Raw genomic sequence first — 45,248 nt, 5'->3', positions numbered from 1 at the left:
TAACCTCAACTCGATATAAGAAATTTTTAAATAATAGCAATATTGCAATGAGCATCGGTACCAAGTACATTTTAGTTCGTTAAAAACTCCCCAGTTTATAAGGAAATAAGATGTTGGTACCGATAGTAGAAATATTCTGTGATATTGATGATTTTTGCAAGGCATGGTTTAAAGAAAGTTCATTTTATATACTTCCATCCCCCAATAGAAAGCGTGCTCGGTTTTGTAGAATGTCGGCCAGTGAAATCATGACGCTAGTTATTTTATTTCATTTGAGTCATTACCGTACCTTTAAAGATTATTATCGTGATTGTGTGCAGAAGGATATGAGGAACTATTTCCCAGAGCTGGTGAGTTACAATCGATTTACAGAAATTATGTCGAGCGTTCTCATTCCGTTAACAGCCTATCTTTACTCGCGATTGGGTAAGAAAACCGGTTTGTATTATGTTGACTCAACACCTCTTGCAGTCTGCCATAATAAACGCATTTATCGTCACAAGACCTTTGATGGGATAGCCGAGCGAGGCAAGACATCCATGGGGTGGTTTTTTGGGTTCAAACTTCATGTAGTGATTAACCATGAGGGCGAGTTAGTGGCTTTTTGCATTACCAAAGGCAATGTAGATGACCGGGTCCCATTAGAACAACTCTTTAAAAACCTTGAAGGACTCGCTGCTGGGGACAAGGGGTATTTGTCAAAACAAAAAACAGAGTCCTTATTGGCAAAGGGCTTACGCCTCATCACCAGGGTGAGGCGAAATATGAAAGAAAAAACAATGAATCTTTTTGACCAGTTCTTTTTGAATCACCGTGGACTGGTTGAAACGGTAATAGAGCAACTAAAGTCAATTTGTCATATCGACCATTCAAGACACAGAAAACCTGATAATTTTGTCATTAATTTGTTGGCGGGACTCATGGCTTATATGCTTAAACCAAGAAAACCCTCTTTACATCTTCATACAAAAATACAAAATAATAAATTCCTTATGTCGAGCTGAGGTTAAGTAAGGTGAAAAATGATTTATTTATGGCAAAAACCTAAAAATTGTACTAATAAATTAATAGCTGAATACGATAGAGAACACTCACCCGATCGGTTTTTATTTTTAGATGGTGTTCGATTAGCAAACAAGAAAGTAGACAAGAAAATCATTTTTGTACATGAAATGTTGCAAGAAAAAATTAGTAGCTATGATTGTATTCCCAACAACTCATCATCTCCACTAGTGAATCAAAAGATAGTAGATTTATTGCTAGAATTAGCGCCTGCTGATGTGCAATTTTTTGATACAGAGGTTCACTGCAAGGATGGTATCCTGATCAATTATAAGTTATTAAATGTCACTTCTACCATTGTAGGCATTGATCGTGAAAAATCTATTTATAATCTAATAGCGGGGACAGATGCTATCGATACTTTTAGATATTTAACCTATAAGCCTGGTTGCATGGGAGCGCATAAGATCGCAAGAGATGAAGAATATACAAATCACTTATTAGTATCTGAAGGAATAAAAATAGCTTTTGAAAAGGAAAAAATTAAAGGTATTTGGTTTATAAGGGCTGAGGATTTATACGCTAGTCTCTACCGTTAGGGTCGCCAAACAAACAAGTTGCCTAAAGCGAGCATTTAAATGATTTAACATTGACACTGGATGATGGTAAAGTTTTTGAAATTTTGATTACAGAGGCTGAATGAATAGATGGAAATTCTTACTATTAAAAAAGCTGAACCAGAAGATGCTCAAGAAATAATTGACTTTTTAAATAGTATTGGAGGGGAAACGGATTTTCTCACATTTGGTCAAAATGAGTTTCCCGTTTCCCTTAAAGAAGAAATAGACATTATTAATGAATGCTTAAAAAAAGAAAACTCACTCATGCTTGTGGGTAAAATAAATCAGATGATTGTTTCACAATTATTTCTAGATGTTTCAAATGCCTCTCGCTTAGACCATATTGGGCACTTAGGTTTAAGCGTAAAAAAATCTCATTGGGGGCAATCTATTGGGAAAAAAATGCTGGTCGAGGCGATTGGTTGGGCTAAGAAAAAAAATCTCGTTAAAATACAATTGCAAGTAAGAACAGATAATTTTTCTGCTATTAATTTATATAAAAAATTTAATTTTGTTATTGAAGGAACAATCACTCAAGCTCTGAAAATTAATAATAAATTTTATGATGATTTTTTAATGGGCTTAAATTTGATTTAATCATAATCTATGCAGGCGGTGAGGTAATCTCCCCATTTTTACTCGAGTTTGCCATATAGCGGCTATTGAGAGCTGAAAAGTCCAGCCTACGCTCGCTTTATACTCCAATTAAGCTTGCGAACAATTATAAGTACATGTACCATATTAAGTACAATTATTACCAGGGAATTATTATGGAAGTTTTAAGTTACTCCGCTTTAAGAAATAATTTGGCAAGCACTCTTGATAAAGTAAATGAAGATCATGTTTCTATTCTCATCACCAGACAAAATGGAAAACCGGCAGTCATTATGTCCCTGGAAGATTTTAAATCTTACGAAGAAACAGCTTACTTAATGACAAGCCCGAAAAATGCAGAGCGTTTAAGTCAAGCAATAGCTGAAGTCGAAGCTGGAAAAACCCAAAAACATGGAATCATTGAAGAATGATTTTATCATGGGCTGAAAATGCCTGGGATGATTATCTTTACTGGCAGGCAACTGATAAAAAAATCATTAAACGAATTAATGCACTTATAAAAGATATTCAACGAAATCCCTTTGATGGAATAGGTGACCCGGAACCTTTAAAACATCATTGGTCGGGTTATTGGTCGCGACGAATTGATAGAGAACATCGAATTATTTACAAACCGACTGATAAGGCTCTTTATATTGTCCAATGCCGATATCACTATTAATTTCAATTATCTATTGAATTAGTTAATAGGCTAGGCTGTGAAGCCCAGCCTACGCTCGCTATTCAAAACACGTAGGTTTAATCAAGGTAACTTTTTCAGACAAGTTGAGTATCATGAAACGATATCTCCCTCGCGACAAAGAAAACGTTAACGAGGCCAAGTTCAAATAAAAAAGAATATTTTGATTTTAAACATCAACAAATTATGATAATTTTTGAGAGTTTATTGATGTCAAATCGCACCAAATAACAATATGCAGGATTGCTGAGGCAAGGAATGAATTATCTATCAGCTATTAAAAAGGGACTGCTTGTAAGAGGCAATAACAGAGCTATTGCCCGGAGCTGCCAACCCATACCGGATTTTGTTCGATTTTGGTTTCTTTGTTTCCAGTTCTGTTTTCTTTTTTTGAGTTGTCTAAAACTTACGGTGCGTGTTGCATCCCTTTCCTCATTATTCAAGATTATGGCTGGCTGCTTTTTTTCCATAATTTCGTTTTTACTTTGTAGGAGCACTTATGAAGCATCGCATTTTTTCTCTCGTCACGAGCAATCCTCCATACCCCGACACCTCTGAGGTGTGGTTTACTCTTACTTACATTGCATAAGGACACCTGATGAACAGTAGACAGATTATGAGAATAATGACTGGCGCATGGCTGGCATTGGCCATGGCTTTCGCGCACGCAGGCATGCCCTTGTGGACATTTACCCCATTAACTCCGACAAATCTCACGGTGGAAGCAGACGCTACCGCTACGGTAAGCTATCAAGTGACCAATCAATCCAGAAGGCCACATACGCTGGTGATGAAAAACATACCCGGAGTGACCCAGGTAACAACGCCAGGTCACTGCGCCAGTCTTTTTGTTTTAGGCTACCAGCAATCCTGTATTTTAAGTTTATTCATTAACGGTAACACCTTGAAAGGGGATATTCTGGGCGGCCCTGCCGTGTGCGAGCATGGCAATCCCAACCAATGTTATCAGCCAGGCCGCCCTGACATCTTACATATTATCAAAGGAGCCAATTATACCGTAGGGGGCTCTGTCTTTGGTCTTTTAGGGACTTTAGTGCTTGCAAATAATGGGAGTGATGCACTGACCTTGAATGCAGACGGAACCTTTACCTTTTCAAGCGCGCTCCCTCCGGGAAGTACTTATTCAGTCACGGTGCAAAGTCAACCTGCCACTCAAACCTGTACCGTAACCAATGGCAGCGGTATCCTCATTAATGCCAATGTCACCAACGTGACCGTGAATTGCTCCACAAATACCCGCACCGTAGGGGGAAATGTTGCCGGGCTGGCGGTATCAGAATCAGTGGTGCTGCAAAATAATGGCGGCGATACCCTGACCGTCAACAGCAACGGGGCCTTTACCTTTCCCACACCCATTGCTCAAGGGGCAACCTACAATGTGACGATTCTGACACAGCCCGCAACACAAACCTGTACAGTAACCGGCGGCAGTGGTACCGCAGGTGGCTCTAATATCACCACTGTACAAGTGCAATGTTCCGTCAATGCTTACACGGTGGGAGGCACTTTATCCGGTTTATCCTCCGGAACCGTTGTGCTCCAAAACAATGGCGCGGATAATTTATCCCTGAGTAGTGACGGGGCGTTTACTTTTACTTCAACCGTGGCTCAGGGTGCGCCCTATAATGTGACGGTATTAACGCAGCCACCAGGTCAAACCTGTACGGTCACCAATGGCAGCGGTACGATGGGTGCGGGGAATGTTACCAATGTTAGTGTCAACTGTACCCCGGATCCGACCGCGCTGAGCACAAGCGTAAGTCAATTAGCGCTAAGCGTCACAGGGTTTACAGAATACGGAATCACTGGAACACCTTCTTCCGGGCTTGCCCGCGTGATTACGATTACCAACACAGGCACTAATCCAGCGGTGAACTTATCGGTCGCTCCACCGACTTGGCCCGCAGGAACCTCAAACACCACCACCTGTGGAAGTACACTGGCAGCAGGCAGCAGTTGCACAATTACCATTACCCCCGGCGCCACAGCCACCTCCGATGGTACCAATCCCTGCTCAAGTGGAACAGCGCCTGTGCCCGGCGCAGTTGAGGTCAGCGCTGACAACGCAACGACCGTATCGATTGATGTAGTCATCTTAAGCTATGGCTGTATTTATCAGGGCGGTTATGTCTTTGCTTTTGATGACACAGCTCCCAATACTGACAGCGTGGGTGGGAAAGTCTTCACAACAACAGACCAGATCGCTGTTTATCCTCCGGATGGGATTGTCTGGAGTTCAAATGGAGGTATTGGTGGCGGAAGCGGTGGGATGAACAATGTTGATGTAAGCTGGGATATGATTCCTGGGGTTGATCGAACCTCCACATCCTCCCTTGGCTCCCCCACTTACGCCGATTTTGCTTCCTTTTTTTCAACGACCTATACCAATCCCAATCCTTTTACCGCTGCTGATTTTGCCCAATGCGATGGAATATCAGACGGTTCTTGCAATACCAATAACATCGTGACCTTTTATAACCAATTTGTTACCAACAATACCACGGCAAATGGAGGTACTCCTCTCTTTACTGCAGATCCCGGACCAACCACCATCACTTACTACGCCGCAGGATTATGTACGCAATTAATCAGTGGGTATTCTGACTGGTATCTGCCCGCCATTTGTGAGATGGGATATGACATGAATACTCAAGGTAGTGGTTGTGGCACTTCAGCCACCCCCACGTTGCAAAATGTACAAACCAGCCTGTTTGACCTGGCGGGTCTTCAAGCAACCCCTAATGGCAACTACTGGAGTTCCACTGAGCATTCTGCAGGTCCCTCTACCGATGCGTGGGTTCAGTACTTCACCTCCGGTGTTAACAGCTCTCAGGGCCTCTTCAATAAGAGAAATCAACGGGGTGTTCGTTGTGTCAGAAGCCTAATCTATTAACCCATTGATCTCTTACCCAGACCGCATAGCGGTCTGGTGGTTCACACTTTTTTGAAAAAACTAAAGAGTCTTGAATCCTTTCTTTTCTTCTTTTCCAGTTTCTTGATTTCTAAGCTGATTTTCTTTGTTTGTTTCATCGAGCTTATTTCTGTTTTCTTGATAATTAATGATTGTTTCTGGTAATGAAGGCATAATTTTCCCTTTAAAAAGTATATTGGGTTACTGGATTTTCAGGTTAGATTTTGAAAAATATGCCGATATAATACACAAAACAGGATAAACACAGTTAGCAAACTTTTAACGCTTTTTTTCTTCACTGCTATCTTTATTCATTGGAGGACGAGGAGGGCAATGATACTCCCTGGTAATTTGTCCTTGAGGATCTACTGTTTGCAAAACGACTGGAAACTTCCATAATGTGTATAAATGCTTAAGTACTTCTTCGGTGTTCTCTCCTAAAGGCACATGATTTTGCTGAACATATTGCAGAGTAAGGGACCGATCGCCTTCTATATCCACGGAATATATTTGAATGTCCGGTTCTAAAAAACCCAGATTATATTGCTTTGACAACGCCTCACGAATTGTCTTGTACCCCTGTTCATCGTGAATAGCATTAATCACTAAATCAGGATGCCTGTCATCGTCAATAATACAAAATAATTTAAGATCCCGGATTAAACGAGGTGATAAATATTGGGCGATAAAACTTTCATCTTTAAAATTGCGCATGGCCAGATCCAGACTGGTGAGCCAGTCGTTATTTGCCAGATAAGGGAACCAGCGTTTATCCTCGTCAGTGGGATTTTCACAAATACGCTTAATATCCTGCATCATGTGATAACCAAGCGTGTAGGGATTAATTCCATTAAAGTAAGGACTGTTGAAAGCGGGTTGCATAATCACATTCGTGTGATTTTGTAACACTTCCAGCATAAATTCATCCGTAACAAACCCTTCATCATAAAGCGCATGCAAAAGGGTATAATGCCAAAAGCACGCCCATCCTTCATTCATGACTTTGGTTTGACCTTGCGGATAAAAATATTGTGCAATTTTTCGTACAATTCGAATGATTTCACGCTGCCAGGATTCCAGGAGAGGCGCATTTTTTTCAATAAAATAAAGAATATTTTCCTGTGGGTCTTCAGGAAAACGTTTTTTCAATCCATTTTCGTCCCTGTGTTTACCCTGGGGTATAGTTCGCCATAATTCATTCACCTGTGATTGCAAATAAATTTCCCGATTTTGCTGGCGAATTTTCTCTTCCTGAATAGACAGGGTTGGAGGGTGCTTATAGCGATCCACCCCATAATTCATTAATGCATGACAAGCGTCAAGCGTAGCCTCTACTTCATCAATACCATAGCGTTGTTCACACTCACTAATATAATGTCTGGCAAATACCAGATAATCAATAATGGCATCCGCTGAAGTCCACATTTTAAAAAGATAATTGTTTTTAAAAAAGGAATTATGACCATAGCAGGCATGAGCGATAACAAGGGCTTGCATGGCCATGGTATTTTCTTCCATCAAGTAGGAGATGCAGGGATTGGAATTAATAACCAGTTCATAAGCCAGTCCCATGTGGCCACGTTGATAGCTTTTCTCAACACCAACAAAATGTTTACCAAAAGACCAGTGATGATAACCTATCGGCATACCCACTGACGCGTAAGCGTCCATCATTTGTTCAGCGGAAATGATTTCAATCTGATTAGGGTAAGTATCTAATTTAAAATCCTTCGCCAGGCGGGAAATTTCTCTATCGTAGTCTTGAATCAGTTCAAAGGTCCACTCAGCACCTGTGGATAAAGGCTTTTTCTTTTTCATGCTGTTTTCCTTTTGAATAACTCACGAAAGACAGGATAAATATCGGCCACATTATCAATGTTTTCCATGGCGAAATTAGGATAGCCAGCCTTTATCTGCTGATAAACTTCCCAAAGACTTTGATGGTGGCGGGGCATGATTTCAATATAGGCGAAATATTGCAGTAGAGGCATAATTTTTTCTTGTAACAGCTCCTGACAATAGGGAGAATCTGCGTTCCAGTTGTCACCATCCGAAGCTTGGGCTACGTAAATATTCCAGGACGATACCGGATAACGAGCCTGGATAATATTATTTAATAATTCCAGCGCACTCGAAACAACAGTACCTCCCGTTTCGCGGGAATAAAAAAATTCTTCTTCATTGACTTCTTTTGCCGAAGTATGATGACGAATAAAAACAAGCTCTATTTTTTCGTAATTTTTGGTAAGGAACAAATAAAGCAAGATAAAAAAACGTTTGGCAATGTCTTTTTTAGCTTCATCCATCGAGCCAGAAACATCCATAATGCAGAACATTACCGCCTGCGTTGAGGGGGCAGCGATGCGAATTCGATTATTATAACGCAAATCAATCGTATCAATAAAAGGTACGGCATTTATTTTCTTTTTTAAAAAAACAATATCACGTTGCAAGCGTAATAACTCTACTTGATCTGGCGCAGTTGTTTTCTCCAGTCTGGCTAATTCCTCTTCCGCTTCATGCAATTGGCGCTTGTAAGGCGATGCTAAAGCCATACGTCTGCCAGTTGCCTGGCGCATGGAACGAATGACATTGATATTGGCAGGGATACCGCTGCTGCTAACGCCCATGCGCACCGTCTTGAATGTTGTTAAGCGAGCCAACTCTTTTTTAACGAGATCGGGCAGTTCCAAATCCTCAAAATATAATTCCAGAAACTCCTCACGTGATAGTTGAAACACAAAATCATCTTCACCCTCGCCGCTATTACTGGCTTGCCCATCACCGCTACCGCCCTCAGCCTGACCCGGACGTTTAATGCGATCGCCCCTAACAAATTCTTCATTGCCCGGGAGAACTTGTTCTATGTGCCCTCCCCGGCCTCTATGAAATCGAGGCTCAGAAATATCTTTAGCTGGAATGGTTATCTGTTCACCTTGGTCAATCTCGGTGATACTGCGCTTTCCAACAGCCTCAGAGACAGCACGTTTAATTTGATTTTTATAGCGACGCAAAAAGCGTTGACGATTAACTGTACTTTTTTTACCCGCATTTAGGCGTCTATCTATCAATTGCGACATAAACAATCCTTTTTAGTGCGGCATTAAATGCGGCTTAAGAACCCCCAAATTAGTATTGATGCAGGTCTGCCTCCAAGCCGCCAATTCAACCAGGTTACTTTTATTGCGATTTTCTTACTCGTAAGTACCATTCACACAACAAACGAACCTGTTTTCTTGTATAACCTTTTTCTATCATACGAGAGATAAATTCTTCATGTTTTTTCTTGTCATCTTCAGATGCTTTCGCATTGAAAGAAATAACAGGCAACAGATCTTCCGTATTAGTAAACATTTTTTTCTCAATCACTGATTTTAATTTTTCATAGCTATTCCAGACTGGATTTTTCCCCTGGTTATTAGCTCTGGCTCTCAGTACAAAGTTAACAACCTCATTACGGAAATCCTTGGGATTGGAAATTCCTGCTGGTTTTTCTATTTTTTCAAGTTCCAGATTGAGTGAACCGCGGTCGAAGATTTCACCAGTATCGGGATCGCGATAATCTTGATCCTGAATCCAAAAATCAGCATAGGTAATATAACGATCAAATATATTTTGTCCGTATTCTGAATACGACTCCAGATACGCAGTCTGAATTTCCTTCCCGATTAGCTCGACGTATTTCGAAGTCAAATGTTCTTTGAGAAAAGTGAGATATTTTTCATGAAGTTCCTGAGGAAATTGTTCCTGCTCAATCTGCCGCTCAAGAACATACAGCAGATGGACGGGATTAGCGGCGACTTCAGAGTGATCAAAATTAAATACTTTTGATAAAATCTTAAAGGCAAAACGGGTAGAAATACCACTCATCCCTTCATCAACGCCGGCAAAATCACGATATTCCTGATACGATTTTGCTTTAGGGTCAGTATCTTTTAAAGATTCACCATTATAAACGCGCATTTTTGAATAAATACTGGAATTTTGTGGTTCTTTCAAGCGAGTTAATACTGAAAACTGAGCCAGCATTTCCAACGTGCCGGGGGCGCAAGGGGCATCCTTAAGCGAGCTGTTATCAAGCAGTTTCTGATAGATACGCAACTCCTCGGACACACGCAGACAGTAAGGCACTTTAACGATATTAATACGATCGATGAATGCTTCATTGTTTTTATTATTGCGAAAAGTCTGCCATTCTGATTCATTGGAGTGTGCGACAATAATCCCTTCAAAAGGCAAGGCGGATAAACCTTCGGTCGCGTTATAGTTCCCCTCCTGTGTTGCCGTTAATAACGGATGGAGCACTTTGATAGGCGCTTTAAACATTTCAACGAATTCGAGTAATCCGCGGTTGGCACGACACAGGCCGCCAGAATAACTGTATGCATCAGGATCATCCTGTGAAAATTCCTCCAGTTTGCGGATATCAACCTTGCCTACCAGCGATGAAATATCCTGGTTATTTTCATCACCAGGCTCTGTTTTGGCAACAGCAATTTGCTTCATTCGGGAAGGTTTGACCTTAATAACCCGAAATTGGCTAATGTCACCATTGAATTCCTGTAACCGTTTAATAGCCCAGGGAGACATGACATAGCGCAAATGACGTTTAGGGATGCCGAAACGTTCCAGAAGAAGATCACCATCTTCTTCTGGATCAAATAATGAAAGCGGTGAATCAAATACCGGCGATCCTTTGATTGCATAAAAAGGAACCTTTTCCATCAGATCTTTTAATTTTTCTGCCAGCGATGATTTACCTCCCCCAACTGGTCCTAACAAGTAAAGCACCTGTTTTGTTTCTTCCAGACCTTGGGCTGCGTGTTTTAAAAAACCAACAATTTGTTCAATAGGTTCTTCAAGCCCGAAAAATTCTTTGAAAACAGTATAACGAGGAATAATTTTGTTTGAGAAAAGACGCGATAAAACGGGTTCGTGTCGCGTATCAATCATCTCAGGTTCCCCGATAGCCATTAATAAACGCTCAGCCGGGTTGGCATACGCGGAAGGGTCCGTGCGACACAGTTCAAGATATTCATCAAGGCTCATTTCTTCAGCCTTATTGTCAACGAAGCGTTTTGTGTAACCTGACAGGAATTCCTGTGTATTCATAAATCATCCCCTTTACTTATTTCCCGGGTGGGAAAACGCTTTTCTCGTTTTTTGCATTTCGCCGATAAAAGCGAGACACTATCTTCCTAACTTTAGTATAGAGCAACCCTATCATTAATTTAATAACTATTTATAAGTTTTCATAATCGGAGCAAAGTTCATGCCAAACAAAACGATTTATCTTAAAGATTATCAACCCCCTGTTTTTACAGTAAAGGCAGTAGCCCTTGATTTTGATCTTCATGATGATCATGCCTTGGTAATCAATCGCATGCAATTGCAACGCCAGCATCCGGGCAATCTATGTTTATATGGTGATGAGGTGGAACTTGTCGGTATCCGAATGAATGGAGAGCCTCTTAAAGAGAACGCTTATCGTTTAGAAGATGGCGATTTAATCATCTCTGAATGTCCTGATGAATTCAATATGGAAGTGATTACGCGCATAAAACCTCAGGATAATACGCAACTATCCGGTCTTTACCGTACCAATCATTTATTCTGCACGCAATGCGAAGCAGAAGGTTTTCGTCGCATTACTTTTTACCCGGACAGGCCAGATGTATTAGCAACCTATACCACCCGTATTGCCGCTGATAAAACGAAATACCCGGTTCTGCTTTCCAATGGCAATTTAATTGATTCAGGCGATTTACCAGAGGGTCGTCACTGGGTGCAATGGGAAGACCCTTTTAAAAAACCATCCTATTTGTTCGCGTTGGTTGCCGGAGATTTGGCTTGCGTGCGTGATCAGTTCATTACCTGTTCAGGCCGAACAGTCGATTTGCACATTTACGTGGAACCAGGTAATGAAGACAAATGCGAGCATGCCATGACGTCTTTAAAAAAAGCAATGCGTTGGGATGAAGAAATGTACGGGCGGGAATACGACCTGGATATTTTCATGATCGTTGCCGTCAGTGATTTTAATATGGGGGCGATGGAAAATAAGGGGTTAAATATTTTTAATTCCAAATATATTCTGGCCAGACCTGATACAGCGACAGATGATGATTATGAAGATATTGAAGACGTGGTAGGGCATGAATATTTCCATAATTGGACTGGGAATCGTGTAACCTGCCGTGATTGGTTTCAATTAAGTTTAAAAGAAGGATTGACTGTATTTCGCGATCAGGAATTTTCACGAGATATGAATTCTCGCGATGTGAACCGCATTGTGGATGTCAAAATATTACGTAGCAGTCAGTTTCCAGAGGACGCTGGCAGCCTCGCGCACCCGGTCAGGCCCGAATCTTATCAGGAGATTAATAACTTTTATACGGCAACCATTTATAACAAAGGGGCCGAAGTCATTCGCATGCAGCATACCTTGTTGGGCGAAGCAGGTTTTCGCCGCGGCATGGACTTGTATTTTCAGCGTCATGATGGACAGGCAGTAACCATCGATGATTTTGTAGCATCTATGGAGGATGCCAATTCGGTTGATTTGACTCAGTTCAAACGATGGTATAGTCAGGCAGGAACACCAGAGGTCAAGGTTACCAGCGATTATAAGGATGGCTGTCTGACTTTAACCATGAACCAGTCCTGTCCTCCTACACCCGAATGTCAAAACAAAAAACCGTTTCACATTCCGATACGCGTTGCTCTATTTACTGCGGATGGCCACCCGCTGTCACTCGAGCGAGAAGTGCTTGAATTACGTGAAAAGCAGCAAACTTTCAGTTTTACCAATATAGCGACTAAACCCATTGTTTCGTTGCTGCGAGATTTCTCGGCACCAGTTAAATTACATTATCCAATAAGTCAGGACGAATTACTGGCGTTGTTGCGTTTTGAGTCAAACGGGTATGCAAAATGGGACGTAGCCCAACGTTTAATCCACAATTGTTTTGCTGATTATTTTAAAACCCCGCGTAACAAGTGGCATATACCTGCTGAATTAATAACGGCATTTCAGCATGTTCTTGAGGATGAATCTCTTGATTATGCACTACGGGCTGAACTGTTAATACCGCCTGGTTTTGAAGAGGTTGCAGCAACTTTAACCGTTGTTGATGTCGATATTGTAGAGCAGACTCGTGATTTCTTTCGTGCAGAACTGGGCAGACAGCTTTTTCCGCTATTACAGAAAACTTATCAGACTTTATGGCAACAAGAAGATCATCGTATGCATGCCAATGCTTATGGAAAAAGAAGTTTGCGAAATGTTTGTCTGTGGTTAATGATGAAAGCAGATGAAGCCGTTTGTTTAACTGTTTGTCAGGAGCAATTTATTAAAGCACATACCATGACGGATCAAATTGCCAGTTTTTCTGCTTTGGCGAATTGCTCTCACGATGTTGCCCGTGAACAGGCCATCGACAGTTTTTATCGTCAATGGTCGCAAGAAGATCTTGTGGTGGAGAAATGGTTTGCCATTCAGGCAAGTAGCGAATTACCTCATACTTTAGCCCGGGTGAAAACCTTGTTACAACATCCAGCATTTACCATGAAAAATCCCAATAAAGTAAGGGCGGTAATAGGCGCTTTTTGTCACGCTAATCCTCGCCATTTTCATGCCGCAGACGGCAGTGGCTATGCTTTCCTGGGCGATAATATAGCAAAAGTAGATAAGATTAATTCACAAATTGCTGCACGATTAGCAACGCCATTCACCCGCTGGCGGCGCTTTGACACCAACAGACAAACGCTAATAAAGCAACAATTAAAACAACTGACAACACTTGATTTGTCACGCGATCTACAGGAGGTAGTAGAGAAAAGTTTGCTACCCTGATCTGCCGGATTTAGAGCCTTCAGAAATGAGAGAGGACTAATTATGATAAAACGTTTCGCGGTAATGGGTAATCCCGTTGATCATAGTTTATCCCCTCTTATTCATCAGTATTTTGCAGCCCAGGCAGGCATTGAGCTTCATTACGATAAACTGCAAATGGATAACCAGCAATTTGAATCGCAAGTCTCCTCTTTTTTTGCAGAAGGAGGAAAAGGCTTGAATATTACCTCGCCTTTTAAACAACGTGCTTTCACTCTGACAGATTCAGTGACCACCCGTTGCGCGCGAGCCAAAGCTGCAAATACTTTATGGTTGAGTGCAGGGCAAGTCTATGGAGACAATACTGATGGGGTCGGATTCATAAAAGATTTGTCTCGCTATTTCGATCTTAAAAATCAAGAGGTTCTTTTATTGGGAGCAGGAGGTGCTGCGCGAGGAATTATTGATCCGTTACTCGCTTCAGGGATTACTCAACTGACTATTACGAATCGCACGGCAGAAAAACTGCATCATTTACAGGCTGATTATAGCACCGTGAAATGTGTACCGCTCGCCGAATTAATCACTAGTTATGATTTAATTATTAATGCCACTGCTACTGATTCAAGCAAGGAAAAATTACCTCTACCCTCTGTTATCTTACGTCCTGCGACTTTTTGCTACGATCTTACGTATTGTTTAAAAAATCCTACTTCGTTTATACAATGGGCCAATTATCATGGCAAGCAAGCAGTGGATGGGTTAGGCATGCTGGTGGAGCAGGCAGCAGAATCATTTTTTATCTGGCATGATTACAAACCTGAAACCATTCCTGTAATCAGGCAATTAACTAAAAGTCGACAATAGACGCGATGATATTATAATTAGTGCGACTCAAAAAACGTGAAGTATGAATAATCCAATGAGCTTCGGCGTCAAATCATATCAAACCGATTTTGTTCTCGCTATTGGGAGATAGTATTGCCATGTTAGAAAAAATACATCGTACGGGGACCGAACAGCTCGAACTCGGGCAGTCATCGAGTTACGATACGCATTATAATCCTGAGCGATTATTCCCTATTGCCCGTGCCATCAAACGCAAGGAAATTGGCATTAACCCCTGTCAACTTCCTTTTTATGGCTTTGATTGCTGGAATCATTATGAAGTTTCCTGGCTCAATGAAAAAGGCAAACCTGTTATTGCTATGGCTGAAATTATTTATGATTGCGCGACCCCCTGTTTAATTGAGTCAAAATCATTAAAACTTTATTTTAATTCATTCAATAACACTCCATTTAAAAATAGTGAGGCAATAAAACAGACTATCGAGCGAGATTTGAGTTTACGCCTGGGTGGAAATGCCCGGGTAAGAATTCTGTCTTTAAAAGAAAAAGAATTTACCCTGATTCAAACGGCACCTACAGGCGAGTGCATTGATGATCTGGATGTCACATGCTCCGTGTACCTTGTTGAACCGGATTATCTCTCTGTGAAAGAAAATAAGGTCGAAGAAATTTTGTATTCTGATTTATTGAAATCCAACTGCCTGGTAACCCATCAACCCGATTGGGGGAGCGTGCAAATTAGCTACGTCGGTCCACAAATCAATCGGGAAGGCTTGTTAAAATATCTGGTTTCTTTTCGTAATCACAATGAATTTCATGAACAATGCATTGAGCGCATTTTTATGGATATTCTGACTCGTTGCAAGCCCGAAAAACTCAGTGTTTATGGACGGTATACAAGACGCGGAGGATTAGACATCAACCCTTATCGCTCTACTGAAAACGTCCAGTTGCAAGGATTGAACCAGCGATTAATCAGACAATGAAGATAAGGAGAAGCCGTAAACAACCCGGTTATTTCCTTGATCAAATCAAGCAATGTTTAATTGTGCAGGTTCGGGCTGCACTAATGGAGTACTGGGGTAAACTGCATCAAAAAAACCTAATTCGAACCTCATTGATTGTAAAAAAGAATGACTGATTTTTTGCGATAACAGATCGCACTCAACCGGTTCATTTAATTCTGTCATAGTCTGAACAAGCGCCTGAGTGGATGCGGTAAATCGTTCCCCGGAATAAGTGGCAATCCATTTGCGATAGGGGTTATCCTGCTTACACCCTGCCATCGTCATTTGCTTCCCCAACTCATAATAAATCCAGAAACAAGGCACAAGACTGGCAACAGCGACTTCAAGAGGTTCTTGTTCGACAGTTTCAAGAAGATGTGCTGTATAGTTAGTAATCACAGGGATGGCGCGCTGTATCATCAAGCCATGCTCAAAAAAAGAAGCGGGATGAAATTGATTTAAATAATGCAAATTAACCTTACGTTCACTCTCCACCATATTATCAGCAAGCTGGTAAAATTGCTGTGCATGTCTCTCGTTCGTAAACCGCTGCGCAGTTAGTCTAAGCGCCCTGGAAAAATCACGCAGATATAATCTGTCTTGCTGTAAATACAATTGAAAGACTCGAGAAGAAAGTGTTCCTCGATAAAGACCTTGATTAAAAGGGTGAGAAATTATTCGAGCAAGAATGCCAGCACTTTTCTGATTGGTAGAAACAAAACGTGTTCCACGAAACGGTTCTGTCAGGGTATTGGTTCGACAAAATAAAGTCATAAGTTCTCTCGTCATCAAATTACAGGAGACGGGGGAAATGGCAAAATCAACAGCGTTCACTCTCCCTCCGCAAGCATTACCTCGAGCAGGTTTAAGGGTATTTCTCAGCCTGATTTTTTTCAAATCCAAAGCACCCCCGGTGAATTTCACGGCCCAGTCTAATGACACCCATGCGAACTGTCAATAAAATAATCATGATTGAAAAGAACTGTTTTGTGCAAAAAAATAATACGATACAATAACCGCTTTCTTAATTGTCAACCTGAGTTTGCAACAACAACTCACTTACCATTGGCCAGATATGAAACCAAAATTCAATCGTATAATTTTGTATGCACGCCAACATCGTGCTAACGATGATGTCACAGAAACTTTACATCGTTTGGTCGATTTTTTGCAAAATCAAAATATCAGTGCTTTTCTTGATAAAGACACCGCAGAAAACTTTGAAATTAATTTGCCTGTTCTTGATCGAGATGCAATGAAAGAACAGGACTTGATTGTCGTTGTCGGGGGCGATGGCAGCCTTCTTTCTGCGGCTCGTATGGCAATCAGAATGAATGTGCCCGTAATTGGCATTAATCGGGGACGTCTTGGTTTTTTAACCGATATTTCACCTCAAAATATAGAAAACCAGCTTACCGCAGTTCTGGCAGGTGAGTATCAGGAGGAAAGACGTTTTCTATTACATACCCGCATTCATGATGATAAAACAACCTACTTTCACGGCGATGCGCTTAACGATGTTGTTTTAAGCCGAGGGAATGAGACTCATTTGATTGAGTTCGATGTGATTATCAATCAGCAATTCGTTTGTCATTATCGTTCAGATGGACTCATTCTTGCTACGCCGACCGGCTCCACCGCCTACGCTTTATCGGCTGGAGGACCCATTATGCATCCGCAACTTAATGCTATTGTCCTGGTGCCCATGTTTACACATAGTTTAAGCTCTCGTCCTCTTGTGGTTGATGGCCAGGTTAAAATTGATTTAAAAATCAGCGAGAGCAACGAAAACGATTTACGAGTCAGTTGTGACGGTCATGAATCACGTCTGGTAAAAGCAGGCCAACTGGTATCCATCGAAAAGAATGCTCAGCAACTGCGTTTGCTGCATCCCCATGACTACCATTATTATGATACATTACGAATTAAACTAGGCTGGGAATCCAAACATCAAGGATAAATCATGCTGACCACCTTGCGCATTGAAAATTTCGCGATTGTTAAACACCTGGATCTTGATTTCACTCAAGGTATGACCGCTTTTACGGGGGAAACAGGAGCAGGAAAATCCATTATGATTGATGCGTTAATGCTTGCTTTGGGAGGTCGGGCTGATGCCTCCGTTATTCGCAGCGGTGAAGAACGGTGTGATATCAGCGCCTGCTTTCAGATTGATGAACTCTCAGAGCCAGCTCAATGGCTGTTGGAACATGATATTCATTGCATGGATGGAGAAATTCTTCTCCGGCGTGTGCTCTACGTAGAGGGACGTTCCAAATCTTACATCAATGGACAGCCTTTTCCACTCCAAAAAGTAAAAGAACTCAGCGAAATGCTCGTTCATATTCATGGACAACATCAACATCAAACGTTAATGTTGCATCCTGCTCATCGACAACAATTGGATCAATACGCCAATCATTCTGAATTATTAACTGAAGTAACCGCTCTTTATAAACAATGCCAGAAAATAAAGCAGGAACTGGATAATTTGTTAAATCAGCATAAACAAACGGATAAAATCGAATTACTCCGTTTTCAAATTGACGAACTGACTGCACTGGACTTGCAAGACAATGAAATGCAAACGCTGCATGAAGAGCATCAGTTGCTTCATCATGCTCACGATTATTTGCAGCACGCGCAACGTATTCAATATTTACTTAATGATGATGAACCGGCAATTTGTCAAGGACTTAATCAAGTTCTGCATTCCTTGCAGGCTCTGCCACAAGAAAATCCCGCTGTTAAAACAGCGTCTGAGCTGATTAATGGTGCTCTTATTCAGTGTGAGGAAGCCTCCGATGAAATGCGCAGATTTTCAGAACAGGTCTATTTAGACCCGCAACGCCTGCAAGAAGTTGAACAACGGATTAGTGTGCTCCATCATGCGGCTCGTAAATATCATGTTGACGCCAGCCAATTACCAAACTATGTTGATCATTTACAGAGTGAATTAGAAGCGCTGGAAAACTCGGAAAGCAGACAAGCCTGTTTGCAACAACAATATAATCAGCAAAAACAGGCTTTTGAGGCCGCTGCATTAAAACTACGGCAATCAAGACAATTCCACGCCCGAAAATTAGCTGAGGAAATATCACAAATTATCCGCCAATTAGGCATGCCTTCAGGGTATGTCGAAATTGAAATGACCCCGTTAGAAAAAATGCAACCACACGGTTTAGATAAAGTGGAATACAAAGTTTGCACTAATCCAGGTACTACCCCTGATGCATTAACCAAAATTGCGTCAGGCGGAGAGCTTTCGCGCATTAGTCTTGCCATTCAGATGATCACTGCACAACGTGGCGCCACCCCCACCCTTCTTTTTGATGAAGTCGATGTAGGTATTGGAGGGGCTACCGCCGCATTAGTAGGTCAATTATTACGCAAACTGGGAGAGCGCCTGCAAGTATTTTGTGTAACTCACCAGCCTCAGGTCGCTTCCTGTGCCCACCATCATTTTGTGGTAGAAAAATACTCCGATGGTGAGCAAACCTATTCCCGAATTCTATCCTTAACCAGCGAAGAGAAAATTGACGAACTCGCTCGTATGTTAGGAGGGTTGACCGTTACGGAACAAACGCGATCTCATGCAAGAGAACTACTGACTCAAAGTCACTGAAGGCTTTTATTGGACGAACCTGGACTTTTTGGGTGTTACTGTATTGGTCTTAGTCCTTAAATTGCTCTAGTGTAAATCAGTGCAAAGCCAAGCTTCAGTTTTTTCAAACATTTAGCCAAAAATCCACAACATTATCCACAGTTTTTGTGGATTAAATTATCAGGAGTAAAATATAAAAATAAAAATAAAATCAACAGGTTATGTTAAAATGCTCTCTTTTTTTCTGGGGCGAATCGCACATGAAGCAAACTTATCCACAATAAGTTAAGATTATTACAAGACAAAGTCTTTATTCCCCTCACTTATGAAGCAATAACTATATGCTTAGTCCAAAGACGTTACCGGAGCTAGACCACCTGTCTGATTCGTGTTTTTGCTTCTCTTCGCCTCATGTGGATCTAAACTGTGTGTGGTGTATTGAGAAAAAAAACTATAATCAATATTTTCTTTTAAAGAAAGGGAAGCAGGATCAAGTTTTCTTTTCTCACCTTTTCTCTCACGATTTTCGTTAAAAAGCGCGTCGTGAGTTACATTGCTTTTATCATTTGATATGAACTTATCTTCACTTAAATTAGTCAATTCCTGCACGCTGGAAATATCCAGGAAAACATCGTTAGTTTGATGATTATCATTGATGTTGTCTAAAGGTTTGGTTTGCAAGCCGTGATCAATTAAATTGGTGCTGATTTCTGTAGCTACTGGGGTCTTACTCCTTTCAAATTCTAAAGCAATATCATGTATATGCGTTAATGTTTCCAGCGCTTTGTCAATATACCAAGCGTTCTCTTCTGTCTTCTTTTCGACTAACAGATCATATTCTCTTTCGACAAACGAATATAAATCAGATAGTGAATACCCGCCCTTATTAAGCTTTGTTGAAATTTCTTCTCCGCTTAGAGGATAATGATCATTTTCCACTATCACATATATTGTAAATATTATCTGGAGAAATTTAAATTTTTCATAGTCTCCTGAACGCCCTAAAAGCTTACTTAACTCTGTTAAATTTTCATAATGATGTAATCCTGAATTTTCATCACAGTAAGTATCAGGTACGGAAGGGTCAATATTAAAAGGATCAGAATTTTGTTCATATAATTGAACTAATAAGGAAAAAAGTTCATTCGCTTTATCGGTATTATTAAGTTCAATATAACTTTTAATCAATATTTTCAAAATACGGGCTGAAGTAATCCATAAAGTTGGATAGGGAAGAATTTTCTCGGTATTCAATTTGTATGCTTTTTCTAAATCTGTAATAGCGTTATAAAAATCTTTTTCCTCAATCGCATTTTTAGCTCGAAAAATATATAATTCAATTAAACGAAGTAATTTTATATGAGAAGAATATAATGAACAATATAATATTTCATCTTCATATTTTTTTATCTTATTCGATAAATTTTTATTAAAATTATCGATACTATTTTGAAGAATTTGATCAGATTTATAAAGCAATCCTGATCGTCCATTCTTTATTTTTTTAAAGACATACTTAACGAGTTCTGGATCTAACTGGAAATAAATGTGTGAGTAATTAAAGTTACCTATTGTTGCTATTACACCATCACGGGAATCAGGTAAGAGCGTATTAGTAAAACCTGTTTCTTTTGCAAGGAAAGGGACTTGTTCGCTGGCTTCTCCCAGGTAAATTAATACACCATTTTTGTTTAATAATTTTTTTATATTAATTAACATGTTTTTTAATGAGGGAACATCTTCTTTCAAAGAAATAAACCCCGCCTCATTCATAGAAATATACTCCACAACAATAAGGTCGAAATAATTATGTGGCAAATTCCCCGTTGTATCGCAGAGATTAAAATTATAATCCGCATTTGCTTGCAAATTAATATCAATTGTAATGACGGTGTCAGGATCGAACCTTTGAGCACACTTATACTGATGCCATCCAGCAGCAACTATTATATTTTTTGGTAACATATTAATAACCTATAATCACTTAAATTGAACAAATTATACACATAAATAATTATCATTTTATTAAGTGCATTTATGTCTATATTCTGGCTCTTATGTGCACTCTAATACCGATCCTGGTGCGAATTTTTGTAAAGGGTGCTTAAATTAGAGGTATTATCTGCTTAAAATTAATATCCACTTAATACTTATTTATTATTATTAAAATACACTTGGTATATTATTAGGAGATGTTTGTGCATTTTTTTCTTAATTATGGCGGACCCGGTGGTCGTTTTTTTTCTAAAGACAAGGAACTGACCCAACATCTGCATAATAGATGCAAAAAATATTACAAATTTCCCATCAGACAATCTGTCTATCAAGAACAAGGGATGACCATTACTGTCCATACTTATGGTCTACATAGAGCACTGCACGTAGAAATACCGGATACTTGCAATGACGAAACATGGAATGTATATCAAAAAGCTCAAAAACAAGCCGAGTATTTTAGTAATAAAAAATATAAATTACTCGGCAACAATTGTGTGACTTCTGTGGCAACAGTATTAAATACCATCAATCCTAATATAACCCCTCACAATATAATTTATCCATGGGACCTGGATCAACAACTTAAAATGTATAGTCACTATAATCGGAGAACCGCCATAGCGAATGGATTTGACGGTTTTATTGAGAATTATCAGAAAAAATTCCATCAGGAAAGCTTTTCATTTTTTAGAAAAAGAGGGTGGGCAAATAAACCAATAAAGACATCGAGGGACATTATTCACCATGCTTATGGGCGATCAGGAGGTACAGGCGAAAGAACTAAAACTGTCTTGCTGGATGAGGAGTGGGTGGTGGAAGATAAAAATGGCTTATTACAGCCAGGGCCAAAGGCTCCGGTTATGTTTAAAATAGGACTACAAAGCTACAATGGAGATTGGCTCAAAGTTCAACAATTAAAAAAACTTTACCAGCAGGAAGCCAGCTTTTTTTCGTTTCGTTTACACTCTCCTTTTAAAGATCACCCCGATTTTGAAACCGCAAAAAAAAGGCTCGAACTACGAGCACAAAAAAATCCAAAAGGTGCCTCTGCAAAAACGCTTTTACAATGGGAAATGGCTGAGCAGAAGCAACAAAACAGTGAACTCTCACCTAAACCTTATTAGAGAGAATACTCTTATTTCTGATAGGCTCTCATATTGATTGAGCCTATAAAATTTCAGCCCCTTTTAGCTAGTCTATAATAAACTAGAGGAATACTCACAAGGAGACTATTGTGGTTCAATGTAAATTACATCCATTAGCCTTAGGCTTGGCACTTGGTGTCATCTGGGGTATCTCTACTTTGCTGATGGGACTGATTGCTACTTATTATGCTTATGGTAAAACGTTTGTGGCTGCAATGGGGTCGCTATACATCGGTTATGAGCCTTCCGTTTCTGGTAGTCTCATCGGAGGATTAATCGGCTTTATTGATGCTTTTATAGGCGGGGTACTTGTTGCCTGGCTTTATAATCTGTTTGCTGGTTGTTGTCATAAGAAAGATGTACGAGATGTAGACCTCTAGGATCTACTTCTAGCGAGGCAACATAATGAGAGAAATTCGTTTCTCTCATTGGTTAATTTATTCTTTATTTAAATGAGTGCGACGCTCATTCATTGTTTCGACACTATTAATTACGGTTTGGTGGCAAATTTTATGCATAACAGGTATTGTTTCTAATGGATAACCTGCTTGTATAGCATAAGCTATTAAAAAACTATCCTGCCATGTTTTTTCATTTTTTCGTGTCTTTGCTTTTAACCATAGTGCCGTCCAAAGAAAATGAAAAAGCCATTTCTCACGTTGCCCTTCAAATTCCTCAGCAAAAACTAACGCCATTGCTTCTTCTAAAATACAAATTCTTACACCTTGATCAAACCTGCAACATCGATTAACCAATTTATCAATATGAGCATTTTCGACATACCAGGATTCAGTAAAACGTTTATTTTTAGACCAGGATTTGGCGCGTTTAAATGCTGATTGTATTAATTCGGGAGTAAATGGCGTTATTTGCACGCCTAACTGCTCAATTAAATAAGGTACATCAATCAACTTCGGCTGAAAATGCAAACCGAGCAGTTCCTGAATCTCTAACAAATGCAAATCGGGGATTTCGTTGCGTTCAATCGTTACCGCTAAAAAATGCTCAGTCATTCTGATAAGGTAAGGCATATCAATTTCACGCAAGGAAACACTGCCATCAAATGCTTCATCGTAATATTTGGCCATTTCATCAGCAGGTATTTCCGGAGTAAGCCAAGCATCTTTAATGCCGAGATCCTGTTTAAATAATAATCCACAAAGGCGGTGTTTTCTGCCTTGCTTTATATGAATAAAAATACCTTGAGCGCCACTTCCATCTATTTCGCTCGCTTTAATTCGAATGGAAGGCATCGGATTTTCACCACTGTACACAACTCCTTTCTTTCGCTGACTCTTTAACCAATGATTAAATTGCTCATGATAAGTTGCAGGATACCAGTTTTTAATAGCTTGCAATCGCGATAATGAAATTGAACTGAGCATAATTCGTGGTATGAGTTGTGCAAAAGTGGCAATCACAATCTCGCGTACTTCCTGCTTAGGATGCAACAAAGTAAGAAGAGCAATGTCCCGTCCTTCTTCAATACTGTATAAATCAATAATTAAATCCGCAAAAAAATCAGCAGGCATTGCATAACTTTGGGCAAAGAAATTTTCTGCAATATCAAAAATGGATAAATCCGATAAATCATCAATCAACGCTCGAATGGCTTCTATATGATCGATATTATCCTCAGACGATGACTCGTCTTCTTCTGCGGCCAATTCCAGATAGGCTGCCTTTAATTCCGATGATAATTCAACGTGCACTTCATAAAAAGCATTGAGAACTGGTAGCCAAAAACCAAGAGGATGCTGCTTCTTATTAATATGCTGCGCTATATTGGCCATTAGTTGATTTAATAATTTAGAGGCCGGTTTACTGCCATTCTCCTGGGCTGCCTGCAATTGGGCAACACAAATATCCAGAGCAAACACACATGCTGAATAGTACGCATGTTCTTCATCAACCTCGTCATTGATTGCGACAAGCAAATCGACAAGACGTAACCCCAGTTCTGGCTCTTGTAAAAAAGGAGCATAATGCTGAGGATCCAGCTCCGCGTTATGGTCGATCAAAACGGCCATATCCGCTATCCAGCCTTGCAAGCTAGTCAGATTAACAGTCATATTTTATCAGGTACCTGTCTTGGCTTTCCGTACTCATCAATAGCAACAAAAACAAAAGTTCCTTCTGTTACTCGATACTTATTCCCACTGGTAGAAGGCTCTGCCCACACCTCAACAGCAATGGTCATTGAAGTTTTACCCCGCTTGACGAGGTCAACATGACAACTGATAACATCTCCCACATGAACCGGCCTTAAAAAAGACATGCTATTAATCGCTACTGTTGCTGCTCGACCGTGCGACACTTTTTTGGCGAGCACTCCTGCTGCCAAGTCCATTTGCGATACTAACCAACCGCCAAAAATATCACCATTTGCATTAGTATCCGCTGGCATCGCTAATGTCTGGATGGTTATTTCTCCGCGAGGTTTATTCATCCGAGGCTCGTTTTAATTTAGCTAAAGCATCTGCCATGGCCGTGTTAAATACCGTTTTTTTAGTGGCTATTGGCTTCTTGTTTGGCGCTGATATTTTATGAGACGCCTGCTTTTTGACCGTCTGTGGATTTTTTGTTGTTTGCTGCGGTACGGGCTTAACTATTTTCTTCTGTACAATAGCCGGTTTTTCTTCCGTCAATATCATACTTAAGCCAATACGACGACGTTCCTTATCCACTTCCACTACTTTCACAGTAATAATTTGACCTGCCTTAACAATCTTATGCGGATCATTAATAAAACGATTAGTCATCGCAGAAATGTGAACGAGGCCATCCTGATGAACACCAATATCAACAAAAGCGCCGAAATTGGTCACATTCGATACCACGCCTTCAAGGATCATCCCCTCATGAAGATGAGAAATATCTTCGACCCCTTCTTTAAAACTTGCTGTCTTAAATTCAGGGCGTGGATCACGACCCGGTTTTTCCAATTCTCGCAGAATGTCACGAATTGTAGGTAAACCATAATCGTTATCGACATAGTGTTCTGCATTGATAGTTTGCAGTAATTTACGATTACCAATAATTTGCTGTAAATCTACTTGCTGATCAGCAACTATTTTTTTAACCAGTGGATACGCTTCAGGATGGACAGCAGAAGCATCGAGAGGGTTCTCACCTTTTATAATCCGTAGAAAACCAGCCGCTTGCTGAAATGTTTTCTCACCCATTCGCGCAATATTTTTTAACTGCTCACGGTTTGTAAATACACCATGTTGATCCCGGTATTGAACCAAATTTTTAGCGAGTGTTTCGTTAAGACCTGAAACGCGTGTTAATAATGCCACAGATGCCGTATTAACATCGACACCTACCGCATTCACGCAGTCTTCGACCACGCCATCCAGGCTACGTGCCAAACGAGCCTGATTGACATCATGCTGATATTGGCCCACTCCAATTGCTTTCGGTTCAATTTTCACCAATTCGGCCAAAGGGTCCTGCAAACGTCTGGCAATAGAAACCGCGCCACGCAAGGTGACATCCAAATCGGGAAACTCATTGGCTGCTAATTCAGAAGCGGAATAAACTGATGCCCCCGCTTCATTAACAACAATTTTAGCCAGTTTAAGATCGGGATAGGTTTTCATCAAGTCGGTAACCAGACGTTCTGTTTCGCGTGAGCCGGTACCATTTCCTATACTGAATAAATTAACCTGATGCCTTGCTGCTATCTTGGCAAGCTCACCGATAGCCTGGTGCCACTCATTCTGAGGAGCGAAAGGAAAAATGGTTGTATAATCCAGCAGTTTTCCCGTGATATCTACGGCAACTACTTTTACTCCTGTACGAATACCCGGATCAAGTCCCATAATAACCTGTGGGCCAGCAGGGGCTGCCAACAATAAATCACGCAAGTTACGGGCAAATACATGAATTGCTTCTTCGTCCGCTGCTTCACGTAAACGGGTTAATAATTCCAGTTCCAGCTTGGTAAATAATTTAATTTTCCAGGTCATACGCACAGTATCGATTAACCAGCCATCCGCAGCCCGTTTTTCATCGTGGATCTTAAAATAGGAAGCAACTCGCCGCTCCCCATAACTTGCATCATCAAGCGTTAAAGTTAATTGTAATACACTTTCACGACGCCCCCGAAACAGAGCTAATGCCCGATGAGAAGGAATTTTTTTAATTGCTTCCGCATAATCAAAATAATCAGCAAATTTACTCGTTGTTTTTTTATCGCCAGAATGAGGCCCTGTTGCTCTTAAAACAGCATGCTGCCACAGATATTCCCGTAACTCATTAAGAAGCTCTGCATCTTCTGCAAAACGCTCCATTAAAATCTGACGCGCACCTTCAAGCGCTGCTTTTGTATCCTCTATACCTGCTTCGACATTAAGAAATTGCCGAGCATACGCATCAGGCTCCAAAGTCGGGTCCTGCCATAAGGCCAGTGCCAAAGGCTCAAGGCCCGCCTCTCTGGCAAGTTGCGCCTTTGTCCGGCGCTTGGGCCTGTAGGGTAAATATAAATCCTCTAACCGTGTTTTATTTTCAGCGCCCAGTATTGCTTTCTCAAGCTCTGGAGTTAATTTCTCCTGTTCACGAATGGATTGCAATACCACCGCCCTTCGTTCATTCAATTCCCGGATATAATACAAACGCTCAGCGAGTTGCCGTAATTGAGAGTCATCAAGTCCCTCTGTCGCTTCTTTACGGTAACGTGCAATAAAAGGAACCGTTGCTCCTTCATCCAGTAAACGAATCGCCGTCTCCACCTGCGAAACCTTGACTTTAAGTTCCTGCGCAATAATCGTTGCTGACGCCAATATCTCTTGTGTCATTCACATCCTCGTAAAACATAATAAAAAAACGCACTTATTATATACCGATTACTTGTTATTTTGCGAATTTTGGCCACGGCAAATTGGAATGAGGTTTGTCTACTTAATTTCAAGCCGATACTTCACTGAGCTACTCAACGGTTACCGACTTCGCCAGATTTCTTGGCTGGTCAACATCCGTTCCTTTAGCAACAGCCACATGATAAGCCAGCAGCTGTAAAGGAATGGTATAGACGATAGGCGCTATCCATTGGCCACAGGCAGGAACATGAATTAATTGGGCGCCGTTCGATTGCCAGGCTTCTGAATCATCAACAAAAACAATTAATTGACCGCCTCGCGCGCTTACTTCATGCAAATTTGATTTTAATTTATCCAAAAGTTCATCATTGGGCGCGACAGCAATAACCGGCATATTTTGATCAACCAGGGCAAGCGGGCCATGTTTTAGCTCGCCTGCAGGATAGGCTTCTGCATGAATATAGGAAATTTCTTTTAATTTTAAAGCACCTTCCAGCGCAACAGGATATTGTACGCCCCGACCTAAAAAGAGAGCATGCTCTTTATCGACAAAAGTCGTTGCCAATGCTTCGATATCGCCATTCATTTTTAAGACACGCGCACAACTGGCAGGTAGTTCCTGTAATTGTGCCAGTACTTTCCCAGCACGCTCATCATTACATAACGCAGCCGCTAACATAAGAAAAGCGGCAAGTTGCGTAGTAAAGGCTTTAGTAGAGGCAACCCCAATCTCGATGCCCGCGCGAGTCAGAAACACACAGTCCGCTTCGCGCACCAGCGTACTGGTTGCTACATTACAAATAGCCAAACTGGCCAGATAATTCATCGCTTTTGCTTTGCGTAACGCAGCAAGGGTATCAGCGGTTTCTCCTGATTGGGAAACCGTAATAAATAACGTGTTCTCATTCACGACCACTTCACGATAACGATACTCGCTGGCGATTTCCACCTGGGCGGGCAAGCCTGTCAATGATTCCAGCCAATAACGGGCAACCAGACCCGCGTGGTAACTGGTACCGCAGGCAACAATATGAATGTGCTTCACTTGCGCAAAAAGAGAAACGGCGCGCTCACCAAAACTGCCTTTCAACACATCCTGACTACTAATGCGACCTTCTAAAGTATCAGCAAGTACTTTGGCCTGCTCGTAGATTTCCTTTAACATAAAATGACGATAAGGTCCTTTAGTAGCAACCTGCTCATCACCTTCAAGCGGGTGGATAACTCGCTCTACTACCTGCCCCTTCCCATCAAAAATCTCTACCTGTCCTGAAGTAAGGCGAGCGCTATCTCCTTCTTCAAGATAAATGACAGATTGGGCAAAAGAGCGTAAGGCCAATGCATCAGAAGCAATGAATTGCTCGTCTATTCCCAGTCCAATTACCAAAGGACTTCCCTTACGAATTGCAATGATTTCCTGAGGTCGTTGTTGATGAAGCACTCCTAAAGCAAACGCACCATGCATTTCCCGGGCAGCTTCCTGAACCGCGCGTAATAATTCTTCATGTTGCTGGTAATAATAATGGATTAAATGAGCAGCCACTTCCGTATCCGTCTCCGAAGTAAATTGATAACCCAATTGGTTTAATTTCTCGCGGAGCGCATCATGGTTTTCAATGATCCCGTTATGGACCAGCGCGATTTCTCCCTGCGATAAATGAGGATGCGCATTTTGCTCACAGGGTTTGCCATGAGTAGCCCAACGAGTATGAGCGATACCAATAGCCCCTGATAGAGCCGTTTCCTGCATTGCTTCATTTAATGCCTGAACCTTGCCTTGTATTCTTACTCGCTTTAAACGGCCATCGGTGTCAATAACAGCAATACCGGCAGAATCATAGCCTCGGTATTCAAGACGTCGTAATCCTTCAAGTAAAATTCTGGACACATCGCGTTGTGATGCCGCACCTATGATTCCACACATATTGACTCCTCGCCATTTCCTTATCAGCTGTATTCACAGTGTAGAACACAGATGATACTTTCGTAAAATTGGCAAATTATGCCACAGAGATTTTGTAAAGACTAAGTTTCATAGAAATACAGAGAATTAAAACCAGCAACGCTTGTTATTTATGATGCTTTTTCATTAACCGCTCACGATCGCGCTGCCAATCTCTATCTTTAATAGTGTCGCGCTTATCATGTGTTTTTTTACCCTTCGCTAAAGCTAATTTCATCTTAACCCGATTATGCTTCCAGTAAAGTGATAACGGCACCAAGGTATAGCCCTGCCGTTCAACACTGCCAATTAACTGATTAAGTTCGCGGCGAGTAAGTAATAGTTTACGGGTGCGATTGGCATCGGGAAAAAGATGGGCGGCGGCGGTGGGTAGAGGCTGAATCTGTGCACCTAACAAAAACGCTTCGCCATATTTTATAATAACGTGTGCATCCGAAAGATTTATTTTGCCTGCACGAAGACTTTTCACTTCCCAACCTTCAAGAACCAGGCCGGCTTCATAGTCACTTTCAATAAAATAATCAAAATGTGCTTTTTTATTAAGAGCAATCGTAGCACTTTGTTTGACGGTCATAGGACACCTGATTAATCTACAACATTGAATAAAGAAAATTATACACGTAATAGCAAGTCTTCGTGAAATACTCAAGTTTTGATATACGCCCAGCAAAAAAATACGCTTTTAATCGCACCTTCTTTGCATTAGGATCTACTGATTCAACCGAAGGAGTTTCTCATGAAGCCGGGCGATAAAATTACTTCCTTGCCATTCAACGCTACAAACGGCATTGAAGCCAGATTAAGTGATTATCAAGGTAAATGGTTAATATTGTATTTTTATCCTAAAGACGCAACACCCGGTTGTACAACTGAAGGCCAGGATTTTCGCGATGCCTATGCGAAGATAAAAGCACTGAATGCCGACGTATTAGGAGTTTCACGCGATAGTATAACGTCTCATGAAAATTTCAAATGCAAACAGCAATTCCCCTTCGAACTGATTAGTGATCAGGAAGAATCGCTCTGTCAGCTTTTTGACGTGATAAAAATGAAATCCATGTATGGAAAGCAGGTTCGCGGTATAGAACGCAGTACTTTTATTCTTGACCCCGAAGGAGTGTTGCGACGAGAATGGCGAAAGGTCTCTGTTAAAGGCCATGTGGCAGAAGTTTTAGACGTTCTAAAAGAAATACAAAACCAAAGCGCTTGACTGTATAGGAAGCCCTCAGCACAATGAATATTTTAGTGGATAGGATGAAGCATGGATAAAGAAAAAATGGTAAAAAAATTATTCGTACTGGATACGAATATTCTCATGCATGATCCAACGGCTATTTACCGTTTCGAAGAGCATGACATCTACTTGCCCATGGTCGTCCTGGAAGAGCTGGACAGCCATAAAACGGGGATCTCTGAAGTAGCGCGAAACGTAAGGCAAACCAACCGGATGCTGGTAGAGCTAATGAGTAATGCCAGCCATCAGGAAGTCGTTGAGGGCTTGCATATTCCAAGTTTTGCAACACCGGGAAAAGCTAAAAGCAGCGGGCGCTTGTTTTTTCAAACGGATGAATTCGAACAATTGCATCCAACCTCTTTGCCGGGTCATAAAGTAGATAATACGCTTCTTGCTACTGCGCTTGGTCTACAGAAAAAAAAACCTGACTGTCAGGTTATCATTATTTCCAAAGATATTAATCTGCGTATTAAAGCAGGTATTCTCGGTATTCCTGCTGAAGATTATTACAACGACAAAGTACTCGATGATGTTAACCTCTTGCACAGCGGTTTGCACCTGCTTGAAAATGATTTCTGGGATCAACATGCCAAAGATATCGAAGCCTGGCAGGAAAGCGGCAAAACGTTTTACCGTATTAGTGGACCATCCATCGCGCAATGGAATTATAACGATTGTCTTAGTACCCATGACAATCTATTTCAGGCTATCGTAAAAGAAATTACCAATACAAGCGCCGTTGTACAACTCGCTCGTGATTTTAGCCAATCCAAGCATACGGTGTGGGGCATTAACGCCCGTAATCGCGAGCAGAATTTTGCTTTAAATCTTCTCCTTGATCCTGATATTGATTTCGTTACCTTACAAGGATCTGCGGGCACCGGTAAAACCCTGTTGACGATTGCGGCCGGGTTAACACAAGTACTGGATCAAAACCGTTATAACGAAATTCTAATGACCCGTGTCACTATTCCAGTGGGAGAAGACATTGGTTTTTTACCAGGTACCGAAGAAGAGAAAATGACACCGTGGATGGGCGCTTTAATGGATAATCTGGAAGTCCTTCACAGCTCACAGGAAGGAGGTAATTTTGGTAAAAGTGCGACACAGGATCTCTTGCAAAACAAGATCAAAATTCGTTCTCTGAATTTTATGCGGGGCCGAACTTTTTTAAATCGTTTTATCATTATTGATGAAGCGCAAAATTTAACTGCCAAACAGATCAAAACGCTGGTCACTCGTGCTGGTCCTGGCAGCAAAATTATATGCCTTGGTGATATTAAACAGATTGATACACCTTACCTGACGGAAACCACCTCAGGTTTGACCTTTGCCGTCGATCGATTTAAACACTGGCAACACAGCGCTCATATGACATTAACTCGGGGAGAACGTTCAAGACTGGCGTACTATGCCGCTGAACATTTATAACATTGAAAAGAAGAACAGCCCGTCATACTCTTCTTCGTACGCTCAAAACATACCGGATCCAGACTTTGCCTTTTTATAAAATGGGCTAAACTGTCATTGCGAGCTGTCAAAAAAGGCCAAAGTCCAGCCTGGATGTTTTACTTAAAAACTGTATAATGCCTGTTCAATAACGGCGCTTTTTTCGCTTTTTTAAAGAGGATAACCATGAACAATCAAGCCATCACTTTTGATGATGTCCTGTTAATTCCTGCTTACAATCATCATGAATCAAGACGGGTGGTCAATATCGGTATGACTGATAGACTAGCCAAACTGAGCTTGCAACTCCCCGTGATCAGTTCCAATATGGATACCATTACCGAGAGTAAGATGGCTAATTTTATGCACAGCAAAGGAGCCATTGGCGCATTACATCGTTTTCTCAGTATTGAAGACAATATTAAGGAGTTTAAACGTTGTACAGGACTTGTTTTTGTTTCTGTGGGGTGTACCGACGCTGAATTGCAGCGCGCAGAAGCATTGCGCGATGCCGGTGCTGATTTTTTTTGCGTTGACGTAGCGCATGCTCATGCCAAATATGTTGGCAAGACGTTAAAAAGCTTAAGACAGCTCCTTGGTAGCAGCCGTTGTATTATGGCAGGCAATGTAGCCACTTATGCAGGGGCAGACTATCTCGCCTCCTGTGGGGCAGATATTATTAAAGCAGGGATTGGCGGAGGTTCTGTTTGCAGTACTCGTATCAAAACCGGTTTTGGTATTCCCATGCTGACTTGTATTGAGGATTGCGCACGTTGTGATCGCTCCATTGTTGCTGATGGAGGTATTCGTACATCAGGGGATATAGTTAAAGCACTCGCCTTTGGCGCTGATTTTGTCATGATTGGCGGTATGCTGGCCGGTACCGAGCCTACACCGGGTGAAGTCATTGTTAAAAATGACGGTAAACAAATCAAGCGTTACCGAGGCATGGCTTCTCGAGAAGCCCAGGAAGAATTCTTAGGACAAATGCATGAATGGAAAACAGCAGAAGGGGTTGCCACTGAAGTACCTTACCGCGATAACCAAGAAGCAATTATTGCCGATATTGTTGGTGGCTTACGCTCCGGTTTAACTTATGCAGGTGCCGACACGATTAGTGAATTACAACGTAAATTGGACTATGTCATTGTGACTCAAGCAGGGCGTCTTGAAAGCCTTCCTCACAAATTATTAGAAGGCTAGTCTGACTTGGAGAGTGTCCTCAATCTGTTTATCGGTTATAAATAGAGCTAATTTGCTCAAATTTTCGCTTCGACAAACAGGTTGACGGCACGCCCTCGTTAAACCCGATTCATCTGCGTAAACTGCTTAACCGATACGGGTAAAGCAGTTTACTATTGTGGCTTGGTATTTTGGGGATTGGGGCTATTTTCGGTATAAGAAGGAGGAGAAACGTCTTTCCCCAGAGCAGAGACCTGAGCATCATACGCTTCTGCATCGTTCGCAGCTATTAAATTTTGCCCCGATGAGGAAGGGGTTGGAGTGTTTGAAGGCGGTTCCATGCTGACAACTGGTGCAGGTGCAGGTTGAGCATCATTCTTATCCATCGCTGCTTGTATAGCGGTAGCGTCAGTCTGCAACGCTTTATCCGCTTCTTTCTGATTAGTTTGCGCATCATCAGAGTCTTGCACAACAATACTTTCCTGTTGCACTTCAGTATCCGTTTTAATATTCTGCTGTTGCGTATTATCAGATGCCCTTGGCGTATTTAGTTGGGGCGTATCATTAGCGGACGTTGCCGAAGAATCGGGTTGCACACCCTTTGAACTTTGCTGCGTAGCATTCGAGGCCGCTAAAGTACTTTTTTGCTGTGAAATATTCGATGGGATGGAAGCATTTTGTTGTTGGGTAGCATCAGGCGCATCATCAGTATCGGTGGGAACATCTCTTTTTTTATCTTGAAACGCATCTTTTATAGACTTGCCCAAATCTTTTACCCCTTGTTCCACCCCTTCTTTGAACTCACTCCACGCCCGACCTCCGGTTTTATCCCAAACACGGCCCGCTACTCTTCCAATAGGGTTGGTTATTAACTCCTGTCGGAACGCCTGAATAGCATTGAAAATTTGCTTCATCATTTTTAATTCAGGGGCTTCATCCTTTTCATCTTCCTTAGGTCTGTCGGATGGTTTATTATTTGCAGGTCGAGGTTGATTGGTGGGTTTACCCGCAGGCTTTTTATTGCCTTTTTTGTCCTTGGGCGCGTCCTGATTTGGGGCTTCCGTGTTATTATCCGGGCCAGCAGGATTTGGTGCAACCTGAGCAGGTTGGGCAATGGGAGTGGTGTTCGCGCCAGTAGTAGTTTGCCCTGGGGCAGGGGCAGTACTTTTTGTATTACTATTTATAGCATTATTATCATCGTTTGCAGCCATGAGAATCACCTATGCATTAAAACACCTTATTATCTTAAATATAGTACAATTAGACTATTAAATAGTTCAATTTTATTTCCATAAAAATGAAATAGTTATTTGTTTTTATCCTTTATATCATACTAAAATTACCAGCCTAAAGCTGCGTACTTTGTCTTTTTTACATTTTTTTTGCAATTTTTAGCCAAAAAGGATTTGAATGAATATAGATGATTTTCGTTGTATACGAAAGGGCGTCCATCTTTCCACGCTGGATGATATATCTCTCATAGCGCCTATCAATCGATTAATTAACAGAAAAAAGCATAGGGCATTACTCCTTTTACATGGTTTTTCCTCAACACCTGCCGTTTTTCGCTATCTTTTGCCCACTTTTTCCAATTATGACACAATCGTAGGGCCAACTCTTTCGGGCCATGGCACCAGGTTGAATGACTTCGCGTGTGTAAAGGCAAGCGATTGGCTTTTACAAATCGAACAAATCTGTAAAACATTAACCGATCAATTTGATCAGGTTGACGTGATGGGATTGTCTCTTGGTGGTTTATTAGCCTGCCATTTAAGTACGCGTTTTAATCTTCATCATCTTTATTTGTTAGCACCCGCGCTTGATTTGCGTCTTGAGTTAAAAAATACATTGAAACTCGCTAAATCCCTTCATTGGCTCGGCTTCAGACAAATCCGCAGTTATGCTGGTGATTTATTTACTTCCCAACATTGTGAAATTGCTTACCGGCAATTACCGATTTCAACGATTATTGAAATGCTTACCTTTGTACAACAATTTCAATTTTACCAACCCGATTGTCCTGCCGATCTTTTTCTTGGCTGCCACGATAAAGTGGTTTCCTCATGGCGAGTGGCCGATCGCTTTGCAGATAATAATAAGGTCAATATCCACTGGCTTGCTAATTCGGCGCATGTCATTCCTTTGGATGGTGATATAGATCAAATAGCAGAGTGTGTCCAACAAACCAAATAAAGCCGAACGGGAAAAGCCTTAAAAGCGCCTTTGAACAAAATCCTGCACTTGATTGATTTGATGAAGGGCTTCCCGATATTGGCGTTAAATGCTCCTTAATTACCTATATGAACACTTCATGGTGTTAACTTACCGGATTCCACGGACAAGCCGTGGAACGTAGGTATTTTTCTTAAGATAACGCGATTGCGGGAACAGTTGATCGCCATAAGCTGACTTTATTTATTATAACGATCATAATCCCGCATTGCATACCGATCCCACTCTCGCATATCCAATACAGAGCCTTCATAAGCCATAAAGTCAGCTTTTGTATCGGGAATTTTGTAAAAATAGATATCGCTCGCATCCGTTGCCAGAGTATGCTGATGTTTTACGGCTGAAATCTCAGCGATTGATCGATCATAGGTTTTTACAAAAGCCCTCTTTGCTCGTAAATAGCGCCCATAAAAATGGGAATTGTCCCATAACTCAACATCCAGTTTATCAACAATACCAGCAAGCTGCATAAAGGCCCGACCTTTACCACAGACAGTTAACGAATTGGATTTTACCCAATACATACTTAATAACCCATCACCGGCAAGGTTCAGTTTGGATAAATTCATTACTCCCACCAGTTGCACTTTTGTTCGATCGGAAATAGAAAGTTGTAAGTATTGACTAGTGATCCCGGTTATATGTACGTTACCACCTCCACTTACTTGCAGTTTACGCAAAACAAGTGAGCCTCCTAAAGTAGTCTGCCCCGGATTATCAATAGAAAGCTCTAACGCTCCTGACTGTAACCGTGCTCCCTTTATTGTGCCACTACCGGTAAAAGTAAATGAATTAAGATAACGGCTACGAATATCCACCGATAAATTACCATAACGAGGATAACCTTTCCCTGCATGAACAAAAAGACTGCCATTGTCCCTGACTTCCGTAATTACCTGTTGCAAATCACGTACATCGCCGTGCAGAATCACTCGGGGTTGCTTATAGCCTGTATGCAAACTTACATTCATCGTCCCTTCAACCACAATTTGATTAAAAGAACCTACCTGGCGATTTTGTGTAATTCGCCTGGCCTCAGAAATGACGGTAGGTGGAGTACGAGTGCAACCTGCGAGTGCTATTAAAATAAAAATTAATGAGAAAAAAGGTCTCAACATAATCCACGATTCCTGGTAGATAAATTTACCTACATTAGAGCATGTTACAGTGATGTGCAAGACCAGAAATCGAATCGGTAGCTTTGTTACCCGGCATTTATACTACTTGCCCAGCGGCCCAGCCAGAAGACCACGCCCATTGAAAATTGTAACCGCCAAGCCAACCCGTGACATCTAAAACCTCTCCAATGAAATAAAGTCCAGGAATAGATTTAACTGCCATTGTCTGAGAAGAAAGAACCTCGGTATCTACGCCTCCTAAAGTAACTTCTGCCGTACGATAACCTTCTGTACCATTAGGTTTGATACGCCATTGCTTAAAATCCCGGCCTAATTTCTCCAGTACTTTATCCGATAAACCCTGCAATTCGGACTCAAGAAGGGATTCGCTGACTAAAGCAGTAACCACACGCTTCGGTAGGAACTCTTCCAGACAGTGCTTTAAACGACTTTGAGGTGTTAAACGCTTGCGACGAGCTAAATCCAACGCCCATTCATTATTTGGGTCCAGATCCATCGTTAACGTATCACCGGCTTGCCAGTAAGAAGAAATCTGCAACATCGCTGGCCCGCTCATCCCCCGATGAGTGAATAACATGTCCAAAAGAAAATCCTGGCCATTACAATAAACCTGACACGGTAAGGAGATACCGGATAAAGTACCCAGACGCTCTTTATCTGCTGGTTGCAAGGTAAAAGGAACCAAACCGGCTCGGGTTGGCAAAACAGGCAAACCAAACTGGGCTGCCAATTGATAACCATAAGGAGAAGCACCCATTGTCGGAATCGACAAACCACCAGTAGCAACAACTAACGATTGGGCGACCAACTTTTCGCCTGTGGCTAAAAGTACGGTGAAATTCTTATCATTGCTGATCACCTGTTTAATAACTGTTGTTAAACGCAAATTAACATTTGCTTCCTCACAACAAGCCAAAAGCATAGCGACAATATCAGATGCCTTATTCGTACAGAACAGCTGACCATGCGATTTTTCATGAAAAGGAATACGATATTTCTTTACCAAAGTAATGAAATCCCAGGAAGTGTAGCGTTTAAGAGCAGATTTACAGAAATGAGGATTTTTAGATAAGTAATGGTGTGGCTCGATGTAATAATTAGTAAAATTACAACGCCCGCCACCAGACATTAAAATTTTTTTACCCGCTTTATTAGCGTGATCAATCACCAGCACACGGCGTCCACGTTTGCCAGCTTCTATGGCACACATTAAGCCTGCCGCACCTGCGCCAATAATAATTACGTCAATATTTTTCATGGACATTAAAAAAGATCACTCCCCTTTAATGGCGTACAGAGGCCGACAGTAGAGGGGAGAGAAGAGAAACAGCAGGATGATTATATCGCGGTAACTTCTTCTGCTTGCAGGCCTTTAGGTCCTTTAGTTACCAAAAATTCTACGCGTTGACCTTCGATCAATGTTTTACGACCAGCAGCGCTGTTGATTGAACGAAAATGAACAAACACGTCATCTTCACCATTGTCACGGCTGATGAAGCCATAACCTTTATCATCATTAAACCACTTTACGTGGCCGGTTTCTTTTGTACCAGACATTTCACTTTCCAAATTAAATTAAAAACACACTTGTATTATACGATTCAAGATTGAAGCATTGAGTACGCATGCGATAAATTCGCTACTTTAGAACTACAAAAGGAGGGATTTATACAATGGAATAATGGCTCAACCAGAAATACGCACAATATAAGTAATTTTATTATACTCTAATGTTTCCCAAATAGCGAGAATTTCAACTAAATAATAACCATTCGCTTGGATGGCCAATCAAAATATGATTTTGCTTGCGCATAATGCTTATTATACGATAGAAAATTGATTGTAATTTTTTTAAGCAAAATGTTATAATTTATTCTCTCATCCTTTAGTAGGGCTCTCAATGAAATACATTGATTTAATTGATCCCCAGAACTTAATTTCCCCTGAACTTCACAAATGCTTTACAGATAACTCAAATTTTATATATTTTCACCCATGGAGAATACAAAGCGCTTTACGCAAAAAAATTGATACCAATTGGAAGGCACGTATTAGCATCCATCCTGAAGATATGAACAAAGCATGGGAAATAATTCTTCCTTTTCTCTGTCAAAAAAATATGTCTTTTAAAATAGCCAATCCTAATGTCATGGAAGGATTTAAAAAGGGCAGGCAAGAAAAATTAGAGCGGTTAATTGAAGAATACAATCAGTTTTTGCAGAGTTCGAATTCTCAAGATAAAACGTTTTTGAGAAATACTTTTCATAGAATATATCAACAACTAGGTTTATACCGTCGTAGTGAATGGCGATTAATTTCTTTTATCCAAACCTATCTTACCAAGATGAGCAGTTTCTTTAATCAATACAATCTGAATAGAGAAAAGTTGTTGGAATACACAAAAAATATCTATGAAAATTTAATCGATTTAAGAAAGCAAAAACTAAAAAACGCCTCTAGACTCTATGAAGGGATGCAATTTACTATCTATATTTTACCTGGGCTTGAAAAAGAATGTCAGCATACATTGGAAGAAATAGAAGAAAATTTAATAAAAGCAGAAATTAGGCCAGGAATAATTTTTCCTACTGATAGACAGATTGGCGTTTATAGTTCAATTCGTCATCCTGGTAAATGGTATTATCATAACGCCACTGATGTTAATTTAGAGACCTATAATCCTGACAACATTAGCGACCCCTTTAGCTTTCTCAAAACAGTCCCGGCAAAGGAAATAATGCAAAAGGACGAAATACAAACAATAATGGGGCACAGAGACAGCGCGCAACATATAATATCAGCGCTGAGGGCAAAAAAATTTATTCCTCCATCACAATTAAAAGCCCTTGCCGTACATAAAGAAGATGTTTTAAAACACATAAAAACTTCTTCTTTAGAGATAAGGAAAAAATCAATAACCGATTGTTTAGATAAGTCGTCAAACTTAGGAAAGTTTTTTAGAGTTCAACGCGGCCTCTTCAGTCCGAAATTAAGTCATGGAACCTTGAAACAATTAGAACTTATTAGATTAACAATGAGTTAAGACATAAGTTTAATCCATGGTCATTCATCCAACGTACGCGAAGACTTCTAATCTATAAAATAAAATATGTTTTCTAAATAAGTTCAATCTCATATCATTAACAAGTAATATCCTTTTGTTCATTAAAATCAATGGGTGCATTATGCAAGAAAAAAAAGAATTAAATGTAGCACAAAGGGCAGCGTTAGCCACTATGAAAGCAAAACAAGCAGCGTTTTTTAAGCACTACCAACCTAATTTGGGTGATGAACTTGAAGAACATATTTACACATTTATAGATCAACCACCTTTTAATCAAGCACTTAAACAATACGACGCACCTGAACTATTGAGAATGAATATATTAGAAATTGTTATGGCACCCATCATCCAATTGGCTGAAACAATCAATTTGGGTGCAGCCGCAGTATTTGCGGAGCGTATTATTGCTTTAGGCGACAAGAAGAAGAGCTTTATAGATCTATTTTATGAACAAATTTCCAAATTGGGCATCAATGACGCTTCTATTGATAAAGATCCATCAGTCTTTAATTTGGAAATTAGCTTAGCAAATTTGATGAATATATTTACCTTTAATTATTCATTGTTTGAGCTTCACTCCATAAAAACTACACGAGATTTAATCGATACCAAAAGACAAGAAAAATTGCGTCAAGAAATAGCAGATTTAGCATTGGCGTATGTTGTGAAAATTTTGAATCACCTCCAAATTGTCTCACAAAATAAAAATTTTAATTTAGAGGAATTAAAACAGCAATTCTTAGCCAATGAAAAGTCTGCGACGGCTAATCAACGTTGGTTTAGAGTTATGGAAAGTCGTAATCAGATTGAGCATGATGCAAGGATTGCTAGAGAGAGTTTCGTCGAATCTTTAAATGTAATCGAGTCAAATATCAATAATTTATTGTTATTGAAACATCCGATAGACCAATCTGAGTTAGAGAAATGGATTGATCGAGGTCTGTCGATTATTACAAATCCAACTTACTTATCTTTACTTGCAGAAAGTCAGGGACATCAAAGTTTTTTCCACCGCAATATTAGTCAATTAATAGATAATCTCCATCCTAAAATAAAAAATAAAATAGGGCGTTATATACAAATTAGAACAAATGACATACCTATAGCCCATCATTTGAATAGTTTGGGGTGTAATTTTCCAATTGATGGGATAATGTCACTCAGTGTTAAAAGCAAGGAGTTTTTGCAAAATACGCTTGAACTAAATCAAAATAGCGTAGAAATTACCACAATCAAAAATTGTACACTCGCTATGTTAGAGTATATTGAACAAATAACGATGCTAAAAATGTCTTTTTCAGTTATGGACGTACGAACCCTACGTACCTGGCCAAAAGATCGCTTGGAAAATTTGTTAAATACCCTATTAAGTCAAATTAAACGCTTGCAGTATGCGTCAACCACCTTAAAAATTGACATTAATATACTTATAAAATGGCCGCAACAGCCAATAGATAGTCGTATTAATTTCTTGTTGTTTGGTACTATAAAAGGAAGCCGCATAGCTATTGAGTCATCGCTTATTGAGCATATTGTTCAGCAAAAAACTCCTGCTACAGTCTTTGCATTTATCTATAATTCTAAAGTTGTCGCTCGCCTCCTTGAATTAATATTAACATTGCCTGCTAAACTACAGAGTAATTTTTTATCGGGCAAAATGGCAATGGATGGAATGAGGGCCATCGAAAAAATAGCCAGCCAGGGTAAAGCAATAACTCATGGTATAGGCTTTTGTATTCTAAACCACCCGTATTTTGTAAAACGACTTTGTGAAAATCAACCTTGTCATGAAGAAATTGATTTCATCCTGGCTAATAAAGTAACTGCTGAGAAGGTTCAAGTTATTTATAGTAATAACACTATAGCTTGTGCACAAAAAAAATATTGCGACCGGGAAACACTATTTAAAATACCAGTTGAATCTATCCCTTTTGTTCAAATGATTTTATTGGAGCTTAAAAGGCATTATGACCCTCAATTTTTGATGATATTGGCAGATGATCGCGTTATCAATGCTTATAAAGCGAAATTTATCGATACGTTCTTTATTGGAGGTTCTAGTGAAAATGATCTTAAAAAAATCGCAAACTATTGGCAAGCCGCCAAAAAGTGTGGCATTGAAAGTGCATTCGATCCAGCCTTCAGACGCTTCATTAAACACTCTTCGCCTCTTAAAGCGAATAACCTATGGGCAAAACCCGCGGAAAAATCAGAATTTGAAGGCCAAAGCCCTACAATCAATCAACCTGGATAACAGATTGCGAGGACATTGAGCGCAAAGATATCTAATGATGAATTAAATTTTTATTATAGTTTATATGCCATATAGACATGTATTTTATGAAAAATAAAGTAACCGTTCACGCAATGGCGTCAACTTAAGGCCAATTTACATCACCTACGTTCCACGGCTTGTCCGTGAGATCCAGGATTGACTTATGTTCTGGATTCCACGGACAAGCCGTGGAACGTATTCTCCTTAAGTGGACGCCATTAACCGTTCACGGGGTATGTAAACTCATAACTGGCTGAGTAAAATCTGGAAGTTCGTCCTGTAATTGCATAGCAAATTCCAGGAGTAATTTGTCCTTGCCTCTGCCAGCAGCAAATTGCACCGACAGGGGTAAACGGTCATGATACATCACAGGCATCGTCATAGCCGGCAACCCTGCTTGATTAAACAAGGAAGTAAAAGGAGAAAATTCAACATTTTTGCGTAGATAAGAATCAAATTCATCACTCATTGATAAACAGCCAATTTTCAACGGTAACTGAGCTAACGCCGGTGTTAAAATCAGATCGATGCTTGCCAATAACTCATGCACCGGGCGCGTGAGTTGATAAATTTTATTTCTTGCCTTAATCAATTCAGCAGCAGATAATTTTTTACCACGCTGCATAAACTCCCAGGTTATGGGTTCAATTTCATGCCGTTCTACCTGCCGCCCTGTAATTTTTTCCTGCTCCTCGATGTTGGCGCAAGTATTAGCGGCAATAATAATGGCTGTGGCCCTGCCAATCTCCTGCAAATCCAAAATTAACTTATGCTGAATGACTCGATGCCCTAAATCATTTAATACATCTACCATCTGTTCTACAGCCCGGTTACAGGGTGGAGCAACGGGCACGGAAGAAAAAGCGTCTTCAAGAAGTGCAATGGTCAAAGGGGTTGGGCATTTTTGCGAAGGAGAACAATTTTTCATTCGCTTTACTTCAGCTAAAGCAGGGGCACGAAGTAAATCAAACAAAAAGGCTGAATCACGAACACTACGAGTAAGGACATGAATAGCTGCCAGACCTGACCAGGCTTCGCTGACCCAAGGTCCTGTTGAAATTAAACCCGGGGTAGGTTTAAAGCCGAATAAACCACAGCAGGCCGCCGGTATACGAATAGAACCACCTCCATCAGTCGCTGTAGCAACCGGAGCGACTCCTGCTGCCACGGCAGCAGCAGACCCTCCCGAGGAACCTCCGGGTGTACGGGTTAAATCATAAGGATTACGACAAGGTCCCCACAAAGCAGACTCTGTTACATAAGAAAGCCCTAATTCCGGCACATTGGTTTTGGCAAAAGGTAACATACCCACTTCAAGCAAACGCTCAATAAAATCACTTGTTAAAGAAGGTACTGTGCCTGCAAAAAAACGGGAGCCCGCACTATAAGGCACGCCTTGCAGGGTAAATCCCAAATCTTTAACTAACACGGGTACGCCATAAAAAGGTTCATCACCCCGCATTTCCTGTAAATGTTTAAGCGCCCAGTCATGACAATCGATGGTGATTGCATTGAGTTGAGGGTTAACCTCATGCATCCGTTTTAACGCGTAATCCAGGGCTTGCTCTGGACTTATTTGCTTCGCTTTAATAAGTTCAGCCAAACTATGAGCATCCTGTTTACAATAGTCACTAAGCTGCATAAATCCTCTTTTCAGAGCCGATGAATAGGAGGTAAAGGATTCATTCTATCTTTTTTTCCTGAGGATTTTTTTTTAAATTGAACGATACAACGCCATAGAGCTTCTCCTCGCCATGTTTCATGGTTGCTCGTATTATGATAAAGCGCTTGGGATAATTCATTAATCTGATGCTTTAATTCGGATTCGGGTAAAAGTTTATATAAATCCTGTAAATTCAATACAGTGGCTTCAGGCCATTGCATGCGTGCCCATTTAAGTAACACGTCACGCGCTCGTGAAGCGTTATTGGTTAAGCATGCGTCCTGCAATTGTTTGAGGAGTTGTTTACGGCTGGAAGTATTGTTAACAGGCCGACAGCGAAACCACGCCACTAAAGTCAGCAGCCATGCCAGTGCAAAACCACCGGCAACCCACCAGGCAATTGTATTTTCTGACGTAGCGGGTAAGCTCCTTGTCTTATTCCTTTCATTTTCTTTTTTCTGCTGGCTATTGGGCGCTGAATCAAACTGACTCCTGCTAGCTGAGACTGTATCAGTCGCTGTATTTTGTTTGGAAGCGGAATTGGCACCCGCAATGACATTAATGGTTAATTCAGGCAAAGTGCTCGTTTCCTCTCTTCCTGTCATCGTATTAAACCAGGGAACACTCAATGCGGGTATAGTAATTTTACCTGATTTATTGAGCAGGTAAGTTACTTTGATTGTGATTGTACCCACCAGATCCTGCTGCCTGAACGTGTTGCTCTCTACCGGCTTTTCAGGATAAATACTGAATTCATTGGAGTTGCCAAAATCAGGAACAGGTAATAATTGCGCGGGCACAGCAACAGCCTGTAAAACCACTGTACGCACCAACGTACTGCCCTCAGCCAGGGAAGTAATGCTTTTATCGTAATGTTCGCTAAGAGTCACCTGTTTAGCGGGTAACCAATCTCGTCCTTTATATTGGGCAGGAACAGATTGTACCTGAAGTATGGTGGGTTGTGCCTGTACGCTAATCCGTCTCGGTACCCTGTCATAAATTAAAGCATTAAAAATCGGCGGCTTAATTTTCAAATGACCACTTTTTTGCGGAAATAACGCGTATTGTTGTTCTTCAACCGCATACATCCGGCCATTCTGCATAATCTGATAGCTTCGACCATTTCCAAAAGGGACTAAAAGTGCGTCATCCACGGCAGGCGGTTGGTAACTTGCGTCAATCAAACGACGACTGTTATACAATTTAACTGTGTAGATAACCTGCTGATTGATATAGGGGGTTATTGTACTGGCCTCTGCCTGCAATATAACGTCTTGCTGTTGTTGCGCCGCCGGTTGTTGAGTGGGCAGTTTAGTCGTGGCAGGTGCCTGTTGAGTAACTTCTATACTAGCCGGAACAGTTTTTTCTTGCCCTATTTGCAAAGAAGGAATAACCAGCATACCTTCTCGTTTTGCGGTTAAAAAAATGGTCCATTCACTTACCGAGCGCGCCTGACCGTTGACAATACTATAATTCATACTGCGCTCCGTACCAACGATTGTAAAATCGTTTTGCAGCGGCGTCAGATCAGGCACGGCATCCGTATTAGAGCCATCCAATATCAAAGTGAGATTAAATGTTTCTCCCAATTGAACTTGAGACGCTTCCAACTGAATAGAAACTTTTGCCAGTGCAACACTGGAAAAACAAATTAATAAGACTGATAAGATTCGTTTCATTGATACCACCCACTTTGTCTGCGTAGATGATCACGCAAAAATTTCTCTCGCATTAATCCACCAGGATCATCAGGAATCAGGCGTAACCATTGTTCTTTCGCCTGTTGTTTTTCATGCTCAGCAGTTTGACTTGTTTGAGCGTCTTTATCTGTCTTTTTACTGCTTGGTCTGGATAGCTGATTTTTGTCCTGCTGGTCTTTACCCTGTTGGTCTTTACCTTGCTGGTCTTTGCCTTGCTGGTCTTTACCTTGCTGGTCTTT

At 40.8% G+C, this 45,248-nt stretch carries 36 protein-coding genes, 1 pseudogene and 1 riboswitch; of the genes and pseudogenes, 19 read left to right on the top strand and 18 right to left on the bottom strand.

From position 1 onward, the window contains the following. The first annotated feature begins 110 nt into the window (after positions 1–110). From T345_RS0111595 to T345_RS14665, 6 genes are all read left to right on the top strand, one after another. Complete coding sequence (locus T345_RS0111595) at positions 111–1,004, top strand: IS982 family transposase (protein ID WP_035918823.1); 894 nt, start codon at positions 111–113, stop codon at positions 1,002–1,004. Between the two features lie 18 nt (positions 1,005–1,022). After that, the gene (locus T345_RS0111590; RefSeq protein ID WP_028389484.1) at positions 1,023–1,601 is read left to right on the top strand and encodes an imm11 family protein; all 579 of its coding nucleotides are present in this window, start codon (positions 1,023–1,025) and stop codon (positions 1,599–1,601) included. A gap of 108 nt (positions 1,602–1,709) precedes the next feature. Continuing rightward, positions 1,710–2,219 (top strand): GNAT family N-acetyltransferase, encoded by a 510-nt coding sequence (locus tag T345_RS0111585; RefSeq protein ID WP_028389483.1) that lies wholly within the window; start codon positions 1,710–1,712, stop codon positions 2,217–2,219. A 173-nt stretch (positions 2,220–2,392) separates the two neighbouring features. Continuing rightward, on the top strand, positions 2,393–2,647 hold the full coding sequence (locus T345_RS0111580; RefSeq protein ID WP_028389482.1) for a type II toxin-antitoxin system Phd/YefM family antitoxin: 255 nt from the start codon (positions 2,393–2,395) through the stop codon (positions 2,645–2,647). Continuing rightward, positions 2,644–2,898: a Txe/YoeB family addiction module toxin gene (locus T345_RS0111575; protein WP_028389481.1), complete on the top strand. Its 255-nt coding sequence runs from the start codon at positions 2,644–2,646 to the stop codon at positions 2,896–2,898. Before T345_RS0111580 ends, T345_RS0111575 begins: the two co-directional genes overlap by 4 nt. 616 nt (positions 2,899–3,514) lie before the next feature. After that, positions 3,515–5,830, top strand: coding sequence for an Lcl domain-containing protein (locus tag T345_RS14665; RefSeq protein ID WP_084273804.1), 2,316 nt, complete (start codon positions 3,515–3,517; stop codon positions 5,828–5,830). Between the two features lie 60 nt (positions 5,831–5,890). Here the strand turns inward: T345_RS14665 and T345_RS15520 are convergent, their stop codons facing one another. The 4 genes from T345_RS15520 to T345_RS0111545 form a co-directional block, all read right to left on the bottom strand. After that, positions 5,891–6,022 carry a hypothetical protein gene (locus T345_RS15520; RefSeq protein WP_278044079.1) on the bottom strand — a complete coding sequence of 44 codons (132 nt, stop codon included), beginning with the start codon at positions 6,020–6,022 and terminating at the stop codon, positions 5,891–5,893. Between the two features lie 105 nt (positions 6,023–6,127). Next, positions 6,128–7,666, bottom strand: a complete 1,539-nt coding sequence (locus T345_RS0111555) for a SpoVR family protein (RefSeq protein WP_028389478.1) — start codon at positions 7,664–7,666, stop codon at positions 6,128–6,130. Next, complete coding sequence (locus T345_RS0111550; protein ID WP_028389477.1) at positions 7,663–8,928, bottom strand: YeaH/YhbH family protein; 1,266 nt, start codon at positions 8,926–8,928, stop codon at positions 7,663–7,665. The genes T345_RS0111555 and T345_RS0111550 overlap by 4 nt, the downstream gene beginning before the upstream one ends. 100 nt (positions 8,929–9,028) lie before the next feature. Continuing rightward, a complete protein-coding gene (locus tag T345_RS0111545) occupies positions 9,029–10,960 on the bottom strand; it encodes a PrkA family serine protein kinase (protein WP_028389476.1) in 1,932 nt (643 codons plus the stop codon). A gap of 160 nt (positions 10,961–11,120) precedes the next feature. Here T345_RS0111545 and pepN point away from each other — a divergent pair, with 160 nt between their 5' ends. The 3 genes from pepN to queF all read left to right on the top strand — a co-directional run bounded on the left by pepN (position 11,121) and on the right by queF (position 15,517). Then, complete coding sequence (gene pepN / locus T345_RS0111540; RefSeq protein WP_028389475.1) at positions 11,121–13,703, top strand: aminopeptidase N; 2,583 nt, start codon at positions 11,121–11,123, stop codon at positions 13,701–13,703. Positions 13,704–13,745: 42 nt separating this feature from the next. Beyond that, positions 13,746–14,549 carry a shikimate dehydrogenase gene (gene aroE, locus T345_RS0111535; protein ID WP_028389474.1) on the top strand — a complete coding sequence of 268 codons (804 nt, stop codon included), beginning with the start codon at positions 13,746–13,748 and terminating at the stop codon, positions 14,547–14,549. A 119-nt stretch (positions 14,550–14,668) separates the two neighbouring features. After that, positions 14,669–15,517: an NADPH-dependent 7-cyano-7-deazaguanine reductase QueF gene (gene queF / locus T345_RS0111530; protein ID WP_035918976.1), complete on the top strand. Its 849-nt coding sequence runs from the start codon at positions 14,669–14,671 to the stop codon at positions 15,515–15,517. A 45-nt stretch (positions 15,518–15,562) separates the two neighbouring features. Here the strand turns inward: queF and T345_RS0111525 are convergent, their stop codons facing one another. Beyond that, positions 15,563–16,372, bottom strand: a complete 810-nt coding sequence (locus T345_RS0111525; RefSeq protein WP_156935645.1) for a TenA family protein — start codon at positions 16,370–16,372, stop codon at positions 15,563–15,565. Further along, a riboswitch (TPP riboswitch) is annotated at positions 16,357–16,460 on the bottom strand. It overlaps the preceding gene by 16 nt. A gap of 153 nt (positions 16,461–16,613) precedes the next feature. Here T345_RS0111525 and T345_RS0111520 point away from each other — a divergent pair. Further along, entirely contained in the window at positions 16,614–17,498 is an 885-nt protein-coding gene (locus T345_RS0111520; RefSeq protein WP_028389471.1) for an NAD(+) kinase, read from the top strand. A 3-nt stretch (positions 17,499–17,501) separates the two neighbouring features. Then, complete coding sequence (gene recN, locus T345_RS0111515) at positions 17,502–19,163, top strand: DNA repair protein RecN (protein WP_028389470.1); 1,662 nt, start codon at positions 17,502–17,504, stop codon at positions 19,161–19,163. A 324-nt stretch (positions 19,164–19,487) separates the two neighbouring features. Here recN and T345_RS0111510 read toward each other — a convergent pair whose 3' ends face one another. After that, a complete protein-coding gene (locus T345_RS0111510; RefSeq protein ID WP_028389469.1) occupies positions 19,488–21,107 on the bottom strand; it encodes a hypothetical protein in 1,620 nt (539 codons plus the stop codon). 233 nt (positions 21,108–21,340) lie between these two features. Between T345_RS0111510 and T345_RS0111505 the strand changes: the two genes are divergently transcribed. Both T345_RS0111505 and T345_RS0111500 read left to right on the top strand, forming a co-directional pair. Then, positions 21,341–22,264: a hypothetical protein gene (locus T345_RS0111505; RefSeq protein ID WP_131777670.1), complete on the top strand. Its 924-nt coding sequence runs from the start codon at positions 21,341–21,343 to the stop codon at positions 22,262–22,264. A gap of 110 nt (positions 22,265–22,374) precedes the next feature. Next, entirely contained in the window at positions 22,375–22,665 is a 291-nt protein-coding gene (locus T345_RS0111500) for a bacteriophage holin (RefSeq protein ID WP_035918972.1), read from the top strand. A 57-nt stretch (positions 22,666–22,722) separates the two neighbouring features. Here the strand turns inward: T345_RS0111500 and T345_RS0111495 are convergent, their stop codons facing one another. The 5 genes from T345_RS0111495 to smpB form a co-directional block, all read right to left on the bottom strand. Continuing rightward, positions 22,723–24,357, bottom strand: coding sequence for a hypothetical protein (locus T345_RS0111495; protein WP_028389466.1), 1,635 nt, complete (start codon positions 24,355–24,357; stop codon positions 22,723–22,725). Continuing rightward, positions 24,354–24,734, bottom strand: a complete 381-nt coding sequence (yciA, locus tag T345_RS0111490) for an acyl-CoA thioester hydrolase YciA (RefSeq protein ID WP_028389465.1) — start codon at positions 24,732–24,734, stop codon at positions 24,354–24,356. Before yciA ends, T345_RS0111495 begins: the two co-directional genes overlap by 4 nt. Next, a complete protein-coding gene (locus T345_RS0111485; protein ID WP_028389464.1) occupies positions 24,727–27,087 on the bottom strand; it encodes a Tex family protein in 2,361 nt (786 codons plus the stop codon). The genes yciA and T345_RS0111485 overlap by 8 nt, the downstream gene beginning before the upstream one ends. A gap of 130 nt (positions 27,088–27,217) precedes the next feature. After that, entirely contained in the window at positions 27,218–29,032 is a 1,815-nt protein-coding gene (gene glmS / locus T345_RS0111480; RefSeq protein WP_028389463.1) for a glutamine--fructose-6-phosphate transaminase (isomerizing), read from the bottom strand. Between the two features lie 145 nt (positions 29,033–29,177). Next, positions 29,178–29,645, bottom strand: a complete 468-nt coding sequence (gene smpB, locus T345_RS0111475; RefSeq protein WP_028389462.1) for an SsrA-binding protein SmpB — start codon at positions 29,643–29,645, stop codon at positions 29,178–29,180. 162 nt (positions 29,646–29,807) lie between these two features. Between smpB and T345_RS0111470 the strand changes: the two genes are divergently transcribed. The 3 genes from T345_RS0111470 to T345_RS0111460 all read left to right on the top strand — a co-directional run bounded on the left by T345_RS0111470 (position 29,808) and on the right by T345_RS0111460 (position 32,957). Next, the gene (locus T345_RS0111470) at positions 29,808–30,281 is read left to right on the top strand and encodes a peroxiredoxin (protein ID WP_028389461.1); all 474 of its coding nucleotides are present in this window, start codon (positions 29,808–29,810) and stop codon (positions 30,279–30,281) included. A gap of 51 nt (positions 30,282–30,332) precedes the next feature. After that, positions 30,333–31,736, top strand: a complete 1,404-nt coding sequence (locus T345_RS0111465; RefSeq protein ID WP_028389460.1) for a PhoH family protein — start codon at positions 30,333–30,335, stop codon at positions 31,734–31,736. 204 nt (positions 31,737–31,940) lie between these two features. Then, complete coding sequence (locus tag T345_RS0111460; protein ID WP_028389459.1) at positions 31,941–32,957, top strand: guanosine monophosphate reductase; 1,017 nt, start codon at positions 31,941–31,943, stop codon at positions 32,955–32,957. A gap of 152 nt (positions 32,958–33,109) precedes the next feature. Here the strand turns inward: T345_RS0111460 and T345_RS0111455 are convergent, their stop codons facing one another. After that, positions 33,110–34,147, bottom strand: a complete 1,038-nt coding sequence (locus T345_RS0111455) for a hypothetical protein (RefSeq protein WP_028389458.1) — start codon at positions 34,145–34,147, stop codon at positions 33,110–33,112. A gap of 199 nt (positions 34,148–34,346) precedes the next feature. On the opposite strand from T345_RS0111455, the gene T345_RS0111450 reads away from it, so the two are divergent. Beyond that, positions 34,347–35,129, top strand: coding sequence for an alpha/beta hydrolase (locus T345_RS0111450; protein WP_028389457.1), 783 nt, complete (start codon positions 34,347–34,349; stop codon positions 35,127–35,129). A 218-nt stretch (positions 35,130–35,347) separates the two neighbouring features. Here the strand turns inward: T345_RS0111450 and T345_RS0111445 are convergent, their stop codons facing one another. From T345_RS0111445 to T345_RS0111435, 3 genes are all read right to left on the bottom strand, one after another. Next, entirely contained in the window at positions 35,348–36,286 is a 939-nt protein-coding gene (locus T345_RS0111445) for a GIN domain-containing protein (RefSeq protein WP_028389456.1), read from the bottom strand. Positions 36,287–36,383: 97 nt separating this feature from the next. Continuing rightward, positions 36,384–37,565: a BaiN/RdsA family NAD(P)/FAD-dependent oxidoreductase gene (locus T345_RS0111440; protein ID WP_028389455.1), complete on the bottom strand. Its 1,182-nt coding sequence runs from the start codon at positions 37,563–37,565 to the stop codon at positions 36,384–36,386. 80 nt (positions 37,566–37,645) lie between these two features. Then, positions 37,646–37,864: a cold-shock protein gene (locus T345_RS0111435; RefSeq protein ID WP_035918970.1), complete on the bottom strand. Its 219-nt coding sequence runs from the start codon at positions 37,862–37,864 to the stop codon at positions 37,646–37,648. Between the two features lie 343 nt (positions 37,865–38,207). Here T345_RS0111435 and T345_RS0111430 point away from each other — a divergent pair, with 343 nt between their 5' ends. Next, the gene (locus tag T345_RS0111430) at positions 38,208–39,350 is read left to right on the top strand and encodes a hypothetical protein (protein WP_028389453.1); all 1,143 of its coding nucleotides are present in this window, start codon (positions 38,208–38,210) and stop codon (positions 39,348–39,350) included. A gap of 142 nt (positions 39,351–39,492) precedes the next feature. Next, positions 39,493–41,625, top strand: a complete 2,133-nt coding sequence (locus tag T345_RS0111425) for a hypothetical protein (protein WP_028389452.1) — start codon at positions 39,493–39,495, stop codon at positions 41,623–41,625. 247 nt (positions 41,626–41,872) lie between these two features. Here T345_RS0111425 and T345_RS0111420 read toward each other — a convergent pair whose 3' ends face one another. The 3 genes and pseudogenes from T345_RS0111420 to T345_RS15475 form a co-directional block, all read right to left on the bottom strand. Further along, entirely contained in the window at positions 41,873–43,288 is a 1,416-nt protein-coding gene (locus T345_RS0111420) for an amidase (RefSeq protein WP_028389451.1), read from the bottom strand. 11 nt (positions 43,289–43,299) lie between these two features. Then, on the bottom strand, positions 43,300–44,988 hold the full coding sequence (locus T345_RS0111415) for a BatD family protein (protein ID WP_028389450.1): 1,689 nt from the start codon (positions 44,986–44,988) through the stop codon (positions 43,300–43,302). After that, a pseudogene (locus T345_RS15475) lies at positions 44,985–45,248 on the bottom strand (tetratricopeptide repeat protein); the annotation flags it as partial. The gene T345_RS0111415 and the pseudogene T345_RS15475, both read right to left, overlap by 4 nt.

Origin of the sequence: Legionella fairfieldensis ATCC 49588, from assembly GCF_000621525.1 — a bacterium.
GTDB lineage: Bacteria > Pseudomonadota > Gammaproteobacteria > Legionellales > Legionellaceae > Tatlockia > Tatlockia fairfieldensis.
Note: the sequence above shows the minus strand (reverse complement) of the source record. Positions and strands in the feature narration are given on the sequence as shown.

Excerpts from the sequence above, each read along its gene's own strand:
- T345_RS0111420 (WP_028389451.1), bottom strand. The coding sequence starts at position 43,288 with ATGCAGCTTAGTGACTATTGTAAACAGGATGCTCATAGTTTGGCTGAA.
- T345_RS0111450 (WP_028389457.1), top strand. The coding sequence starts at position 34,347 with ATGAATATAGATGATTTTCGTTGTATACGAAAGGGCGTCCATCTTTCC.
- T345_RS0111550 (WP_028389477.1), bottom strand. The coding sequence starts at position 8,928 with ATGTCGCAATTGATAGATAGACGCCTAAATGCGGGTAAAAAAAGTACA.
- T345_RS15520 (WP_278044079.1), bottom strand. The coding sequence starts at position 6,022 with ATGCCTTCATTACCAGAAACAATCATTAATTATCAAGAAAACAGAAAT.
- T345_RS0111425 (WP_028389452.1), top strand. The coding sequence starts at position 39,493 with ATGCAAGAAAAAAAAGAATTAAATGTAGCACAAAGGGCAGCGTTAGCC.
- smpB (WP_028389462.1), bottom strand. The coding sequence starts at position 29,645 with ATGACCGTCAAACAAAGTGCTACGATTGCTCTTAATAAAAAAGCACAT.
- T345_RS0111435 (WP_035918970.1), bottom strand. The coding sequence starts at position 37,864 with ATGTCTGGTACAAAAGAAACCGGCCACGTAAAGTGGTTTAATGATGAT.
- T345_RS0111595 (WP_035918823.1), top strand. The coding sequence starts at position 111 with ATGTTGGTACCGATAGTAGAAATATTCTGTGATATTGATGATTTTTGC.
- pepN (WP_028389475.1), top strand. The coding sequence starts at position 11,121 with ATGCCAAACAAAACGATTTATCTTAAAGATTATCAACCCCCTGTTTTT.
- T345_RS0111510 (WP_028389469.1), bottom strand. The coding sequence starts at position 21,107 with ATGTTACCAAAAAATATAATAGTTGCTGCTGGATGGCATCAGTATAAG.
- T345_RS0111455 (WP_028389458.1), bottom strand. The coding sequence starts at position 34,147 with ATGGCTGCAAACGATGATAATAATGCTATAAATAGTAATACAAAAAGT.
- T345_RS0111520 (WP_028389471.1), top strand. The coding sequence starts at position 16,614 with ATGAAACCAAAATTCAATCGTATAATTTTGTATGCACGCCAACATCGT.
- T345_RS0111470 (WP_028389461.1), top strand. The coding sequence starts at position 29,808 with ATGAAGCCGGGCGATAAAATTACTTCCTTGCCATTCAACGCTACAAAC.
- T345_RS0111555 (WP_028389478.1), bottom strand. The coding sequence starts at position 7,666 with ATGAAAAAGAAAAAGCCTTTATCCACAGGTGCTGAGTGGACCTTTGAA.
- T345_RS0111430 (WP_028389453.1), top strand. The coding sequence starts at position 38,208 with ATGAAATACATTGATTTAATTGATCCCCAGAACTTAATTTCCCCTGAA.
- glmS (WP_028389463.1), bottom strand. The coding sequence starts at position 29,032 with ATGTGTGGAATCATAGGTGCGGCATCACAACGCGATGTGTCCAGAATT.
- recN (WP_028389470.1), top strand. The coding sequence starts at position 17,502 with ATGCTGACCACCTTGCGCATTGAAAATTTCGCGATTGTTAAACACCTG.
- queF (WP_035918976.1), top strand. The coding sequence starts at position 14,669 with ATGTTAGAAAAAATACATCGTACGGGGACCGAACAGCTCGAACTCGGG.
- T345_RS0111575 (WP_028389481.1), top strand. The coding sequence starts at position 2,644 with ATGATTTTATCATGGGCTGAAAATGCCTGGGATGATTATCTTTACTGG.
- T345_RS0111485 (WP_028389464.1), bottom strand. The coding sequence starts at position 27,087 with ATGACACAAGAGATATTGGCGTCAGCAACGATTATTGCGCAGGAACTT.
- T345_RS0111440 (WP_028389455.1), bottom strand. The coding sequence starts at position 37,565 with ATGAAAAATATTGACGTAATTATTATTGGCGCAGGTGCGGCAGGCTTA.
- T345_RS0111465 (WP_028389460.1), top strand. The coding sequence starts at position 30,333 with ATGGATAAAGAAAAAATGGTAAAAAAATTATTCGTACTGGATACGAAT.
- T345_RS0111460 (WP_028389459.1), top strand. The coding sequence starts at position 31,941 with ATGAACAATCAAGCCATCACTTTTGATGATGTCCTGTTAATTCCTGCT.
- T345_RS0111585 (WP_028389483.1), top strand. The coding sequence starts at position 1,710 with ATGGAAATTCTTACTATTAAAAAAGCTGAACCAGAAGATGCTCAAGAA.
- T345_RS0111580 (WP_028389482.1), top strand. The coding sequence starts at position 2,393 with ATGGAAGTTTTAAGTTACTCCGCTTTAAGAAATAATTTGGCAAGCACT.
- yciA (WP_028389465.1), bottom strand. The coding sequence starts at position 24,734 with ATGAATAAACCTCGCGGAGAAATAACCATCCAGACATTAGCGATGCCA.
- T345_RS0111415 (WP_028389450.1), bottom strand. The coding sequence starts at position 44,988 with ATGAAACGAATCTTATCAGTCTTATTAATTTGTTTTTCCAGTGTTGCA.
- T345_RS0111495 (WP_028389466.1), bottom strand. The coding sequence starts at position 24,357 with ATGACTGTTAATCTGACTAGCTTGCAAGGCTGGATAGCGGATATGGCC.
- aroE (WP_028389474.1), top strand. The coding sequence starts at position 13,746 with ATGATAAAACGTTTCGCGGTAATGGGTAATCCCGTTGATCATAGTTTA.
- T345_RS0111545 (WP_028389476.1), bottom strand. The coding sequence starts at position 10,960 with ATGAATACACAGGAATTCCTGTCAGGTTACACAAAACGCTTCGTTGAC.
- T345_RS0111590 (WP_028389484.1), top strand. The coding sequence starts at position 1,023 with ATGATTTATTTATGGCAAAAACCTAAAAATTGTACTAATAAATTAATA.
- T345_RS0111445 (WP_028389456.1), bottom strand. The coding sequence starts at position 36,286 with ATGTTGAGACCTTTTTTCTCATTAATTTTTATTTTAATAGCACTCGCA.
- T345_RS14665 (WP_084273804.1), top strand. The coding sequence starts at position 3,515 with ATGAACAGTAGACAGATTATGAGAATAATGACTGGCGCATGGCTGGCA.